Source organism: Blastococcus sp. SYSU DS0616, from assembly GCF_054051015.1.
The window spans coordinates 1-49,051 of the sequence record NZ_JBJHAJ010000031.1; the positions used below are offsets into that span (position 1 = coordinate 1).

49 protein-coding genes and 1 rRNA gene are annotated in these 49,051 nt (G+C 74.6%); 30 read left to right on the top strand and 20 right to left on the bottom strand.

Annotated features, from left to right (window positions below):
* Positions 1–144: 144 nt before the first annotated feature.
* The 8 genes from araA to ACI79K_RS18215 form a co-directional block, all read right to left on the bottom strand.
* The gene (gene araA, locus ACI79K_RS18180; RefSeq protein ID WP_456590269.1) at positions 145–1,656 is read right to left on the bottom strand and encodes an L-arabinose isomerase; all 1,512 of its coding nucleotides are present in this window, start codon (positions 1,654–1,656) and stop codon (positions 145–147) included.
* A gap of 14 nt (positions 1,657–1,670) precedes the next feature.
* On the bottom strand, positions 1,671–2,351 hold the full coding sequence (locus tag ACI79K_RS18185; RefSeq protein WP_456590268.1) for an L-ribulose-5-phosphate 4-epimerase: 681 nt from the start codon (positions 2,349–2,351) through the stop codon (positions 1,671–1,673).
* Positions 2,348–4,051, bottom strand: coding sequence for a xylulokinase (locus tag ACI79K_RS18190; RefSeq protein WP_456600414.1), 1,704 nt, complete (start codon positions 4,049–4,051; stop codon positions 2,348–2,350). Before ACI79K_RS18190 ends, ACI79K_RS18185 begins: the two co-directional genes overlap by 4 nt.
* Before the next feature lie 34 nt (positions 4,052–4,085).
* Positions 4,086–5,126: a LacI family DNA-binding transcriptional regulator gene (locus ACI79K_RS18195; protein ID WP_456600415.1), complete on the bottom strand. Its 1,041-nt coding sequence runs from the start codon at positions 5,124–5,126 to the stop codon at positions 4,086–4,088.
* Between the two features lie 52 nt (positions 5,127–5,178).
* Complete coding sequence (gene mmsB / locus ACI79K_RS18200; RefSeq protein WP_456590265.1) at positions 5,179–6,429, bottom strand: multiple monosaccharide ABC transporter permease; 1,251 nt, start codon at positions 6,427–6,429, stop codon at positions 5,179–5,181.
* Positions 6,426–7,961: a multiple monosaccharide ABC transporter ATP-binding protein gene (gene mmsA / locus ACI79K_RS18205; RefSeq protein ID WP_456590264.1), complete on the bottom strand. Its 1,536-nt coding sequence runs from the start codon at positions 7,959–7,961 to the stop codon at positions 6,426–6,428. The genes mmsB and mmsA overlap by 4 nt, the downstream gene beginning before the upstream one ends.
* Before the next feature lie 142 nt (positions 7,962–8,103).
* Positions 8,104–9,255 (bottom strand): multiple monosaccharide ABC transporter substrate-binding protein, encoded by a 1,152-nt coding sequence (chvE, locus tag ACI79K_RS18210; protein WP_456600416.1) that lies wholly within the window; start codon positions 9,253–9,255, stop codon positions 8,104–8,106.
* Between the two features lie 288 nt (positions 9,256–9,543).
* A complete protein-coding gene (locus ACI79K_RS18215; protein WP_456590262.1) occupies positions 9,544–10,473 on the bottom strand; it encodes a DUF5926 family protein in 930 nt (309 codons plus the stop codon).
* 144 nt (positions 10,474–10,617) lie between these two features.
* Here ACI79K_RS18215 and ACI79K_RS18220 point away from each other — a divergent pair, with 144 nt between their 5' ends.
* The 6 genes from ACI79K_RS18220 to ACI79K_RS18245 all read left to right on the top strand — a co-directional run bounded on the left by ACI79K_RS18220 (position 10,618) and on the right by ACI79K_RS18245 (position 16,563).
* Complete coding sequence (locus tag ACI79K_RS18220; protein WP_456590261.1) at positions 10,618–11,826, top strand: cytochrome P450; 1,209 nt, start codon at positions 10,618–10,620, stop codon at positions 11,824–11,826.
* A 94-nt stretch (positions 11,827–11,920) separates the two neighbouring features.
* On the top strand, positions 11,921–12,445 hold the full coding sequence (locus ACI79K_RS18225) for a SigE family RNA polymerase sigma factor (RefSeq protein ID WP_456590260.1): 525 nt from the start codon (positions 11,921–11,923) through the stop codon (positions 12,443–12,445).
* Positions 12,442–13,446 (top strand): hypothetical protein, encoded by a 1,005-nt coding sequence (locus ACI79K_RS18230; protein WP_456590259.1) that lies wholly within the window; start codon positions 12,442–12,444, stop codon positions 13,444–13,446. Before ACI79K_RS18225 ends, ACI79K_RS18230 begins: the two co-directional genes overlap by 4 nt.
* A gap of 62 nt (positions 13,447–13,508) precedes the next feature.
* The gene (locus ACI79K_RS18235; RefSeq protein WP_456590258.1) at positions 13,509–15,125 is read left to right on the top strand and encodes a long-chain fatty acid--CoA ligase; all 1,617 of its coding nucleotides are present in this window, start codon (positions 13,509–13,511) and stop codon (positions 15,123–15,125) included.
* 149 nt (positions 15,126–15,274) lie between these two features.
* Positions 15,275–15,781, top strand: a complete 507-nt coding sequence (locus ACI79K_RS18240; protein WP_456590257.1) for a SigE family RNA polymerase sigma factor — start codon at positions 15,275–15,277, stop codon at positions 15,779–15,781.
* Positions 15,778–16,563, top strand: a complete 786-nt coding sequence (locus ACI79K_RS18245; protein ID WP_456600417.1) for a hypothetical protein — start codon at positions 15,778–15,780, stop codon at positions 16,561–16,563. The genes ACI79K_RS18240 and ACI79K_RS18245 overlap by 4 nt, the downstream gene beginning before the upstream one ends.
* 117 nt (positions 16,564–16,680) lie before the next feature.
* Here the strand turns inward: ACI79K_RS18245 and ACI79K_RS18250 are convergent, their stop codons facing one another.
* Positions 16,681–16,989: a rhodanese-like domain-containing protein gene (locus tag ACI79K_RS18250; RefSeq protein WP_456590255.1), complete on the bottom strand. Its 309-nt coding sequence runs from the start codon at positions 16,987–16,989 to the stop codon at positions 16,681–16,683.
* 90 nt (positions 16,990–17,079) lie between these two features.
* Between ACI79K_RS18250 and ACI79K_RS18255 the strand changes: the two genes are divergently transcribed.
* The gene (locus ACI79K_RS18255; protein ID WP_456600418.1) at positions 17,080–17,619 is read left to right on the top strand and encodes a PH domain-containing protein; all 540 of its coding nucleotides are present in this window, start codon (positions 17,080–17,082) and stop codon (positions 17,617–17,619) included.
* Between the two features lie 5 nt (positions 17,620–17,624).
* Complete coding sequence (locus ACI79K_RS18260; RefSeq protein ID WP_456600419.1) at positions 17,625–19,178, top strand: PH domain-containing protein; 1,554 nt, start codon at positions 17,625–17,627, stop codon at positions 19,176–19,178.
* 93 nt (positions 19,179–19,271) lie between these two features.
* On the opposite strand, the gene ACI79K_RS18265 is transcribed toward ACI79K_RS18260, so the two are convergent.
* A complete protein-coding gene (locus ACI79K_RS18265; protein ID WP_456590252.1) occupies positions 19,272–19,988 on the bottom strand; it encodes a response regulator in 717 nt (238 codons plus the stop codon).
* A 62-nt stretch (positions 19,989–20,050) separates the two neighbouring features.
* On the opposite strand from ACI79K_RS18265, the gene ACI79K_RS18270 reads away from it, so the two are divergent.
* The 3 genes from ACI79K_RS18270 to ACI79K_RS18280 all read left to right on the top strand — a co-directional run bounded on the left by ACI79K_RS18270 (position 20,051) and on the right by ACI79K_RS18280 (position 22,152).
* A complete protein-coding gene (locus ACI79K_RS18270) occupies positions 20,051–20,788 on the top strand; it encodes a sensor histidine kinase (protein ID WP_456590251.1) in 738 nt (245 codons plus the stop codon).
* 130 nt (positions 20,789–20,918) lie between these two features.
* Positions 20,919–21,779, top strand: a complete 861-nt coding sequence (locus tag ACI79K_RS18275) for a manganese catalase family protein (protein ID WP_456590250.1) — start codon at positions 20,919–20,921, stop codon at positions 21,777–21,779.
* A 103-nt stretch (positions 21,780–21,882) separates the two neighbouring features.
* Positions 21,883–22,152, top strand: a complete 270-nt coding sequence (locus tag ACI79K_RS18280; protein WP_456590249.1) for a hypothetical protein — start codon at positions 21,883–21,885, stop codon at positions 22,150–22,152.
* 109 nt (positions 22,153–22,261) lie between these two features.
* On the opposite strand, the gene ACI79K_RS18285 is transcribed toward ACI79K_RS18280, so the two are convergent.
* A complete protein-coding gene (locus tag ACI79K_RS18285) occupies positions 22,262–23,998 on the bottom strand; it encodes a sodium:solute symporter family protein (protein ID WP_456590248.1) in 1,737 nt (578 codons plus the stop codon).
* Positions 23,995–24,273, bottom strand: coding sequence for a DUF4212 domain-containing protein (locus ACI79K_RS18290; RefSeq protein WP_456590247.1), 279 nt, complete (start codon positions 24,271–24,273; stop codon positions 23,995–23,997). The genes ACI79K_RS18285 and ACI79K_RS18290 overlap by 4 nt, the downstream gene beginning before the upstream one ends.
* 183 nt (positions 24,274–24,456) lie before the next feature.
* Here ACI79K_RS18290 and ACI79K_RS18295 point away from each other — a divergent pair, with 183 nt between their 5' ends.
* A complete protein-coding gene (locus ACI79K_RS18295) occupies positions 24,457–24,870 on the top strand; it encodes a hypothetical protein (RefSeq protein WP_456590246.1) in 414 nt (137 codons plus the stop codon).
* Positions 24,871–24,983: 113 nt separating this feature from the next.
* Positions 24,984–26,297: a Rieske 2Fe-2S domain-containing protein gene (locus tag ACI79K_RS18300; RefSeq protein WP_456600420.1), complete on the top strand. Its 1,314-nt coding sequence runs from the start codon at positions 24,984–24,986 to the stop codon at positions 26,295–26,297.
* Positions 26,298–26,303: 6 nt separating this feature from the next.
* On the opposite strand, the gene ACI79K_RS18305 is transcribed toward ACI79K_RS18300, so the two are convergent.
* Entirely contained in the window at positions 26,304–26,468 is a 165-nt protein-coding gene (locus tag ACI79K_RS18305; RefSeq protein ID WP_456590244.1) for a hypothetical protein, read from the bottom strand.
* A gap of 94 nt (positions 26,469–26,562) precedes the next feature.
* Here ACI79K_RS18305 and ACI79K_RS18310 point away from each other — a divergent pair, with 94 nt between their 5' ends.
* The 6 genes from ACI79K_RS18310 (at position 26,563) to ACI79K_RS18335 (ending at position 33,956) form a co-directional block, all read left to right on the top strand.
* Entirely contained in the window at positions 26,563–27,126 is a 564-nt protein-coding gene (locus ACI79K_RS18310; RefSeq protein ID WP_456590243.1) for a hypothetical protein, read from the top strand.
* 75 nt (positions 27,127–27,201) lie between these two features.
* Positions 27,202–28,407 carry a sensor histidine kinase gene (locus ACI79K_RS18315; RefSeq protein ID WP_456600421.1) on the top strand — a complete coding sequence of 402 codons (1,206 nt, stop codon included), beginning with the start codon at positions 27,202–27,204 and terminating at the stop codon, positions 28,405–28,407.
* Complete coding sequence (locus ACI79K_RS18320; protein WP_456590241.1) at positions 28,404–29,099, top strand: response regulator; 696 nt, start codon at positions 28,404–28,406, stop codon at positions 29,097–29,099. Before ACI79K_RS18315 ends, ACI79K_RS18320 begins: the two co-directional genes overlap by 4 nt.
* A gap of 289 nt (positions 29,100–29,388) precedes the next feature.
* Positions 29,389–30,162, top strand: coding sequence for an ABC transporter ATP-binding protein (locus ACI79K_RS18325; RefSeq protein WP_456590240.1), 774 nt, complete (start codon positions 29,389–29,391; stop codon positions 30,160–30,162).
* A gap of 1 nt (position 30,163) precedes the next feature.
* Complete coding sequence (locus tag ACI79K_RS18330) at positions 30,164–32,620, top strand: ABC transporter permease (protein ID WP_456600422.1); 2,457 nt, start codon at positions 30,164–30,166, stop codon at positions 32,618–32,620.
* Between the two features lie 127 nt (positions 32,621–32,747).
* Positions 32,748–33,956: an MBL fold metallo-hydrolase gene (locus tag ACI79K_RS18335; RefSeq protein WP_456600423.1), complete on the top strand. Its 1,209-nt coding sequence runs from the start codon at positions 32,748–32,750 to the stop codon at positions 33,954–33,956.
* A gap of 35 nt (positions 33,957–33,991) precedes the next feature.
* Here the strand turns inward: ACI79K_RS18335 and ACI79K_RS18340 are convergent, their stop codons facing one another.
* Positions 33,992–34,846 carry an Fpg/Nei family DNA glycosylase gene (locus ACI79K_RS18340; protein WP_456600424.1) on the bottom strand — a complete coding sequence of 285 codons (855 nt, stop codon included), beginning with the start codon at positions 34,844–34,846 and terminating at the stop codon, positions 33,992–33,994.
* A gap of 210 nt (positions 34,847–35,056) precedes the next feature.
* On the opposite strand from ACI79K_RS18340, the gene ACI79K_RS18345 reads away from it, so the two are divergent.
* Positions 35,057–35,638: an AMIN-like domain-containing (lipo)protein gene (locus ACI79K_RS18345; protein ID WP_456590236.1), complete on the top strand. Its 582-nt coding sequence runs from the start codon at positions 35,057–35,059 to the stop codon at positions 35,636–35,638.
* 79 nt (positions 35,639–35,717) lie between these two features.
* On the opposite strand, the gene ACI79K_RS18350 is transcribed toward ACI79K_RS18345, so the two are convergent.
* From ACI79K_RS18350 to ACI79K_RS18360, 3 genes are read right to left on the bottom strand one after another with little or no spacing between them, the layout of a single operon-like run.
* Positions 35,718–36,851 carry a GerMN domain-containing protein gene (locus ACI79K_RS18350; protein WP_456600425.1) on the bottom strand — a complete coding sequence of 378 codons (1,134 nt, stop codon included), beginning with the start codon at positions 36,849–36,851 and terminating at the stop codon, positions 35,718–35,720.
* Positions 36,848–38,221, bottom strand: a complete 1,374-nt coding sequence (locus ACI79K_RS18355) for a sensor histidine kinase (RefSeq protein ID WP_456600426.1) — start codon at positions 38,219–38,221, stop codon at positions 36,848–36,850. Before ACI79K_RS18355 ends, ACI79K_RS18350 begins: the two co-directional genes overlap by 4 nt.
* Before the next feature lie 7 nt (positions 38,222–38,228).
* Positions 38,229–38,945: a response regulator gene (locus ACI79K_RS18360; protein ID WP_456590233.1), complete on the bottom strand. Its 717-nt coding sequence runs from the start codon at positions 38,943–38,945 to the stop codon at positions 38,229–38,231.
* Between the two features lie 144 nt (positions 38,946–39,089).
* On the opposite strand from ACI79K_RS18360, the gene ACI79K_RS18365 reads away from it, so the two are divergent.
* A complete protein-coding gene (locus tag ACI79K_RS18365) occupies positions 39,090–39,434 on the top strand; it encodes an STAS domain-containing protein (RefSeq protein ID WP_456600427.1) in 345 nt (114 codons plus the stop codon).
* A gap of 37 nt (positions 39,435–39,471) precedes the next feature.
* A complete protein-coding gene (locus ACI79K_RS18370) occupies positions 39,472–40,839 on the top strand; it encodes a cryptochrome/photolyase family protein (protein ID WP_456600428.1) in 1,368 nt (455 codons plus the stop codon).
* Positions 40,840–40,842: 3 nt separating this feature from the next.
* On the opposite strand, the gene ACI79K_RS18375 is transcribed toward ACI79K_RS18370, so the two are convergent.
* Together ACI79K_RS18375 and ACI79K_RS18380 are read right to left on the bottom strand one after the other, a co-directional pair.
* Entirely contained in the window at positions 40,843–41,631 is a 789-nt protein-coding gene (locus ACI79K_RS18375; protein WP_456600429.1) for a hypothetical protein, read from the bottom strand.
* Positions 41,632–41,699: 68 nt separating this feature from the next.
* Positions 41,700–42,167 carry a DUF309 domain-containing protein gene (locus ACI79K_RS18380; RefSeq protein WP_456590229.1) on the bottom strand — a complete coding sequence of 156 codons (468 nt, stop codon included), beginning with the start codon at positions 42,165–42,167 and terminating at the stop codon, positions 41,700–41,702.
* Between the two features lie 149 nt (positions 42,168–42,316).
* Here ACI79K_RS18380 and ACI79K_RS18385 point away from each other — a divergent pair, with 149 nt between their 5' ends.
* From ACI79K_RS18385 to ACI79K_RS18420, 8 genes are all read left to right on the top strand, one after another.
* A complete protein-coding gene (locus ACI79K_RS18385; protein WP_456600430.1) occupies positions 42,317–43,138 on the top strand; it encodes a DUF4397 domain-containing protein in 822 nt (273 codons plus the stop codon).
* Positions 43,139–43,163: 25 nt separating this feature from the next.
* A complete protein-coding gene (locus ACI79K_RS18390) occupies positions 43,164–43,832 on the top strand; it encodes a class F sortase (protein ID WP_456600431.1) in 669 nt (222 codons plus the stop codon).
* Between the two features lie 47 nt (positions 43,833–43,879).
* Positions 43,880–44,482, top strand: coding sequence for an RNA polymerase sigma factor (locus ACI79K_RS18395; protein ID WP_456600432.1), 603 nt, complete (start codon positions 43,880–43,882; stop codon positions 44,480–44,482).
* Entirely contained in the window at positions 44,463–45,251 is a 789-nt protein-coding gene (locus ACI79K_RS18400; protein ID WP_456600433.1) for an anti-sigma factor domain-containing protein, read from the top strand. Before ACI79K_RS18395 ends, ACI79K_RS18400 begins: the two co-directional genes overlap by 20 nt.
* 21 nt (positions 45,252–45,272) lie before the next feature.
* Positions 45,273–46,403 (top strand): ergothioneine biosynthesis PLP-dependent enzyme EgtE, encoded by a 1,131-nt coding sequence (gene egtE, locus ACI79K_RS18405; RefSeq protein ID WP_456600434.1) that lies wholly within the window; start codon positions 45,273–45,275, stop codon positions 46,401–46,403.
* A 226-nt stretch (positions 46,404–46,629) separates the two neighbouring features.
* Complete coding sequence (locus tag ACI79K_RS18410; RefSeq protein WP_456590223.1) at positions 46,630–46,992, top strand: GntR family transcriptional regulator; 363 nt, start codon at positions 46,630–46,632, stop codon at positions 46,990–46,992.
* On the top strand, positions 46,989–47,903 hold the full coding sequence (locus ACI79K_RS18415; RefSeq protein ID WP_456600435.1) for an ABC transporter ATP-binding protein: 915 nt from the start codon (positions 46,989–46,991) through the stop codon (positions 47,901–47,903). The genes ACI79K_RS18410 and ACI79K_RS18415 overlap by 4 nt, the downstream gene beginning before the upstream one ends.
* Positions 47,900–48,592, top strand: coding sequence for a hypothetical protein (locus ACI79K_RS18420; RefSeq protein ID WP_456600436.1), 693 nt, complete (start codon positions 47,900–47,902; stop codon positions 48,590–48,592). Before ACI79K_RS18415 ends, ACI79K_RS18420 begins: the two co-directional genes overlap by 4 nt.
* A 329-nt stretch (positions 48,593–48,921) precedes the next feature.
* On the opposite strand, the gene rrf is transcribed toward ACI79K_RS18420, so the two are convergent.
* Positions 48,922–49,038: ribosomal RNA gene (rrf, locus tag ACI79K_RS18425) — 5S ribosomal RNA — on the bottom strand.
* Positions 49,039–49,051: the final 13 nt, after the last annotated feature.

Consider the following 49,051-nt stretch of genomic DNA (forward strand, 5'->3'; position numbering starts at 1 on the left):
CCCCCCCCCCCCCCCCCCCCGCCCGCGGCCCGCCCGCCCCCCCCCCCCCCGCCCCGCCGCCACCCCCCCCCCCCCCCCCCCCCCGCCCCCCCCCCCCCCCCCGGGGCGCCCCCCCCCCCGACTGCGCGCGGAGGGGGCCGGCGGTCAGATCCCGGCGGCCAGCCGGTGGTACGCGGCGCTCCAGCGCAGCTCCTTGGCCAGCGACCGGCGGGTGGTGTCGCCGTCGATGACCACGAGCTCCACGCCGAACACCTCGGCGAGGTCGGTGAGCACGTCGGCGTCCAGCGCGGTGGACAGCACCGTGTGGTGCGGGCCGCCGGCGGTCAGCCAGCCCTCCGTGGAGGTCGCGAAGTCCGGCCGCGGCTCCCAGACCGCCCGGGCCACGGGCAGGTTCGGCAGCGGCTCGGACGGCGGGACGACGTCGACCTCGTTGGCCACCCAGCGGAACCGGTCGCCGAGGTCGGCCCAGCCGATGACGACCCCCTCGCCGGGAGCGGCGGTGAAGACCAGGCGGGCCGGGTCCTCGCGGCCGCCGATCGAGAGCGGGTGCACCTCGAGCCGGGGCCGCTCGCCGGAGATCGTCGGGCAGACCTCGAGCATGTGCGCGCCGAGGATCTTCGGCCGGTCGGAGGCCAGGTCGTAGGTGTAGTCCTCCATGAACGACGTGCCACCCGGCAGGCCGGCCGCGGCCACCTTGAGCACCCGCAGCAGGGCGGAGGTCTTCCAGTCGCCCTCCCCGCCGAAGCCGAAGCCGTCGGCCATGAGGCGCTGCACGGCCAGCCCGGGCAGCTGGCGCAGTCCGCCGAGGTCCTCGAAGTTGGTGGTGAAGGCCCCGAACCCACCCTCGGTGAGGAACTGCCGCAGCGCCAGCTCGATCCGCGCCTGGTAGCGGACCGAGTCGTGCCGCTCCCCGCCCGGCCGGACGTCGGCGGCCAGCTCGTAGAGGTCGCCGTACTCCTGCACCAGCGCGTCGACGTCGGCGTCGGCCACCTGGTCGACCACGGCGACCAGGTCGTTGACCCCCCAGGTGTTCACCGACATGCCGAAGCGGAGCTGCGCCTCGACCTTGTCGCCCTCGGTCACGGCGACGTCGCGCATGTTGTCGCCGAAGCGGGCCAGCTTGAGGTTCCGGGCGGCCGCGGCCCCGGCGGCCGCGCGCACCCAGGAACCCACCCGTGCCCGCACCGCGGGGTTGTCCACGTGGCCGGCGACGGTGGTGCGCGGCTGGCGCAACCGGGTGAGGACGAACCCGTACTCGCGGTCGCCGTGGGCGGCCTGGTTGAGGTTCATGAAGTCCATGTCGATCGTCGCCCACGGGAGGGCGGCGTCGGCCTGGGTGTGCAGGTGCAGCAGCGGCTTGCGCAGGGCGTCGATCCCGGCGATCCACATCTTGGCCGGCGAGAAGGTGTGCATCCAGGTGATCACCCCGATGCAGGACGGGTCCTCGTTGGCCTCGCCCATCGCCCGGCGGATGGCGCCGGCGTCGGTGAGCACCGGCTTCCACACCACCTCGGCGGGAATCTCGGCGGCCGCGTCGAGCGCGACCGCCACCCGGCGGGACTGGTCGGCCACCTGCTGCAGCGTCTCCTCCCCGTACAGCCCCTGGCTGCCCGTGAGGAACCACACCTGCGCCCCGGCGTAGGGATCCTGTGCCACGAAGTCGTCCTTCCTCAGCGCTGTCCGTAGACGTTCTGGTAGCGCGCGTAGAGCGAGTCGATGTCCGACTGCGCGATGGGGATCGGCTCGCCCAGCTGCCGGGACAGGTGCACGGTGCGGGCGACGTCCTCGGTCATGACGGCCGCCTTGACGGCGGCCCGGGCGTCCCGGCCGATGGTGAAGACGCCGTGGTTCTGCATCAGGACGGCGGGTGAGCGCGACCCCGACAGCGTGGCGACGACGCCCTGACCGATCGAGTCGTCCCCGATCAGCGCGAAGGGGCCCACCGGGATCGGGCCGCCGAACTCGTCGGCCATCGCCGTCAGCACGCACGGGATCTCCTCGCCGCGCGCGGCCCAGGCCGCGGCGTACGGGCTGTGCGTGTGCACCTGGCCCCCGACCTCCGGCATGTGCCGGTAGACGTAGGCGTGGGCGGCGGTGTCCGACGAGGGCGCCTTGACCCCGTCGACGACGGCGCCGTCAAGGTCGCAGACGGTGATGCCCTCCCAGGTCAGCTCGTCGTAGGAGACGCCGCTGCCCTTGATGACGAACAGGTCCTCGCCGGGCACGCGGGCCGAGACGTTCCCGGCGGTCCAGGTGACCAGCTCGTACCGGGTCAGCTCGCCGTGCAGCGCGGCGACGTGCTCGCGCAGTTCCCGGTGGGTGCCGCGCTCGGTCAGGGTCGGGCTGCTCATGCCAGGTGCTCCTCCTTCGGGACGGGGGAGGTCGTCGGGGCGTCGGCGGCCCGTCCGCGGCCGACTCCCACGTGGTCGACGGCGGCCTGCTCGACCGGCAGGCCGGCGACGTACCGCTCCATGAACGCGTCGAAGCCCGCGACGTCGACCGGGTCGGGCTCGGCGGTCTGCAGGCTGGTGCCGGCGAAGACCGCGGTGTCCAGGTAGTCGGCCAGGCCCTGCTCCGGGGAGCGACCGGTCGCGAAGGCGGCGAGGACGGCCATGCCCCAGGCACCCCCCTCACCGGCGACGTCGCCGACGGAGACCGGGGTGTCGGTCGCGGCGGCCAGGAAGCGCTGGGCGACGCCCTCGGTCTTGAACATGCCGCCGTGGGCGAACATCCGGTCCAGCCGCACGCCCTCGGCCTTCTGCAGGACGTCCATGCCGATCCGGAGCGTGGCCAGGGAGGAGAACAGGTGGGTGCGCATGAAGGTGCCCAGGTCCAGCCTGCTGTCCGGCGACCGCAGGAAGAGCGGCCGCCCCTCCTCCAGACCGGTGATCGGCTCCCCGGAGAGGTAGTTGTAGGCGAGCATCCCGCCGCAGTCGCTCTGCCCGTCCAGCGCGGCGGTGAAGAGGGTCTCGAAGACCTTCCCCGGCTCGGCGTCGGCACCCAGCGCCCGGGCGAACTCGGTGAACAGCCCGGCCCACGCGTCCAGCTCGCTGGCGCCGTTGTTGCAGTGCACCATCGCCACCGGGTCGCCGGCCGGTGTGGTGACCAGGTCCAGCTCGCGGTGCACCGCGGCGAGCTCCCGCTCGAGCACCACCATGGCGAAGATCGACGTCCCGGCGGAGACGTTGCCGGTGCGCGGCGCGACCGAGTTCGTGGCGACCATGCCGGTGCCCGCGTCGCCCTCCGGGGGGCAGAGCGGGATGCCGGGGCGCAGCCGCCCGGCCGGGTCGAGGAGGCGCGCGCCCGCCGCGGTGAGCGTGCCGGCCGGCTGCCCGGCGACGGCGATGGCCGGCAGCAGCTCGGCGAGGGTGACCTCCACCCCGGCCTCGGCGGCCAGCTGGTCGAACCGGGCCAGCATCGCGGCGTCGTAGCCGCCGGTGGTGGCGTCGATGGGGAACATGCCGCTGGCGTCCCCCACGCCGAGCACCCGCTCCCCGGTGAGCTGCCAGTGCACGTAGCCGGCGAGGGTGGTCAGGTGGTCGAGCCGGGCGAGGTGCTCCTCGCCGTCCAGGATCGCTTGGTAGAGGTGCGCGACGCTCCACCGGTGCGGGATGTTGACGCCGAACTCCGCGCTGAGCCGCTCGGTGGCCCGCCCCGTGTTGGTGTTGCGCCAGGTGCGGAACGGCGCGAGCAGCTCACCCCGGGCGTCGAAGGCCAGGTAGCCGTGCATCATCGCCGACACCCCGAGCGCACCGGCTCCGGTCAGCTCGACCCCGTGGCGGCCCCGCACGTCCTCGGCCAGGGCCGCGACGCTCTCCTGCACGCCCGACCAGACGGCGTCCAGCGAGTACGTCCACACGCCGTCGACCAGCCGGTTCTCCCAGTCGGAGCTGCCGACGGCGAGCGGAGCGTGGTCCGGGCCGATCAGCACCGCCTTGATCCGCGTCGACCCGAGCTCGATGCCCAGCGCCGTGCGGCCCGCGGTGATCGCCTCGCCGGGGTCCGTGCCGGCACCGGCGCCGGCCGTCACGGCGTCCGCCTGCTGGCCCATCGGGTCTCCTCCGGGTGATTTGTGAGCGTTCACATCAGCCTCTCACGGCGGGCGGGGAGCCCGCACTGGCCCGCACCACCAGGCTCGGCGGGACAGGGTCGGGATGCGGGGACTCGCCCCGGATGCGGCCGAGCACCAGGTCCACGCCCCGTCGGCCGAGCTCGGCGAAGTCCTGCCGGATCGTGGTCAGCGGCGGCACGAAGTACGGGGCCTCGGGCAGGTCGTCGAAGCCCACGACGCTCACGTCGCCCGGCACGGTGAACCGGGCGTCGTGCAGCGCCGCCAGCAGACCCAGGCTCATCTGGTCGTTGGCCGCGAAGACGGCGGTGATCTGCTCCCCCGCGCGCCGCCGGGCCACGAGCTCCTCGCCGGCGGCGTATCCGGAAGCCGGCGTCCAGTCGCCGCGCGGCAACTCCTCGGGCAGCCACGCACCGGCGGCCGCGAGCTCCGCGCGCCACCCGTCGGCGCGACCGCGGGACTCCTGGGAGTCCGCCGGGCCGGGCAGGTGGTGCACCGTCGCGTGCCCCAGGTCCAGCAGGTGCCGCACCGCCGCCCGCGCCCCGGCCTCCTGGTCGATCGCGACGGCCGGCCGCCCGTCCGCCCCGCCCACCTGGACGGCGACCAGGGGGACCGGCGGCTCGAGCCGGCTCACCGCGTCGGCGGCGTCGTCGTAGGTGGACAGCGCCACGACCGCGTCGACACCCTGGGCCACCAGGTTGTCGACCGACTCCCGCATGGCGTCGGCGGTGGCCTCGTCGAGGATCGCCACCGACAGCGCGTACCCGGCCGCCCGGGCGGCCCGCTCCAGGCCGATCATCATCTGCGCCGGGCCGTACTGGGCGATGTTGACCGTGACCAGGCCGATCGTGCGGGTGGTGCCGGTGACCAGCGCCCGGGCCGCCCGGTTCGGGCGGTACCCGAGCTCGGCGATCGCCCGCTGGACCCGCTCGCGGGTGAGGGGCGCGACGCTCGGGTGCCCGTTGATGACCCGGGAGACCGTCTGGTGCGACACCCCCGCCCGCGCGGCCACGGCGGCCAGCCCCGGGGGACGGGACCCCACGACCTCGGCTGTCACGCCCGCTCCTCCCTCGTTGCCCGGCACGGTCCTCCGCAGGCGCCGCCGCCGGTCAGCGCGAGGCGCCGGCGCGCCGCTTGTTGTAGACGTCGAAGGCCACGGCGAGCAGGAGCACGAGGCCCTTGACGACCATCTGCACCTGCTGCTCGATCCCCATGAGCTGCATGCCGTTGGTCATCACCGCCATGATCAGCCCGCCGACCATGGCGCCGACCACCGTGCCCACGCCGCCGGTCACCGCGGCACCGCCGATGAAGGCCGCCGCGATGGCGTCGAGCTCGAACATCTCACCCGCTGCGGGCTGGGCCCCGTTCATGCGCGAGGAGTAGATGATCCCGGCGATCGCGGCGAGGAAGCCCATGTTGACGAAGATCCAGAAGTTGACCTTCTTGACCTTCACCCCGGAGAGCATCGCCGCCGGCAGGTTCCCACCGATCGCGTAGACCTGCCGCCCGAACACCGTGCGGGTGGTGACCAGGCCGTAGACCAGCACCAGGACGGCCAGGATGATCAGCACGATCGGCAGGCCGCGGGAGTTCGCGAGCTGCCAGGCGAACGCCATCACGACGACGCCGACGGCGACCACCTTGAGGACGAACAGGCCGAGGCTCTCGACCGGCTGGTCGTAGCGGATGCGCGCCGATCGGGCCCGCCAGCCGCTGACCGCGTAGCCGGCCACCGCGACCGCACCGATCAGCAGGGTGAACGCGTCGTAGCCGTAGCCGCCGAGCCAGCCGTTGATGAAGCCGGTGGCGATCTGCCCGTACTCGCGGGGGAAGGGCGAGAGCGAGACGTTGTCCAGGACCTGCAGGGTGAGGCCGCGGAACAGCAGCATGCCGGCGAGGGTGACGATGAACGCCGGGATGCCGACGTAGGCCACCCAGAGGCCGTGCCAGGCGCCGACGGCGATGCCGACGGCGAGCGCGGCCACGATGCCGACCCAGTACGGGAAGCCCTGCTGGATCACCAGCACGGCCGAGACCGCACCGGTGAGCGCGACCACGGAACCGACCGAGAGATCGATGTGCCCGGCGATGATCACGATCACCATGCCGATGGCCAGCACCAGGATGTAGGAGTACTGGAGGACCATGTTGGACAGGTTTCCGGGGCTCAGCGAGTCCCCGCCGGTGAGGACCGCGAACAGGGCCACGATCGCCACGAAGGCGATGTAGATGCCGCTGGTGCGCAGGTTCGCGGTGACCAGGCCCAGCAGCCCGCCGCCCCGCGCGTCCTCCTTCGCCTGCTGCGCGGCGCCCGGCGCCGGCGTGATCTCCTCGGTCTGCGGCACGGTCTTGGTCACGCCGCGACCTCCTTGTCCTGGGTCATGAGCTCCATCAGGTTCTCCTGGGTCGCCTCGCGCACGGGCAGCTGACCGGTGATCCGGCCGGCGGAGAGGGTGTAGATGCGGTCGCAGATGCCGAGCAGCTCGGGCAGCTCCGACGAGATGACGACGACGGCCTTCCCGTCGGCCACCAGACGGTTGATGATCGTGTAGATCTCGTACTTCGCGCCGACGTCGATGCCGCGCGTCGGCTCGTCGAGGATGAGCACCTCGGGGTCGGTGTACAGCCACTTGGACAGCACGACCTTCTGCTGGTTGCCGCCCGAGAGCTTGCCCACGACGGCGGAGACCGTCGGCGCCTTGATGTTCATGCTGCGCCGGCTGGCCTCGGCGACCTTGGTCTCCTCGTTGGCGTTCACCCAGCCCCGGCGGGAGAGCTTGCCGAGGGCGGCGGCGGAGACGTTGCGCCGGATGTCCTCGATCAGGTTGAGGCCGTAGTGCTTGCGGTCCTCGGTGGCGTAGGCGATGCCGTGGTCGATCGCCTCCGGCACGTTGCGGGCCTGGATCTCCTTGCCGTGCATGTACAGCCGGCCGGAGATGTTGCGGCCCCAGGAGCGGCCGAAGATGCTCATCGCCAGCTCGGTGCGCCCGGCGCCCATCAGCCCGGCGATGCCGACCACCTCGCCGGCGCGCACGTCGAAGCCGGCGCCGTCGACGACCTTGCGGTCCTGGGTGGGGTGCCACACGGTCCAGTCCTCGACCCGGAGCACCTCCTCCCCGGGGTGCGACTCGCGGTCGGGGTAGTAGCTCTCCAGATCGCGGCCGACCATCCCGCGGATGATCCGGTCCTGGGTGACCTCGCCGGCGTGCAGGTTGAGCGTCTCCACCGTCTTGCCGTCGCGGATGACCGTGACGTTGTCGGCGATCGCGGTGATCTCACCGAGCTTGTGCGAGATCATGATGCAGGTGATGCCGCGCCCCTTGAGGTCGCGGAGCAACCCCAGGAGGTGCGCGGAGTCGGTGTCGTTGAGGGCGGCGGTGGGCTCGTCGAGGATGAGCAGCCGCACGTTCTTCGACAGCGCCTTCGCGATCTCGACCAGCTGCTGCTTGCCGACGCCGAGCTGGCCGACCGGCGTCTCGGGGTTCTCCCGCAGGCCCACCGACCGCAGCAGCGCCTCGGCCTCGGCGTGCGCGCGGTTCCAGTCGATCAGGCCGCCGCGGCCGCGGCGCTCGTTGCCGAGGAAGATGTTCTCGGCGATCGAGAGGTAGGGGACCAGCGCCAGCTCCTGGTGGATGATCACGATCCCCACCTGCTCGCTGTCCCGGATGCCGCTGAAGGCGACCGGCTGACCGTCGAAGACGATCTCGCCGTCGTAGCTGCCCGCCGGGTACACGCCCGAGAGCACCTTCATCAGGGTGGACTTGCCGGCTCCGTTCTCCCCGCAGATCGCGTGGATCTCGCCGGCGCGAACCGCGAGGTTCACGTCCTCCAGCGCCTTGACCCCGGGAAAGGTCTTGGTGATGGAGCGCATCTCCAGGATGTTGTCCATGGGACTCCGTCGTCCTCGGTGCTGAGTGGGTCACGGTGCTGGGCGGTGCACGGAACTGCTGGATGGTGCCCGGTCGGGCCCGGCGGCGAGAACGCGGCGCCGAGCCCGACCGGTCGTGCGGGGTGCTGCCGAAGAGCGCGGGTCAGCTGGTCTGACCGGCGGCGACCTCGTCGGCGGTGTAGTAACCGGAGTCGATCAGGACCTGCTCGATGTTCTCCTTGGTAACCGTCTCCACCGGGAGCAGGTACGACGGCACGACCTTCACGCCGTTGTGGTAGCTCTCGGTGTCGTTGGCCTCGGGCTCCTCGCCCTCCAGGTAGGCCTGGGCGGCCGCGACGGCCTGCTCGGCCAGCAGCCGGGTGTCCTTGAAGATCGTCGAGTACTGGATCTCGTCGTCGATCAGCTTGACGGAGGCGATCTCGGCGTCCTGACCGGTGATGATCGGCATCGGCCGCTCCGGGGCGGTGATCGTCGGGCCGTAGCCGGCGTTCTCCAGGGCGGTGATGATGCCGCGGGACAGGCCGTCGTAGGGCGAGAGGACGCCGTTGAGGACGGTGCCGCTGTTGTACGTGGAGGTCAGCAGGTCCTCCATGCGCCGCTGCGCGCCCTCCTGCGCCCAGCGCAGGATCGCGGCCTGCCCGATGTCGGTCTGCCCGGACGGGACGACCAGCGTGCCGTCGTCGATCAGCGGCTGCAGCACCGACATGGCGCCGTCCCAGAAGAAGTGCGCGTTGTTGTCGTCCAGCGAGCCGGCGAACAGCTCGACGTTGAACGGACCGGTGGCGTCGGTGCGCTCGCCGTTCTCGTCCAGGACGCCGAGGCCCTTGAGCAGGGACTCGCCCTGGGCGACGCCGACCTTGAAGTTGTCGAAGCTGACGTAGAAGTCGACGTTCTCGGTGTCGCGGATGAGCCGGTCGTAGGAGATGACCGGGATGCCCTCGGCGGCGGCGTTGGCGAGCTGGCTGGTCAGCGCGGTGCCGTCGATGGCGGCGACGATCAGGGCGTCGACGCCCTGGGTGATCATCGTGTCGATCTGCTGCGCCTGGGTCGGGATGTCGTCGTTGGCGTACCGCAGCTCGACGTCGTACCCGGCCTCGGTCAGCTGCTCCTCGACGTTCTCGCCGTCGGCGATCCAGCGCTCGGAGGTCTGCGTCGGCATCGAGACGCCGATCGACAGGTCCTCCGGGTTGGCGTTGGCCGTGTCGTTGGTGCTGCCGGCGCCCTCGCCGCCGCACGCCGCCAGACCGAGCGCCAGGGTGGCGCCCAGTGCGGTCAGGCCGAGCTTCTTGCTCACATGGGCCTCCTCGTTGAAGCTTCTGCCGCCGTCGCGTCGGCGCTCAGGCCCGCGTCTGCGGACCCGTCTATGTGAGCGCTAACACGAGCCGCCGTCAAGTGCGGTTCGCGTCACGGTCGCGTAACGACACGTCCATCCGCCGGACACCGGGCAGCGCCGTCCGGGCAGGCGCACGCCCGGCGCCAGCGCGTTCTCCCCGCCGGGCGGCCGGTACGGGCGGTCACCGGGCGGGCCGCTCCCGGGTGCGTCGGTTGCGGGGCGTCACCCGTTCGTGCGCCCCGCAGCCGGCTACCGCAGGGTGATCTGGCGGGAGAGCAGCCCGGCGCGGGCGCGCCGCTCGTCGGCGGTCAGCGGGGCCGTCTCGGCCAGGGCGGCCTCGAGCCGGCTCTGGAACTCGGTCGCCGGTGCGGCCCAGTCCTCGGCCGGGGTGTCGGCCGGCAGGTCCCACACCGGGACGACGAGACCGTGGGCGCGGAAGGCGCCGGCGTAGCGGGTGCCCTCACCGAGGAGGATCTGCTCGGACGCCGACAGGCGGGCCAGCGCGTCGAGCAACTGCTCCTCCTTCTCCGGCCGCACCCAGCGCAGGTGCGCCCGCTCGCTGCCCGGGCGCACCCAGTAGGCGGCCTCCAGCCCTTCCAGCCGGACGGTGGGCAGGATCGCCTCGTTGGCCTGGGTCAGGCCGGCGCGCGCGGCGGGGCTGGGGTCGGTGCCCTCCAGCCAGAAGTCGAAGCTGTCGTGCACGGTCACCTCGAGCGGCGCGGTGAGGTCGAGCACCTCCTGCAGCCGTGGGCCGGCCGAGCCGGTGCCACCGATGGGGCCCGGGTCCACCGGCGCGCCCGCGGGGGCCTCCAGCGCGGCGGCGACGGCGGTGCCGAGGTCGCGGCTGACGTCGTCCGACGACGTCGCCAGCTGGGCGCCGACGAGGATCTGGCCGTTGGCGCGCACCAGAGCGGGGGCGCCGCCGGGCAGCACGCTGGCCAGGGTGAGCTCGCGCCCGTCGGCCGAGCGCAGCGTCGCCGTCGCCGCCGGGACGAGCTCGCGCAGCGCCACCCAGTCGGCCTCGCCGGGCAGGCCCTCGAACGGCCGGACGACCGGCGGGGCGTACCCGGAGCCGTGGCAGTGCTTGTAGCGGCGGCCCGACCCGCAGGGGCAGGGCGCCTTCGGGTTCACGCCCTCCGGCGCGGCAGCGGGGGCGGACGAGCGCTTGCGGGAAGCCATGCGGGTCAGCGTATGTGGCGGGGTGCGGGGCCCCGCCCCGAGGCCGCGGGCGCCGGGGGACGCGGCCTCGAAGCCGAGTTCGTCTCACTCGTCGGCGGGCCCGCGGGTGCCGGACGCCGCGGGCGGGCTCCTAGGCTTCCCGGCGTGTCCCCGGCCGTCGACGCGCTCGACCTCACCGCCCCCTCGTTCGTCGCCGACCCGTACCCGGCGTTCGCGCGGGCCCGGGCGCAGGCGCCGGTGCAGTGGCACGAGGGGCTGGGACTCTGGTTGGCGTTCACCCACGCGGAGTCCAACGCCGTGCTGCGCGACCGCCGGCTGGGCCGCATCTGGGCGGACAAGGAGCCGGCCGACCGGTTCGAGAGCTTCAACCTCATCCACCGCAACGCCATCCTGGAGATGGAGCCGCCGGACCACACCCGGCTGCGGCGGCTGATCACCAGCGCGTTCGCCCGCGGGCACGTGGAGCGGCTGCGCCCGTGGGTGGAGGAGCTGGCCGGCCGGCTGGCCGACGAGCTGGTCGAGCGCTCGGCCGGGTCGACGCCGGTCGACCTGCTCACCGGCATGGCCGAGCAGCTGCCGGTCGCGGTGATCGCCGAGCTGCTGGGCGTGCCCGAGGCCGACCGCCCGCTGCTGCGGCCGTGGTCGAACGCGATCGTGAAGATGTACGAGTACGGGCGCACGGCAGCCGTCGAGGAGGCGGCCGAGCGCGCGGCGGACGAGTTCGTCACCTACCTGCGGCAGCTGGCCGCCGAGCGCCGTACCGCCCCCGGCGAGGACCTGCTCTCCCACCTGGTGTCCGTCCGGGACGCCGACGGCGACCGGCTGACCGAGGACGAGCTGGTCACCACCTGCATCCTGCTGCTCAACGCCGGCCACGAGGCCACGGTGAACGTCACCGGCAACGGCATGCTGGCGCTCCTGCGCCACCCCGACCAGCTGGCCGCCCTCCGCGCGGAGCCGGGTCTGCGCCCCGCGGCGCTGGAGGAGCTCATGCGCTTCGACCCGCCGCTGCAGCTGTTCGAGCGCACCGCCACCGCGGACGTGGAGCTCGGCGGCGTGACCGTGGCCGAGGGGCAGAAGATCGCCGCCCTCCTCGGCGCGGCGAACCACGACCCCACCGTCTTCGCCGACCCCGAGACCCTCGACGTCCGCCGTAGCGACAACCCGCACATCGCGTTCGGTGCGGGCATCCACTTCTGCATCGGGGCGCCACTGGCCCGGGTCGAGCTGCAGGCCACCTTCGGCGCGCTGCTGGACCGGACGTCGGTGCTCGAGCTCGGCGGTGAGCCGGTGCGCCGTCCCGAGTTCGTCATCCGCGGCCTGGAGACGCTGCCCGTCGTCCTCACCGCCTGATCGGGGCCGTTACCTAACCGAGATCTTCCGCGCTGGGGTCCGGCTGCCGGGCCGATACGTCTTCCGGGTGGAGGCATCGGCGGAGGGTGGGCGCGTGGGACGACCGAGGGACGACGGGTTCACGGACTTCGTCCGCGACCACGGGCCCGGGCTGCTGCGCACGGCGTGCCTGCTGACCGGGGACCGCGCCCGGGGCGAGGACCTGGTGCAGACGGCGCTCGCCCGCGCCTTCGCCTCTTGGCCGAAGGTGCAGCGGGCCGACAACCCGCTGGCCTACGTGCGCCGGATGCTGGTCAACAGCCACTTGAGCTGGCTGCGGCTGCTCACCAACACCGAGCAGGTCATCGAATCGGTCCCCGACCGGGGGGACGGCACCGACCTGCAGGCGGCGCACGCCGCGGCCGACGAGCTGCGGGCCGCGCTCCTGCAGCTCTCGCCCCGCGCGCGCACCGCCGTCGTCCTCCGGTACTTCGACGACCTCAGCGAGGCCGAGACCGCCCGGTTGATGCGGTGCTCGACCAGCACGGTCAACAACCACGTCACCCGCGGGCTCGCCGCGCTCCGGGCGCTGCTCGCACCCGGGGACCCCTACGAGCAGCTGACCGGGAGGTCGTCGTGAACGACGTCGAGCAGTTCCTGCCCGCGCGGCTGACCGCGCTCGCCGACAGCATCGCGGCCGGCGGGCGCGTGTCGCCCGACGACGTCGTCGCCCGGCACCGGCAGCGCCGCCGCACCCGGGCCGGCGTCCTGTCGACGGTCGCCGCGATGGTCGTGATCGCAGTCGGCGTCCCGGCCACGGTCGGCTCGCTGTCGTCGGCACCGGCCGGCCCGGCCGCGCCCGCCCCGGCGACGGTCGTCCCCGATCGGACCTCGGAAGCGGAGCGGTCGGCCTCGGCGGAGGCCGACCGGGCGGCAGCGGCGGAAGCCGAGGCGGAACGGGCGTCAGCGGCGGAAGCCGAGGCGGAACGGGCGTCAGCGGAGGAGGCGCAGGCCGGTGTGGCTGCGGCCGCTGCCCAGGCGGCTGCGGCCGCTGCCGCGCCCGAGCTCGAGGCCACCGCCGCCGCGCTGGGCGGGCCGGTCGTGCTCAGGTCCCCTGCTGAGTGGGACCGGTGGCTGCCCGCCGGCAAGCCCTACCCGGGGGTCTCCACCGAGGAGGACATGGCGACCTGCCCGCGGCTGTCCGCGCGGCTCGGCGAGGCCCTCGACGACGAGTTCAGCTACTGGACCGGCACCCTGCCGGCCGGCCCGTCCGGCTGCACCTGGGTGCCGGTGCCGCTGTCCTACGACGGGCCCTACGACTACGCGTACCTCGTCGACGTGGGTTTCCTGGGCGACGGGACGACGGTCGAGCAGCTGCGGAGCACCTACGTCATGGGCGGCGGCCAGGCGGAGTACCCGGGTGCGACGCCCTGCCCCTCGGCCGACGTCCCCGGCGGCGGGGCGCTCATCCTGTGCCCCGGGATGGACGAGCGTTACGACGCCCGGTGGTCACTCGCCGTTCCCGACGCCCGGGGGGCTGGCGTGTGGGTGCTGTCCGCGACGGCCCAGTCGTCGACCGGCCGCTCGTCGGCGGAGGCGTTGACCGTGCTGACCGAGCAGCTCCGGGACATCTACGGCTGACCGACCCGGCGGCCCGACCCCTACCGCTGGAAGGTGAGCGCGGTCACTGGCAGGATCCGGACATGCGCGGCTTGATGCAGGACTACCCCCTCACGATCGACTCGATCTTCCGGCACGTCGAGCAGCACTACGGCGACGGGACGATCGTCACCAACAACCCCGGCGGCGTGACCCGGGCGACGTACGCGGAGTGGGCGCAGCGCACCCGCAAGCTGGGCGGCGTCCTCGACACCCTGGGCGTCAGCGCCGACGGGCGGGTCGGCACGTTCGGCTGGAACAGCCAGCGGCACCTGGAGCTGTACTTCGCCGCGCCGTGCACCGGGCGCGTGCTGCACACCCTCAACGTGCGGCTCTTCCCCGAGCAGCTCACCTACATCGCCAACCACGCCGAGGACGAGGTCATCTTCGTCGACCGCACGGTCCTGCCGCTGCTGTGGCCGCTGATCGACACCATGAAGACGGTCAGGCAGGTCGTGGTCATGGACGACGGCGGCGGCAACGAGATCCCCGACGACCCCCGCATCCTCGACTACGAGACGCTCCTGGCCGACGCGCAGCCGGTCGAGTTCGGCGTCACGGACGAGTGGCGCGCGGCCTCGATGTGCTACACGTCCGGCACCACCGGCAACCCGAAGGGCGTCGTCTACTCGCACCGCTCGACGTTCCTGCACACCATGGGCGTGATGGCGCCCAACGCCTTCGGCCTGGGCATCCGCGACGTCGCGATGCCGGTCGTGCCGATGTTCCACGCCAACGCCTGGGGCATCGCCCAGGCCGCCCCGGCCGCCGGCGCATCGCTGGTCATGCCGGGCGCGCTCATGCAGCCCGAGGCGCTGGCGAAGTTGATCGTCGACGAGGGCGTCACCTTCACCGCCGGCGTCCCGACCATCTGGCAGGGCGTGCTCCCGCACCTGGCCGGGCAGCCGCACAAGCTGCGCGACATCGGCTGCGGTGGCTCCGCTGTGCCGAAGGCGCTCTCCGAGGCCTACCGCGAGCAGGTCGGCATCCCGATCCTGCAGGCGTGGGGCATGACCGAGACCCACCCGGTGGCCTCGTCGGGCGTGCTGCCCAAGCGCTACGAGGACGCCGACGACGAGACCAAGGCGGCCCAGCGGGCGCGCGCCGGCATCCCGTTCCTCGGCGTCGAGGCGCGCATCGTCGACTCCGACACCCTCGAGCCGCAGCCGTGGGACGACAAGGCCACCGGTGAGCTGCAGGTGCGCGGGCCGTGGTGCGCGCAGGACTACTACAACCCCGACGCCGGCGTGGAGCTCACCACCGCCGACGGCTGGATGAAGACCGGCGACGTCGCCGCCATGGACGAGTACGGCTCCATCCGGATCGCCGACCGCACCAAGGACCTGATCAAGTCCGGCGGCGAGTGGATCAGCTCCGTCGACCTGGAGAACGCGATCATGAGCCACCCCAAGGTGAAGGAGGCCGCCGTCGTCGGCATCCCGCACCCGAAGTGGGACGAGCGCCCGCTGGCCTGCGTCGTCCTCAAGGAGGGTGAGGAGGCGTCGGAGCAGGAGATCCTCGACCACCTCAAGCCGCTGGTGGCCAAGTGGTGGATGCCCGAGGCGGTGGAGTTCATCGACGAGGTGCCCAAGACCAGCGTCGGCAAGTTCTCCAAGAAGGACCTGCGCAGCCGATTCGCGGAGTACCAGGTGAAGAGCTGACCCCTCCGCGGGTTGATCATCGGCAGGTGGTTGCCGGCACCGGCGTGTCGGGCGACCACCTGCCGATGATCGAATTCGGCGGGCGCGGCGGAACCGCGCCCACCCCCCGGCCCGTCATCCTCTCCAGAGGGCGATCCGGCGGAGGGTGAGTGGAGCGGGACGAGGCGTTCACGCGGTACGTGGACGAGCGCTGGCCGGTGCTCGTCCGCTCCGCCGTGCTGCTCGGCTGCGCCCGCACGGAGGCCGAGGACCTGGTGCAGACGGCCCTGGTGCGCTGCTACGTCGCCTGGGACCGGGTCGGCACCGCCGACAACCGGGACGCCTACGTCTACCGGGTGCTCGTCAACTGCCACCACGACAGCCGCCGGCGGCGCTGGTGGGGCGAGCGGCCGACCGCGGAGGTGCCCGACGTCGCCACCGACGACGGCACCGCGCAGGTGGACGACGCCGACGCCGTCCGACGCGCGCTCTCCCGGTTGAGCCCGGCGCACCGGGAGGTCGTCGTGCTGCGCTTCTACGCCCACCTGGGCGAGCAGCAGATCGCCGACGCGCTGCGGATCGCGCCGGGGACGGTGAAGAGCCGGCTCTCCCGTGCGCTGGCCCAGCTGCAGACCGATCTGGACGTCGCCGAGCTGCGGGGAGGGAGGGCATCGTGACCGATCGGGAGACCTCGGCGTTGCTGGGCGAGGTGGCGGAGCGGGTGCCCGTCGGCCCGCCGCCGACGGCGCAGCTGCTGCGGGCCGGCCGCCGGGCTCGGCGGCGCCGAGCGGCGGGTGTCTCGCTCGCGGTCGCCGCGGGGGTGGCGGTGGTGGCCGGCGGGGTGGTCACCGTCGTCGACCTGCCGAGCGGGCAGGACGACGCCGCGGGCTCGGCCTCCGTGCTGGTCGCCGAGGAACCGCGGCAGGACGCTCCGGAGGCCGCCGACGCCGACCCGGGCACCGGCATGCCTCCGGCCGACGGCGGGGACGAGCCCGGGACGGCGGCCGGCAGCGAGCTGTCGCAGCTCGCCGAGGACCCGACGGCCGGGCGCACCGGTCCGCTCGCCGGCACGGAGGCGAGCTCCTGCGCGCTCGAGTACAGCTCCGCCGCCGTCGGCAGGCTGGACTTCGCCTTCGCCGGCGTGGTGGTGGGCATCGGGCCAGCCGTCACGACGCAGGCCGGTTCACCCGGGCCGCCGGAGGACCTGGTCGGGGTCACCTTCGCCGTGCAGGAGTGGTTCTCCGGCGGATCGGGCGAGACTGTGACCGTGGACCTCCCGGCGCCGTACGACCCGGCAGCGGGCAGCTCCACGCCCGGTCCGGTCTACGGGGTCGGGTCGCGCCTGCTGGTCAGCGGCGCCGACCGCTGGGAGGGCGAGCCGCTGGAGCCGATCGCCTGGCTCTGCGGTTTCACCCGCTACTACGACGAGGAGACCGCCGCGTCCTGGCGTTCCCCCTGAGCGCAGAGCAGTCACCGTTCCCGCGTTGACCCGCGCCACCTGACCTGAAGCCGCGCCACGGCAGGGCTCGACGTCCGCCCGAGCGGCTCAACCCTCGCAGACGACCGGCGCTGGACCTCAGCGGACGAAGGGCTCCTCGCCGGTCTCGCTCACCATGGGCTTGCCGGCGGCCTGCCACTCGCCCATGCCGCCGCCGACGTTGACCGCGTCGTAGCCGTTGGCGTTGAGCCACGCGGCCACCCGTGCCGAGCGGCCACCGCCGCGGCAGGTGACGTAGAGCGGGTCGGCCTCGGGCAGCTCGTCGAGCCGGGCAGGGACGTCGCCCATGGGGATGTGGGTGGCGCCCTCGATGTGCCCGTGCACCCACTCGTCGTCCTCCCGGACGTCGAGGACCACGGCGTCCGCGGGCATCTCGGAGGCGGGCACGGTCGGAACCTGCTGCGGCATCACGCTCTCCATCGTGGCACGAACACCGGTTGCGCGACCGGCGCCCGCCGCACTGGGAGGATGGGCCCGATGTCCCCCAGCCACCGGGCCGCCCCAGGCGCCGCCCGCCCGACGCCCGTGCGCGAGCCCGCCTGGGAGCTGCCGCGCTCGGCGATCGGGTTGTGGGTGGTGGAGAGCCTGATCAGCGCGGCCTTCATGTGGCTGGGCATCGGCGCGTTCCTGCTCTTCGTCCCCGCCGACGCCGGCGACCCGGTCCCCCTGATCCGCACGCTGCTCCCCCTGGCCGGCGGCGTCTACGCGGTCATCGCCCTGAGCGTCCGGCCGTGGTTCAAGCACCGCGTGTACCGGTGGGAGATCACCAACGAGGCGGCCTACACGCGCACCGGCTGGCTCACCCAGACCTGGACGCTGGTGCCGATCTCCCGCATCCAGACCGTCGACGTCACCCGTGGCGTGCTGCAGCAGATGTTCGGCCTCGCTTCCGTCGCCGTGCTCACCGCCTCCAGCCAGGGCACCGTGCGCATCTCGCACCTGGAGCGCGACGTCGCCCAGCGCGTCGCCGACGACCTCGCCCGCCGGGCCGAGCTGGTCCGCGACCAGGCCACCTGAGCGCCGTGCAGCCCCCGTTCCCACCCCCGTCCCAGCCCGGCCCGCGACCGGCCCGCCCGCTCCCGCCCTGGCCCCCGCCCCTCGGCCCCCCGCCCGCGCCGCCCACCGAGCCCGGACGGCGGCTCTCCCCGCGCGTCATCGCCGTCCACACCGCGACGTTCCGCCAGGCCCGGCAGTTCGTCCCGGCCGTCATCCCGATCGTCGCGGCCACCGGGTTCGGCGGCGGGACGCGCACCGTCGTCGCCCTCGTCATCGGCGTCACCGTCCTCTCGCTCCTCACCGCCGCCCTGAACTGGTGGCGGTTCAGCTACGCCGACGGGCCGTCCGCGGTCGTCATCACCCGCGGGCTGCTGGCGCGCTCGGTGCGCACCGTCCCCAACGACCGCATCCGCGGCGTGGAGGTGGAGGTACCCCCGCTGCACCGCCTCTTCGGCCTGGTGCGCGTCCGCATCGACGCCGCCGCCGGGGCGGTCTCCGACGGCGACGAGGAGCTGCTCGTCGACGGCGTCCCGCGCGCCGAGGGGGATCGGCTGCGCGTCGCCGTGCTCACCCACCGCGCCGCCGCCGCACCCGCGACTCCCCCGGACGGCGCACCGGCACCCGAGCCCGTCGAGGAGGAGTACGCCCGCCTCGACCACCGCTGGCTGCTCTACGCCCCCCTGGTCGGCACCTACCTCGCCGTACCGCTCGCCGCCGTCGGCGCCCTGTTCCGGCTGGCCGAGGAGCTGCCCGAGCAGCTCACCCCCGAGTTCGAGGAACCGAACCTCTCCGACGTCCAGCTGATCGGTGCCGGGATCGGCATCGCCGTGCTCGTGCTGCTGCTCGGGTCCGTCGTCGGCGCCGCCGTCGTCAACTGGCGGTTCCGGCTGGCCCGCCGCGGCGGCTCGCTGGTCGCCTCGCGCGGGCTGCTCACCCGCCGGCACACCGAGCTGGAGGTCGACCGCATCCGCGGCGTCACCGTCACCGACGGGCTCGGCATGCGGCTGGTCCGCATCGCCCGCGTCAACGCGCTGGTCACCGGCCTCGGCGACGCCAGCGGCCGCGGCCAGTTGCTCCCCCTCGGCCCGCGTGCGGAGGCGTGGGCGCTGGCCCGGCGGGTCACCGACGTCCCCGGCGAGCTCACCCCGCACCCGCCCGCGGCCCGGCGCCGGCGGGTGATGCGGGCCGTCGTGTTCGGGCTGCTGGTCACCGCGGGCGGCGGTGTCCTCCTGGCCGAGCAGGGCTGGTGGTGGCTGCTCGCCGTCGGCATCGTCCTCACCGTGCTCGGCGTCCCGGTCGGGATCGCCCGCTACCGCTCCCTCGGGCATGTGACCGGGCCCCGGACCTTCTCCGTCCGCAGCGGCTGGCTGGTGCGCGAGCAGGTGGTGCTCGAACGCCGGGCAGTCGTCGGCTGGCAGGTGCGGCAGTCCTTCTTCCAGCGGCGTGCGGGACTGGCCACCGTCACCGCGTGCGTGGGCGCGGGCAGCGGCGGCTACGCCGCCCAGGACATGGCCGCCGACGAGGTCCCCGCGTTCACGCTGGCCGCCTCCGAGCCCTGGGCCGGCACGCTCGGCAGGTGAGCTGCCCGAGGTAAGGGAAGGTGAACCTTCCGAGACCGGCGGTTGTCGATCATGCCCCCGGGTAGCTGGCCCGGCGATGACGTCCTGGGGAGTTCAGCCGACGAGGCCACCGGTGTGCCGCACCGGCTCCCCGGCGCCCAGCCCGACGCGGCCGGCCAGCGCCGCCGCCTCCACCCGCGTCGCCACGCCGAGCCGGCGCAGCAGGTGGGCCACCAGCCGCTTCGCCGTCCGCTCCGAGACGTGCAGCGTCGTCGCGATGTCCACCGTGCTGGTGCCGTCGGCGATCAGCCGCCAGAGGCGCCGCTCGTCGGCGGTGAGCTGGTCGACGATGCTCTGCTGTCCGGCGGGCGCGGCGTCCTCCAGCAGCTGGCGCAGCAGCGCCTCCGGCACGACCGACCACCCGTCGAGGACGGCGAGCAGCGGCCGCACCAACGCCTCGGGGTCCGCCGTCTTCGGCAGAAAGCCCGCCGCGCCGGCCCGCAGCGCCTCGATGGCGGCGTCCGCCTCCGCCAGGCCGGAGAGCGCGACCACCCGCACCATCGGGTCCGCCCGGCGGATGGCGGCGATCGCCCTGGTGCCGCCGGGGGGCGGCATGTGCAGGTCGACGATCGCCACGTCGGCGTGGTGGCGCTGCACCAGCGCCGCGGCGGCCGAGGCGTCGTCCGTCGTCGCCACCACCCGGACCCGGCCCTCGCTGAGCCCCGGCAGCAGCAGGCCCAGCCCACGCGTGAACAGCGGGTGGTCGTCCACGACGACCACGTCCACCGGCGGCCTGCGGTCAGCAGCGGCCGCGTCGTCGGTCTGCCCCACATCACTCCTGACGGTCGGTGCGCCCCACGGTGCCACTGCCCGGCTCCCCTGAGGAGGTGCCCGTGACCCTGGCTGCCGACACGCAGACGTCGACGCGTAGCCGCGGACTGCTCAACGATCTCGTCCGCGTGCTGCGCGCGCACCTTCCGCACCCGCGCCGGAGGCCCGGATCCGATCCGGAAATCCCCAGCCCAGAGGACGCCGTCGTCCGTGCGCTCTGCCACGACATGCGCAGCCCGCTGGCCTCGCTCGAGGCGGTGCTGGGCTCGCTGGACCGGGCCCCCGAGCAGGCCGGTGAGCTGCTCGCGCTCGCACGGGCCCAGACCGCGCACCTGTCGTCGATGCTCCGCACGGCCGACGCCACCGGCGGCGCGGTCCGGCGGTCACCCGGCACCCGCCGTCTCCGTGATGTCCTCCAGGCCTCAGTCGCCGCCTCGGGGCTGCCCCGGTCGCAGCTCACGGTGCAGTTCGACGACGGTGCGGGGGAGATCGCCGTCGGGGACGCGCGGGTGCAGCGCATCCTCATCAACCTGCTGGAGAACGCCCACCGCCACGGCGATGGCGCCCCGGTGCGGCTCCGCGTGACCGCCCGCGCGGGCTGGGTCGACCTCTCCCTCACCCAGCCCGGGGTCCCCGTCGACCGCATCGTCCAGCACCTGCGGCAGACCCGGCCGCCGGTGGACCTCACCGGGCTCGGGCTGTGGTCGGTGCAGCGCCAGGCCGGGGAGCTGGGGGGCCGGGTGCTGTGGTTCCGGGACGGCGAGGACTTCACCCTCACGGTGCGGCTCCCGGACCGCTGAGCACGTCGCCCTCCGGACGACCGAGCAATTGGCACCGGGGGGCCACGGGACGGCACCGGTGGGCCACCCGGGGCGGGCAGAACCTCGTCGTCACCGCGAACGCGGTGGAGCGACGACGCAAGGAGAGCCCGTGTTCACGCACACCCACGCCCTGCAGTACGAGGCCAAGCCCGACGGCCCCGACGCCGCGTTCGCCCGCCGGATGCAGGAGATCCTCGGCGGCCAGTGGGGCGAGATGACGGTCGCCACCCAGTACCTGCTGCAGGGCTGGAACTGCCGGCTGCCCGGCAAGTACAAGGACATGCTCCTGGCCATCGGCACCGAGGAGCTGGCCCACGTCGAGATGATCGTGACGATGATCGACCGGCTGCTGGACCACCAGCCGCTCAAGCCGGACTCCGCCGACCGCACCAAGGAGGCGGCCGCCGGGTACGGCGACGTCAACCCGCAGCACGCCATCGTCAACGGCGGCGGCGCCTACTACCGCGACTCCATGGGCCTGCCCTGGAGCGGCGGCTACGTGACCGCCAGCGGCAACCTCATGGCCGACTTCCACTACAACGCCACCGCGGAGATGCAGGGCCGGCTGCAGGTCGCCCGGCTCTTCAACATGACCGACGACCCCGGGGTCAAGGACATGCTGCGCTTCCTCATCGCCCGCGACCACATGCACCAGATGCAGTGGCTCGCCGCGATCGAGGAGCTCAAGGAGGACGGCCTCGAGGGCATCCCGGTGCCGGAGGCGTTCCCGCTCGAGGAGGAGCCGGGCAACTTCGGCTACACCTTCATCGACGCCTCCGACGGCCCGGACGCCGCCGCCGGCCGCTGGGCCTCCGGCCCGGCCGTGGACGGTCGCGGCGAGATGTCCGCCGCCCCGATCGAGGCGACCGCCGACGCGCCGATCCTGCCCCCGGGCGACCCGCGGCTGTTCCCGACCCCGCAGATGGAGGGTCAGTCGATGCTGCAGCGGGCCAAGGACATGCTCAAGTAGGCCCTGGCCCCACCTGCACCTGCGCCGTCGCCGTGCCGGCGGCCCACCCGCGACGGGTGCGGCCGCCGGCCCGGCGGGCCCAGCCCCTCCCGGAGGTCTCCTCGTGCACCCCCACCTGCACCTGCCCCGCCTGCCCCTGCCCGCCGTGCTGCTCTCGCTGGTGTACCTCGCCGCGATCGCCGTCGCGGTCAGCGCACCCGGCCAGCACGCCGTCGCCGGCCTGGTCGTCCTGACCGGCCTGGTCGCCCGCTGGGTCGTCCGCGCCCGCCGCCCCGAGCGGGCGGCCGCGCCCGTGGCGCTCGCCGTCGCGGAGAGCACCGGCACCGTGGACGCCGTCCTCACCGCTGAGCCCGCCCCGGCCACCGCTGCCTGACCCGGGAGCGCGAGGCGCGCGCCTCCCCGTCCGGGGAAGCGCGCGCCTCCGGTACGACCATGGGCGGCCGGCAGGCGACCGCCGGCGTCCCTGCGTCGAGGTGGAGCGATCAGCGGGAGCGCGGCTCGTGCGGCGGCGGCTCCTGCGACCCGGCCTCGTGGATCACCTCGTCGAGGTGCCCCTCGGCGTGCGCCGCGACCAGCCGGCTCTTCCCGGGGTAGCGGATCTCCTCCACCAGCTCCTGCATCACCGGCGACGGCTTCGGGGTGAACTGCGAGACGACGATCGTGACCACGAAGTTGATGATCATGCCGATCGTGCCGAAGCCGGTCTCCGGGATGCCGAAGAGCCCCTCGCTGTTGCCGTAGATGTCGATCGTCCACAGCATGTAGGCGACGGTCGTGCCGAGACCCGCCGCGAGCCCTGCCGTGGCGCCCATCGCCGTCGTCTTCTTCCAGAAGATGCCGAGCACCAGGATCGGGAAGAAGCTCGCACACGCCAGGCCGAAGGCGAGCGCCACCACCTGGGCCACGAAGCCGGGCGGGTTGATGCCCAGGTAGCCGGCCACGAGGATGGCCAGCGCCATCGCGATCCGGCCCACGAGCAGCTGGCGGCCCTCCGTGGCGCCCGGGTTGATCCGCTTGTAGTAGACGTCGTTGGCCACCGAGGACGAGATGACCAGCAGCAGCCCGGACGCGGTGGAGAGGGCCGCCGCCAGGGCGCCGGCGGCGACCAGCCCGACCACGGGCGCCGGCAGCCCGGCGATCTCCGGCGACGCGAGCACGATGATGTCGTTGTTGATCACCAGCTCACCGGTCTCGGGCCCGTAGTCGATGACGCCGTTGCCGTTGACGTCGTCGACGGTGATCAGGCCGACGTCGGCCCAGGTGTTGAACCACCCCGGCGTGTCGTCGACGTCGGTGCCGGCGATCTGCTCGATGAAGTTGAGCTTGCTGAACGCGCCCACCGCCGGGGCCGAGGTGTAGAGCAGGGCGATGAAGAACAGTGCCCACAGCGCCGAGTACCGGGCCGCGCGCACGCTCTTGGCCGTGTAGAACCGGACGATCACGTGCGGCAGACCCGCGGTGCCGAACATCAGTGCCGCGGTGATCAGCACCATGTTGAGCATGGTCGTCTGCGTGAACGCCTCGGTGTACGCGGCGAAACCGAGGTCCTGCTGGAGGCCGTCGAGCTCGGACAGGATCTGGCCGAAGCCGATCTGCGGGAACGGGTTGCCGGTGAACTGCGCCGAGATCGCCACCACCGGGATGAGGTAGGCGACGATCAGGACGCTGTACTGGGCGACCTGCGTCCAGGTGATCCCCTTCATGCCGCCGAGCACGGCGTAGAAGAAGACGATCACCATGCCGATGACGACGCCGGCCGTGGTGCCGACCCCGAGGAACCGCTGGAACACGAGGCCGACGCCGGCCATCTGCCCGGCGACATAGACGAACGAGACGACGATCGCCGCGACGACCGCCACGAGGCGGGCGGTCTCGGAGTACCGGTCGCCGACGAAGTCGGGGATCGTGTACTTGCCGAACTTGCGGAGGTAGGGCGCGAGCAGGAGGGCGAGCAGCACGTAGCCGCCGGTCCACCCCATCAGGTACACCGAACCGGCGTAGCCGTTCCCGGCGAACGCGATGATGCCGGCCATCGAGATGAACGACGCCGCGCTCATCCAGTCCGCCGCGATCGCGGCGCCGTTGGCCGGAGCCGGGATGCCGCCGCCGGCGACGTAGAAGCCGGACGTGGTGGACACCCGGCTGGCGTAGGCGATGTAGATGTAGACGCCGAACGTGAGGATGACGAAGACGAGCGTCCACACCTGGATGTCGCTCATGAGTGGTGGACCTCTTCCTCGTACTCGTCGATGCCGAACTCGGCGTCGAGCTTGTCCATCCGCCAGACGTAGACGGCGATGAGCACGACGAAGGTGACGATGGACCCCTGCTGGGCGAACCAGAAGCCGAGCGGGAACCCGAGGATCTCGATGCCGTTCAGCGGCTCGACGAAGACGATCCCCGCGCCGAACGACACCAGTGCCCAGATGACGAGCAGCACGCTCATCAGGCGGAGATTCCTCCGCCAGTACTCCTTGCGCTGCGCAGCGTCCACCCGCTCCTCCAGAGATCCGCTCGTGTGTGCTACATCACATGTGCGCGGAAAGGGAACCAGACCAGCCGAGTGGGGTCAAACAGTGCGACGAAGCTGTGACCTGGACGGACGTGGGGGGCGGCACCGGCGGATGACGGGCTACCGGGACGACGCCGCACCACCTACAGTCCTGCCCTCATGGCGATGAGTGCACAGCAGTCGGGGCGCCGCGGCGGACGCCGGAGCCCCGGGAGCAGGCGCCTGCTCGGCGCCGCCCTGCTGGTCCTCTTCGGGGCCTTCCTCCCCTGGATCGCCACCGCCGCGGGCAACGTCGCGGGAGTGCGGGGCGCCGGCCTGTGGACGATGTACGCGGCGGCGCTCGGCATCGCCGGGGCGATCCTCCGGTCCCCCACCCTCGCCGCCGTGCACGCGGCGGTCCTGGCCGTGGTGGCCATCGCCCTCCCGCTGTGGCAGGTGCTGCGCCTGGCAGGCCTGGTGGGCTTCGCGGGGTGGGCGCCCGGCCCGGGCCTGGTCATGACGCTCGGCGGCGGGGTGCTCGCCGGGACCGCCGCCGTCTCCCTCTTCCGGGCCGGACGGGCCGCTCCCCCGACGAGCTGACCGGTCACCCGGCCGCGGTCCCGGGCCGGACCGCCCGGCCGCCCCGGGCCGGCCGACCCACAACGTTGCGCCGCCCGTAACGCCGCGAACATCCGGCGACGGTGCAATGGCTCATGGTCGCGATCAGCGCTCTGCCGTCGGGATGGTTCGCGGTGGCCCGCGCCGCCGACGTGGGGACCACGCCGGTGCCCGTGGGCGCCGGCGGGCGGGCGTACGTGGTGGTCAGGCTCCAGCCCGGGGGCGAGGTGAGCGCGTTCCCGGCCCGCTGCCCGCACCGGGCCGTGCCGCTCGCGGCGGCCACGGTCTCCGACGGCCGGCTGGAGTGCCCGCGCCACGGCTGGCGGTTCGACGCCGACGGCCGGTGCGTGGCCGTCCCCTCCCTCGGACCGGCCGGCGTCCCGCCGCCGCGCGCGGACCTGCCGGTGCCCTGGGCGGTGGAGGAGCGGCACGGCTGGATCTGGCTGGCCCCCGACCGCACCGCGCTCCCACTGCCGCCTCGCCCTGCCGGGCCGCCCACGCCCGAGCCGGTACCCCCCGCCCCGGCTCCGCAGGGGCCGCTGTTCGGCAACCTCGACCCGTCACTCGCCGCGGCCTGGCACCCGGTGGCCCTGTCCGGGGAGCTGCGGCCCGGTGGCTGGCTGCAGGTCCGGCTGCTCGGCCGCACGTGGACGCTGCGGCGGGACGGCGACGGGCTGCGCGCCGATCCGCCCGCCGCCGGGGTCCGCGAGCGGCGGGGGGTGGTCGAGCTCGCCCCGTGCACGCCGGACGACGTCCCGTTGGACGTGCCGGAGCACGCCGACCGGCGCTTCCTGAGCCGCTGGCTGGCACCCCGGCGCACCGCGGCCCCCGCGGCCGTCGTCGCCGACCTGCTGCTCGACGTCGCCCGGCTGCCGTTCGTGCACGGGGCCACGTCCGCGGCCGCCGACCACCCGGAGGTGCCGCCGTACGAGGTGGTCAGGGAGCCCGGTGGCTTCTGCTCCGTGCAGGAGCAGTGGTGCGACGACCCGCTGGACCCCGAGGTCGCCCTGGGCGGGCGGCCGCTGCGGCAGCGGCGCCGGGTCACCTACGCGTACCGGGCACCGTTCGCCCTCCGGGTGCGCCGCGACCAGCTCGACTCCGGCGCGACGACGACGGTCGTCACCCTGCTGCAGCCGGAGGACGCCGACTCCACGCGGGTGTTCACCCGGCTGCTGCACTCCGCCGGGTCGGGGCAGCCCCTGCCCTCCCGCGCACTGCTCGCCGAGCACGTCGCGGCCGAGCAACGGTCGCTCGACACCGACCTGGCGCTGCTGGCCGGCACCGAGCTCCCCGGCCTGCCGCTGGACCGCCGCGACGAGCTGCACCTCCCCGCCGACCGCCTCGGGCTCGCCCTGCGCGACGCGCTCTGCGACCTCCGGTCGGCCGGGCGCGCCTCCGCGGCCGCCTGACGCCGCTCACTCCGCGGGCAGCCACTCCCCGCACCGGGGGCAGGCGGTCGGCGGGTCCTCGTCCGCCAGACCGCCGCAGGCCGGGCACACCCGGCGCAGCCAGCAGGCCGGGTCGCCGCCGTCGTCGCCGGCCGCGCGCCGGCCCTCGTCGTCGTCCACACGCTTCCCCAATGCGACAACTCTGTTGCGGTCCACACACCGGTGCGGTGCCGGCGGGCGGCCGGGGTAGCCCCGGACGGTCAACCACCGTCCCGGAAGGACCAGCATGACCCGCCGCACGCGCACGCACCCGTTCGCCGCCCTGCTCCTCGGGGCCACCCTGCCCCTGGCCGCCTGCGGCGGGGTCGCCGACGAGGAGGAGTCGGCCAACCCGATGGAGGAGTTCGGCACGGAGGTCGACGGCGGCAACGCCGGGCCGGACGAGTCCGTCACCGAGGACATCACCCTCGCCGATGTCCAGCTGCCCTACCCCGACGACGGCGTCTACAGCGCCGGCGAGGACGCCCCGCTGACCTTCACCGTCACGAACACGTCCGCCGACCCGGTGACCCTGGAGCAGATCACCGGCGAGGACTTCGCCGAGGCGCGGATCAGCGGCGAGGAGGGGAACGCCACGCTGGAGGTGCCCGGCAACGACAACCTCTACGTCGGCGCACCCGATGCGCCCTCGGTGATGCTCGTCGAGCTCGAGCAGGACCTGCGCTCCTCCCAGTCCATCCCGGTCACCTTCAGCTTCGGTGACGGCGAGGAGGTCACCATCGAGGCGGTGGTGGCTGCGTCGAGCGACGACGTCCCCGAGTCCGACGAGGACCCGACCGGGGAGAGCTGATCCGCCTGCCGGACGACGCGCAGATCATCCCGGGGGGCGATGAAGCGGGCGCTCGGGCTCCCTAGGCTCCCGGTCATGGAGCGGTCGGCCGTCGTCGAGCGTCCGGCCGCCTGGCTGCGGACCCGGACGTTCGCCGTCGACGCCGTGCTCGCGGCCTGCGTCGGCGTCGTCACCGTGGCGCTGCCCGCCCTCGCCGGGAGCTACTGGCCCGCCGAGACGGGTGCATTCGTGCTCGGGGTGCTCCTGGTCGCCCCGCTGGCGTGGCGCCGGGTCGCCCCGGTGCCCGCGGCCGCGGTCGTCATCGCGGCCGGACTCCTGGAGCTCGTCGTCACCGACGACTTCCTGGCGGCCAACGTCGCGGCGCTGGTGATGGTCTACTCCCTGGCCGCCTACGCCCCGCGCTGGGCCGGGCGGGCCGGCCTGGCCATCGGACTGGTCGGTGCGGTCCTCGCCTCGGCCCGGTACTTCTCGGTCGGCTACTCGCTGGTCGACCTCGACGCCACGCTGGTCACCGCCGGGGCGATCGTCGTCTCCGTCGTGGCGGCCTGGGCGCTGGGTGACCTGCGGCGGGCGCGCGTCCAGCGGCTGGCCGCGCTCGAGGAGCGGGCGCAGCTGCTCGAGCTGGAGCGCGACCAGGAGATGCGGCTGGCCGCCACCGCCGAGCGCGCCCGCATCGCGCGGGAGATGCACGACGTCGTCGCCCACTCCCTGTCGGTCGTCATCGCGCAGGCCGACGGCGGCCGCTACGCCGGGAAGACCGATCCGCAGGCGGCCACCGACGCGCTGGAGGCGATCGCCACCACCGGCCGGCAAGCGCTCACCGACATGCGGGCGCTGCTCGGGGTGCTCCGGGACGGCGGCGGGGAAGAGTACGCCCCGCAGCCCGACGTCGCCGCGATCCCGGCCCTGGTCGAGGACGTGCGGGCCAGCGGCCTGGACGTCGACCTCATCGTGGAAGGGACGCCGCAGCCGATGCCCGCCGGACCGCAGCTGGCCGCCTACCGGATCGTGCAGGAGTCGCTCACCAACGTGCTCAAGCACGCCGGCCCCGCCGGTCGCGCCTGGGTGCGGCTGCAGTGGCGGCCCGACGCGCTGGAGCTCTCGGTGCTCGACGACGGCCGGGGGGCCTCGGCCGCGGTGGGCACCTCCGACGGCCAGGGGCAGGGGCTGCGCGGCATGCGCGAGCGCGCCCAACTGCACGGCGGGCGCCTGGATGCCGGGCCCCGGCACGGTGGCGGGTTCGGCGTGCACGCGGCGCTGCCCTACCGTGCGTCCCGATGAGCGCGATCCGGGTGGTCCTCGTGGACGACCAGCAGATGGTGCGGGCCGGGTTCCGCATGGTCATCGAGTCCCAGCCCGACCTCACCGTGGTCGGGGAGGCCGGGGACGGCGCGGCGGCGGTCGAGCTGCTGACCCGCACCCGCGCCGACGTCGTCCTCATGGACATCCGCATGCCGGGCACCGACGGGATCGAGGGCACCCGGCAGGTCACCGCGCTGCCCGAGCCGCCGCGGGTCGTCGTCCTCACGACGTTCGACCTCGACGAGTACGTGGTGGCCGCGATCGGGGCCGGGGCCAGCGGCTTCCTGCTCAAGGACGCCGCTCCCGAGGAGATGCTCGACGCCATCCGCACCGTGCACGCCGGTGACTCGGTGATCGCGGCGAGCTCCACCCGCCGGCTGCTGCAGCACGTCGCCCCGATGCTGCGCGGCGGCGGGACCGCGGCGCCCACCGGTGGCGACGACGCCGCGCTGGCCGAGCTCACCCCTCGCGAGCGCGAGGTGCTGGAGCAGATGGCCTACGGCGCGACCAACAGCGAGATCGCCGCGCACTTCTTCGTCAGCGAGGCGACGGTGAAGACGCACGTCGGCCGGGTGCTGGCCAAGACGGGGTCGCGCGACCGGGTGCAGGCCGTCGTCCTGGCCTACCGCTCCGGGCTGGTCGCCCCCGCGGACCTGCTCCGCAACGCCTGAGCCAGCGTCGACCGGCTCGCACCTGGCCGGCTGGCACCAGCCGGCCGGGCAACACTCCAGGTGCTCTGCCTCTGAGTGCCCCTGCACTCAGAGGCAGGGCGTGCCGAGGGGAACCACCTGCCAGGGACGGGAGGCCCGGCAGCGGCCGCGTCCACCCGCGGTATGACGGCCGGTCCACCCGGGGGACCACCGCGGGGTCGCGGTAGACCGGCCCCTGCTCCGACGCGGGGAGAGGCCCCCGGGCGGCAGCGTGATCACCGTCGATGATCACCGTTCCCGGAGGCCCGAAGTGCCAGTCCCCGTCATGACCGTCCCCGGCGAGCCGCCGGCGTCCCTCGCTGCCGCGGCCGTCCGCGCCACCGGCCTGCGCAAGACCTACGGCGACGGGGAGACCGCGGTCCACGCGCTCGCCGGCGTCGACGTCGCCTTCGCCCGCGGGGAGTTGACCGCGATCATGGGCCCGTCCGGCTCGGGCAAGTCCACGCTGATGCACTGCCTGGCAGGGCTGGACGCCGCCACCGAGGGGCAGGTCTGGCTCGGCGACACCGAGCTGACCAGCCTGCACGACGACGAACTGACCGCACTGCGCCGCTCGCGGATCGGCTTCGTCTTCCAGGCGTTCAACCTGCTCCCGGTGCTGCCCGCCCGCGAGAACATCGTGCTGCCGATGCAGCTGGCCGGCCAGCGCCCCGACCCGGTGTGGTTCGACGACGTCGTCGCCCGGCTCGGCCTGCGAGAACGGCTCGGGCACCGGCCGCACGAGCTCTCCGGCGGCCAGCAGCAGCGGGTGGCGATCGCCCGCGCCCTGCTCCCCCGCCCGGACGTCGTCTTCGCCGACGAGCCGACGGGCAACCTCGACTCCCGCAGCGGCGCGGAGGTGCTCGGGCTGCTCCGCTCCAGCGTCAAGGAGACCGGGCAGACCGTCGTCATGGTCACCCACGACCCGTCCGCGGCCGCCTACGCCGACCGCGTGGTCCTGCTGGCCGACGGGCGGCTGGCCGGCGAGCTGCTGCACCCCACCGCCGAGTCGGTGCTCGACGCCCTGCGCGGACTGGGTGCCTGACATGCGCAGCGTCACCCTCGCCACCGCCCGGGCGCACGCCGCCCGGCTGATCGCCTCCACCCTCGCGATCGTCATCGCCGTCGGCTTCGTCGTGGCCACCCTGGTGCTCAACGAGACCTCCCGCGCCACCGTGCTGGAGGCCGCGGGCGCCCCCTACGTCGGAACGGACGCGGTCGTCCTCTCCGAGGACGGCACCGCCCTCGACGACGAGCTGGACCGCATCGCCGCCCTGGACGGCGTCGCCGCGGTCGACGCCACCTGGAGGACCGGCGTCCAGGCCTTGCTGCCCGGCCGCACGGGCGCCCAGTACCTGCTCGCCGAATCGGTCGCCGACGCCCCCGCCCTGCGCTGGCAGTCGATGGCCGACGGCGAGCTGCCCGACGCGCCCGGCGAGATCGCGGTCAGCGAGCGCACCGGCGCCGCCGTCGGCGACACGATCGACGTCACCTACTTCGCGCCGGACGGCGCCGAGCGGGAGGCCGCCGTCACGGTCACCGGCGTGGTGGACCTGGGCGGCGACCCCACGGCCGGCATCTACGGCCGCATCTGGGGCACCACCGACCAGCTGCGCGGCTGGGGTGCGGTGGACCCGACGGAGCTGCGGGTGACCGGGGCCGACGGCGTGCCGGCTCCGGAGGTGGTGCAGCAGGTCGGCGCCGCGCTCGCCGACCGGCAGGTCGTGGTGCGCACCGGCACCGAGCAGGCCGAGCACGCCGCCGCCGCGCTCACCGGCGACACGATGGCGCTCACCGCGGTGCTCCTGGTCTTCGCCACGGTCGCGGTGCTGGTCGCAGGCCTCGTCATCGCCAACACGTTCGCCGTCCTGCTGGCCCAGCGCACCCGCGAGCTCGCGCTGCTGCGCTGCGTGGGCGCCACCGCCCGCCAGGTCCGCCGCAGCGTCCTCGGTGAGGCGGTCCTGACCGGGCTGGCCGCCTCGGTCATCGGGGTCCTCGCGGGCATCGGCCTGGCCGCCGGGGTGTCGGCGATCGCCGGGGCCGCCGACTCCCCCGTCCCGCTCTCGGGCCTCTCCGTGCCGCTGGTCGCGGTGGTCGCCGGTCTCGCCGTCGGCACTCTCACCACGCTGCTCGCCGCCCTCGCCCCCGCCCGTGGCGCCACGAAGGTCGCGCCGCTGGCCGCCCTCCGCCCGACCGATCCGGCGCCGCTGCGGTCGCGGGGCGGCGTGCTGCGCCTGGTGCTCGGGCTGCTGCTGGTCGTCCCGGGGGTGCTGCTCATGGGGCTCGGGGTGTACCTCGCCGACGTCCTGATCGCGCTGCCGGGCGGGGCACTGAGCTTCCTCGGCGTCGTCCTGCTCGCCCAGCGAGTCCTGCCGCCGGTCGTGGGGGCCGTCGGCCGGCTGGCCGCCCGGCTGGGCGGCGTCCCGGGTCGGCTCGCCGCCGGCAACGCCACCCGCAACCCCCGGCGGACGGCGGCCACGGCGACGGCGCTGCTCATCGGCGTCACCCTGACCACCGCCATGGTCGTCGGCGCGGCGTCCACCCGGGCCACCGCGCAGGCCGGGCTCGCGGCGCAGTACCCCACCGACGTGATCGTGCAGGGCGGCGAGGCGATGCCGTCGTCGCTGCCCGGGCAGCTCGCCGCGATCGACGGAGTGGTGGCGGCGTCGTCCCTGACCGGGGCGTTCGTCGAAGGGCCCGACGGGGAGACCGGCGTGGCCGGGCTCGACGCCACCACGGCGGCGACGGTCATGCGGTCGACCGGTGACGTGCCGATCCCCGAGGCGGGGGAGGTCGTGCTCCCGTGGTGGACCCAGAAGGGCTGGGACGTCGCCGAGGGTGACGAGGTCACCTTCACCTCGGGTGACCGGACCGCGACGCTGACCGCCCTGTTCGGGGACGTCGAGCTGGCGACCTTCAACGCCGCGGAGCTGGAGCGCCTCGCGCCCGAGGCCGCCGTCGACACCGTGTGGCTGCGGCTCGCCGACGACGCCGACCAGGCCGACGTGATCGACGACGTCACCGACGTGGCGGGCGCGGCGATGCCGTTCGCCTTCGTCACCGGCCTGGCCAGCGAGCGCGCCGCGATCGACTCGGTGCTCGACGTGCTGCTGCTCGTCGTCACCGGCCTGCTGGGGGTGGCGGTGGTCATCGCGCTGATCGGCGTCGGCAACACCCTCGCCCTGTCGGTGGTCGAACGGCGGCAGGAGAACGGGCTGCTGCGCGCGCTCGGGCTGACGCGGGGCCAGCTACGCGGGCTGCTCGCCTGGGAGGCCGCCCTGGTGGCGGGAGTGGCCGCGGTGCTCGGGGTGGTGCTGGGCAGTGCCTACGGGCTGATCGGCGTCGCTTCGGTACTGGGCTCGTACGGCGAGCTGGTGCTGAGCATGCCGTGGCTGCAGGTGGCCGCGATCGTGGCGGTGGCCACGGCGGCCGGGCTGGCGGCCTCGGTGCTGCCGGCCCGCCGGGCGGCCCGGACCTCCCCGGTGGCCGCCATCGCCGGCTGACGCCCGGCCAGATCTGCACACCGGCCCCCTTCCGGGCGGGGAAGGGGGCCGGTGTGCAGATCTCGTCCGGCGGAGGCGTCGCCCGGTTCACAGCGGAGATCGAGCTCCGGCTGGGATGCTGGAGGGCGTGCCGTCCCGCTCACTCCGCCGTACCGCTCTCGCCGCCGCCCTGCTCGCCGGTCCCGTCGGCTGGGTGACCGCCGCCGCCTGGGGGCTGCCGACCGCGCTCGGGGCGCACCGCCGCCGGCTGCGCCGCGTGGTGGCCGGCTCGCCGCAGTTCTTCGACGGCAAGTTCCACAACCGGATGCCGACCCCGGCGCTCGCCCCGGCCAACACCCGCGACGGGCTGCTCCGGCAGTGGCACGAGGAGCGGCACGTCGGGCTGCCGGGCGGGCCGATCCCGCTGGCGCACGCCGACCTCCCGGCCGACGCCGCCGAGCTCGCCGTCACCTGGTTCGGCCACGCCAGCGCGCTGCTGGAGATCGACGGCCGGCGGGTGCTGCTGGACCCGGTGTGGGGCCACCGCGTCTCGCCGTCGCCGATCATCGGGCCGACGCGGCTGCACGAGCCGCCCATGGCCCTCGACGAGCTGCCTCAGGTCGACGCGGTGCTCATCTCCCACGACCACTACGACCACCTCGACCTGCCCACCGTGCGCACGCTGCTGCGCACCCAGCGCGCGCCCTGGGTGGTCCCGCTCGGCATCGGCGAGCACCTGCGCGTGTGGGGGGTGCCCGAGGAGCGGATCGTCGAGCTGGACTGGGACGGCGAGCACCGCATCGGTCCCCTGACGCTCACCTGCACCGAGGCCCGGCACTTCTCGGGGCGCTACTTCCACCGCGACACCACCCTGTGGGCGTCCTGGGCGATCACCGGCCCCCGGCACCGCGTCTTCTTCGGCGGCGACACCGGCTACACCCCGGCCTTCGCCGCCATCGGTGCCCAGCTGGGCCCCTTCGACCTCACCCTGCTGCCGATCGGCGCCTACAACGACGCCTGGCACGCCATCCACATGGACCCGGAGGAGGCCGTGCGAGCGCACGGCGACCTGGGTGGGCGGGTGCTGCTGCCGGTGCACTGGGCCACCTTCAACCTGGCCTTCCACCGGTGGGCCGAGCCGGTGCAGCGGCTGCTGGCTGCGGCCGGCGCGCGCGGTGTCGAGGTCGTCGTCCCGCAGCCCGGGGAGCGCGTCGACGTGCTCGCCCCACCGCCGCTGCGCGACTGGTGGTCCGCGGTGGGCTCGGCTGCCGAATCGGCCGGGCGCCCGGACGACGCGGGCGTCGGCAGCAGCGTTTTCGTGCGCGCGCTGACCCGCCTGCTGTCGCTGCCCGGCTGAACGACGGCGGCGTCCGTGCGGGGCAGGGACCTCCTTCAGCGCAGGAGCTTGCTCATCCGCCGGTCGGCGAGCGGCTTGCCGCCGGTCTGGCAGGTGGGGCAGTACTGCAACGAGGTGTCGGCGAAGCTGACCTCGCGCACGGTGTCCCCGCACACCGGGCACGGCAGCCCGGTGCGGGCGTGCACCTGCAGCCCCGAGCGCTTCTCGCCCTTCATGGTGGCGGCCCGCTGGCCGACCTGGCGGCCCAGCGCCTCGGTCAGCGTCCCCCGCACCGCGTCGAAGAGACGGACCAGTTCGTCGTCGCTCAGCTTGTCGGCCATCTTGAACGGCGACAGCCGGGCGGCGTGCAGGATCTCGTCGGAGTAGGCGTTGCCGATGCCGGCGAGCAGCGTCTGGTCGGTGAGCGCCCCCTTGAGCTGCCCGCTGCGGCCGGCCATCAGGCGGGCGAACGTCTCCCGGTCGACCTCCAGCGCGTCGGGCCCCAGGCGGGCGATCCCGGGCACCTCGGCGGGTGACCGGACGACGTAGACGGCCAGGCCCTTGCGGGTTCCCTGCTCGGTGAGGTCGAAGCCGTTCCCGTCATCGAGGTGCACGCGCAGCGCGAGCGGACCCTTGCCCGGCTTCGGCGGTGCGGTCGGCAGGCCCTCCCGCCAGTGCAGCCAGCCGGCCCGGGCCAGGTGGACGACCAGGTGCAGCCCGCTGACGTCGAGATCGAGGAACTTGCCGTGCCGGGCGGCGCCGGTGATCTCCAGCCCGGCCAGTGAGGACAGCGGCGGGTCGAAGGTCTTGATCGCCTGGACGGCGGCGAGGTCGGCGCGCGCCAGCACGTGGCCGACGGCGTTCTCGCGCAGGAACGCCGTCAGCGCCTCCACCTCGGGCAACTCGGGCACCCGACCATGATCGCGCGGATCCCGGCGTCCCGCCGTCCCCGATCAGGCGGTTCTCCGACGGCGGCGTTGCGGCGGTGCGACGGCCGGATGACGGCCGCGACGACCTGGTGGAGACCCTGTTGCGGCGGCTTCCGAGCTCCCCGCGGGCGAGTAGACCTCCGTCCACAGGCCCGTTCCGCAGGGGCGCGGGCCCGACAGATGGAGGTCATCGTGAGAAGGATCCGACTCGGTTCCCTGGCGGTCCTCGCCGGTGTGATCGCGCTGCTGGTCGGCGTCCTCACCCCGGCGACGGCGGCCGGGGCGACCCGCGCGCCGTACTGCGGGCTGGTGTGGGGGTCGCTGCCGGAGAGCAGCGCGGCGTCCACCGCCGGCCTGACCGTGACCGACGTGCGCGCCGGCCGACACGCCTGCTTCGACCGCCTGGTCGTCGACCTGCGCGGTCCCGCCGCGGCGACCGGCTACTCGGTGCGCTACGTCGACGCGGTGCACCAGGAGGGCTCGGGCACCCCCGTCCCGCTGGCGGGCGGTGCGGCGCTGCAGGTCGTCGTCGACGCCCCCGCCTACGACGCCTCCGGGCGGGCCACCTACCTCCCGCCCAGCCGCGGCGAGGTCGTGGACGTCGACGGCTTCCGCACCGTCGAGCAGGTCGCGTGGGCGGGCTCCTTCGAGGGCCGCACCACGCTCGGCGTCGGCACCCGTGCCCGGCTGCCGTTCCGCACCTTCACCCTGCTCGGCGCCCCCGGGGACGACGACGCGGTGCGCCTCGTGATCGACGTGGCCCACCGCTGGTGACCGTTCCGCACCCGGCCAGATCTGCACACCGGCCCCCATCCGGCCCCGGAACCGGGCCGGTGTGCAGATCTCGCCCGTCTCAGCCCTGGTGGAGCACCTCGACCACCACCCGGTCGGGGTTCTGCAGCCGGTACACGCGGAACGGCCGCTCGGCCGCGGTGCCGACGAAGGTCACCGTCTGCCCCTCGAAGGTGCTGTCCAGGACGACCTCGCGCACGGCCGGGTACCCCGGCGCCAGCCGTCCGGGGCCCGGGTACGGGGCGACGCCGGTGTCCCCGGGCAGCCCGACCCCGGTGACCGCGAGCCGCAGGACCGCCTCCCCCGCGACCTGCACCGGGGAGCCGCTCCCCTCCGACCGCGCCTCGGGCACGTAGCGGGCGTCCCAGCCCGGCAGCCCGGCGCCGTCCACCTCGAGGACGACCCGGTCGAACCCCTCGTGGCGGCCGACCCGGAGGTCGGTCACGGTGACGGCGGCCCCGGGCGACGCCGATGCCGTGTCCGGCCGGGTGTCGGCGACGAAGGGCGGCGCCACGGTGGGCGACGGTTGCGGCCCGGTGACGGTCGGCTGCGCCCCGGTGGTGGGAGGGGCCGGCACGGCCGGCGAGGTGGATTCCGTGGGTGGCGGCGGCGGGCTGAGGAAGACGGCGTAGTCGGCGGGCAGCAACGGCGCGTCGGTGAGCGCACCGGAGGGCAGCGGCGCCTCCACCGGCTCCCCGTCGCTGGTCAGCAGGACGGCCTCGATTCCGGGCAGGCTCGTCGCGGTGAGCACGATCTGCGCCACGGCGCGGCGGCTGGAGGACAGCGGCGCGGTGCCGGAGATGTCGATCGTGGCCGTGGTGCCGTCGATGCCCGCCACCGCCAGCGTCACGCCTGAGGGGAGGGCGGTGGACACCTGCTCGGCCCGCTCGTCCTCGGTCGGGCCGGCGGTCAGCGCGTCCAGCAGGGCGCCCAGCCGCTCGTCGAGCGACCCCGTGCCGGCGTCCCGGGCCCGGGGGACGAGCGACTCGTCGGGGCCGACGAGGTAGGCCCACCCGGTCTGGCCGGGGACGGACGACGGCGCGGCCGACGGCGGGGCAGCCGGTGCGGCGAGCCCGTACGGGACGTCGGACGCCGCGATCGTCGACGGGTCCCCGCCGGTGGGGACGCCGCAGGCCGTTGCCGCGAGGACGGCGCCCAGGGTGCCCGCGGCGCTCACCCGGCGCAGGCGCTTCACGTCCGCGCCGCCGGCAGCGACAGGACGAATCGGGCGCCGCCGCTCGGGCCGGCGGCGCACCACGCCGCGCCCCCGTGCTGGGCCGCCGTCTCGGCCACGATGGCCAACCCGAGCCCGGCCCCGGGCACCGAACCGCGCGCCGAACCGGGGGCCCGGGCGAAGCGCTCGAAGATCCGCTCCCGGTCCAGCGGGGCAACGCCCGGGCCGGCGTCGTCCACCGTCACCACGACCGAACCCTCGCAGCGCCCGACGTCCACGCGCTCCGGCCCGCCCGCGTAGCGGTCTGCGTTGTCCAGCAGGTTCCGCACGGCGCGCTCCAGCCGGTTCTTGTCGCCGAGGACGGTGGTCTCCTCCGGCGCGCCGGCGTCCAGCAGGCCGACGGGCCGGCCGGTCCGCTCCAGCACCTCCCGGACCAGCACCGCCATCGACACCGGGACGGCGTCGGGCAGCTGCCCGGCGCCGTCGTGCCAGGCCAGCTCCAGCAGGTCGTCGAGGGTGACGCGCAGCCGCGCGACCTCGCCCTCCACCAGGGCGAGGGCCTGCTGCGCACGCGGCGGGAGCTCCTGGCGGCGGGTCGCCAGCACCTCGACGCTCGTGGTCAAGCTGGTGAGGGGGCTGCGGAGCTCGTGGCTGACGTCGCCGACGAACCGGGCGTCGCGGGTGATCCGCGCGGCCAGGGCGTCGACCATGCTGTTGAACGCCGCCACGATCCCGACCAGGTCGGGGTCGTCGGTCGCCGGCAGGCGGGTGGAGAGCTCGCCGCCGGCGATGCTCGTCGCGGCCCCGGCGACCTGCTCCAGGGGCAGCACCGCACGCCGGCTGGCCCACATCCCGAACCCGGCGCCGGCCACGGTCGCCGCGACGGCACCGGCACCGAGGACGACGGCCAGCGTGCGCAGCAACGCCTCCAGGTCGTCCAGCGGCGCCACCTCGTAGAACTCCACGCCCGCGCTCACCACGGGCACGGCGACGACGAGCCGCGGCCCCTCGGCGGAGTCCACCCGCAGCGTGCCCGCCGCGCCGGTGGACACCACCTCCTGGAGGGCGGCCGGCACGTCACGACCGCCGACCTCCAGACTGGAGGAGAACCAGTCGTCCTCCCGCCGGACGACGATCTCCGCGTCACCGAACGGGACGAGCTCCCCGAGCACCCGCCCGACGTCGGCACCTGCGCTGGACAGCCGGTTGCGCAGCACCTCGGCGTCGGCGAACGCCTGCTGCGTGAGCGCCTGCTCGCGCTGCTCCACCACGAAGCTGCGCGCCAGCAGCCACGTGGTCGTGACGAGCACCGCGGAGACCAGCAACGTGCTGGCCGCGAAGCCGAGCACGATCCGCCTCCGCAGCCCCCGCCGCCCCGGGACCCTGCTCACCGGCCGCTCACTGCGGGTCCAGGCGGTAGCCCAGCCCCCGGACGGTGACCACGAGCCGGGGAGCACTCGGGTCCCGCTCGACCTTCGTCCGCAGCCGTCGCACGTGCACGTCGACGATCCGCTCGTCCCCGAAGAACCCGTGCTCCCAGACCCGCTCGAGCAGCGCCTGCCGGCTGAAGACCCGCCCCGGCGCGCCGGCCAGCTCGCAGAGCACCCGGTACTCCGTCAGCGTCAGCGGGACCAGCTCGTCACCGCGGTAGACCGTGCCGCTGGCCTCCCGCAGGACCAGCGGGCCCGCCGGGTCGTGGTCGAGGACGACGCCCGCCCGGGCGGCGTCGGCCGGGGAGCCCGCCGGGGCCGTGGCCGTCCGGCGGCGCAGCGCACGCAGCCGGGCGGTGATCTCCTTGATCTGGAAGGGCTTGGTCACGTAGTCGTCGGCGCCCGCCTCGAGCGCCTCGACGATGTCCTGCGTGTCCGCGCGGGCGCTGACGACGACGACAGGCAGGTCGTGGGCGCGGCGGACCTCGCGGATGACGGCCAGGCCGTCCATCGACCCGAGCATCAGGTCGACGATCATCATGTCGGGCGCGGCGATGCCCACCATGCCGACGGCGTCCTCCCCGGAGGCGGCCTCGGCGACGTCGTACCCCTCGTCCTCCAGCGCCCACCGCAGCGCGGTGCGGATGGAGTCGTCGTCCTCCACGACCAGGATCCGCAACGACACGCGGACATGCTGCCACCGCGGGCCGGCCACCTCGGACGCGGCGGCCACCGTCATGCGATCGCAATGTCGCGACCCGGGGAATCGCAAACTCCGGTGGAGAAGCTGCTGGGGACCGTGCGGAGACCGACCGCCGAGGAGACCGCCGTGCGCCCTGCCGACCGCGACACCCGTGCCCCCGGTGCCGAGAGCGGCCGCGGTGAGGTCGTCCTGCGGCTGACCGAGGAGATGCTCGCCGACGGCGTCGCCGACATCCGCTGGCTGCTGCACGACGCCCTGCTGGCGGGTGCGCGGCGGGTGGTCGTCGACGTCGGCGAGGTGGAGCACCTGACCAGCCCGGCAGCGGCCAGCCTGCTCACCGCCCACCGGGCATGCCGGGCCCGCGGCGGCAGCGTCGTCGTCCGCGGGGCCAACCGGCGCACCCAGGGCCTGCTGCGCCGGACCGGCCTGTGGCGGGTGCTGGCGCTGGAGAACCTGGACCGCTCCGCCTGAGGCGCGCCCGGGGCCGGGGCCTCCTACGCTCGGCCGGGTGCCGACCGCGCTGCTCTGGTTCCGCCGCGACCTGCGCCTGGGCGACCACCCCGCGCTGCTGGCCGCGCGGGACGCGGCCGGGCCGGACGGCGAGGTCCTCCCGGTGTTCGTGGTCGATGACCGGCTGTGGGGCCCGTCCGGCGAGCCGCGCCGCCGCTTCCTGCTCGACTGCCTCGCCGCGCTGGACGCCGACCTCGGCGGCGCGCTGGTCCTCCGGCACGGCGACCCCGTCCGGGTGCTGCCGGCGCTGGTCCACGAGGTCGGCGCGACGTCGGTGCACGTCAGCGCCGACGCGGGGCCGTACGGGCGGCACCGGGACCAGGCCGTGGAGCGGGCCCTGGGCGATGTCCCGTTCGCGCGCACCGGGTCGCCGTACGCGGTGACGCCCGGCCGGGTCACCAAGGCCGACGGGACGCCGTTCCGCGTGTACTCGCCGTTCGCCCGGGCCTGGCGGGAGCACGGCTGGCGCCCGCCGGCGTCCTCCCCCGACGGCGTCCGCTGGCGCACCGGCGTCCGCTCCGACGACCACCCGCCGGCACCCCACCTCGACGGCGTCGTCCTGCCCCCGGCCGGCGAGGCCGCCGCGCTGGCCGCCTGGGCGCGCTTCCGGGACGAGCGGCTGCTCGGCTACGCCGACGGGCGCAACACCCCGGGCGGCGACGGGACGAGCCGGCTGTCGGCCTACCTCAAGTACGGCTGCCTCCACCCCCGCACGCTGCTGGCCGACCTCGCCGCGGCGGAGCGGACCGAGTCGGTGCGCCGGTACACCGACGAGCTGGCCTGGCGGGAGTTCTACGCCGACGTCCTCTGGCACCGACCGGAGTCGGCCCGGGAGTACCTCAAGCCGGAGCTGCAGGGGATGGGCTACGACAGCGGCCCGGACGCCGAGGAGCTCGTGCGGGCCTGGGAGACCGGCCGCACCGGCTTTCCGATCGTCGACGCCGGCATGCGCCAGCTGCTCGGCGAGGCCTACGTGCACAACCGGGTGCGGATGATCGTCGCCTCGTTCCTGGTCAAGGACCTGCACCAGGAGTGGACGGTGGGCGCCCGCTGGTTCATGCGGCACCTGGTCGACGGCGACCTGGCCAGCAACCAGCACGGCTGGCAGTGGGTCGCCGGCACCGGCACCGACGCCTCGCCCTACTACCGCGTGTTCAACCCGGTCACCCAGGGCAAGAAGTTCGACCCCGACGGCACCTACGTGAAGCGCTGGGTGCCCGAGCTGCATGACCTCGATCCGCGGCACGTGCACGAGCCGTGGACCGCGCCCGGCGGCATCCCGGCCGGCTACCCGGAGCCGGTCGTCGACCACGCGCACGAGCGCCGGGTCGCGCTGGACCGCTACACCCGCGTACGCGGCCGCTGAGGCTCAGCCGACGAGCAGCGAGACCGGGTCCCGCCGGACGACGGTGCGGACGACGAGCGCGACCGCCACCGCGGCCGCGGCGGCGAAGGCAGCGATCACCACCGGGGCCGGCGGGCCGGCGGCCGCGACGGCCACCAGCCCCCAGACGACGGCGAGCGCGAACGGCCCGGCCGCGGTGCGGGCGGCGAGCACCAGGGCGCACGCGATCAGCGCGACCCCGGCCAGCGCTCCGACAGCCCACAGCTGCGCGGTCGTGCCGGACGCCGGGGCGCCGAGCGCGACCCCCGCCTGGCCGGTGTTGACCGCCGCGGCCACGGTGACCCAGCCGAGCAGCAGCCCGGCGACGGCGGCCGGCAGCACCCGCCCCAGGCCCTCGACCGGGAGGTCCTGCAACCGCGCGCAGGCGACCGCGGCGGCCGCCACGATGCAGAACAGGAGCACGACCGGAACCAGCGGCACCGACACCCCGATCAGGGGGAAGGCGATCTCCCACGCGGTGTTGCCCGCGAACGCCGCGGCCAGCGGCCAGCCGGTGCGCCGGTGCAGCTCCCGGCCGCGCTGGGCCGGCAGCGCCTGGTACACCGCCCAGGCCAGCGATCCGGCGAAGATGACACCCCAGATGCTGAAGGCGTAGCCCGCCGGGGTGATCAGCGAACCGGTCTCGTCGCTGACCGCGCCGACGCTGCGGCCGGCGATCGCGCTGCCCACGGGGCTGCCGGCCACCTGCGCGACGGCGGCGGCGATCACCGCCGCCGCCCGGAGCCCGTCCTGCCGGCCTGCCGTCCCGCTCATCCCCCGGCGGTGCCCGGCACCGCCCGTACCCGAAACCTGGCCGACCGCCTCGCCGCCGGACGGTCCGCTCAACCGCGGAGCCGGGGAGCGCTGCGCACCGGGTCGCGGCCGGTGGCGGGCGCGGCGGCCAGCGCACGCGCCCACCCGGCGAGCCCGGCCACGTCCACCCCGTGCGGACGGCGGTCGGCGTACGGACCGAGGGCCGCCGCCCCGCGCTCGAGCAGACTGGTCGCGCCCCGGTCGTTGCCGCGGGCGGCGTGGGTCAGGCCGACGGCGAGCTGGGCCAGCCCTCGCCACAGCTCGCGCTCGTCCTCGGGTGCGGACTTCCAGGCATCCTCCAGCACCTCGTGGGCGTGGAACGGGCGCCCGGCGTCCAGCAGTTCCTGCGCCTCGGCGAGCGCCACCTCCGGCGCCCGGACCACTCCCTCGGGGGCGCGCTCCTCCCCGACGGCGCCGTGCGGCAGCGGCCGCCCGAGCGCATCCCGCGGGCGCGCGTTGCGGGCCCGGCCCTGCTCGTCGCGGTCTCGGTCAGGCACAGGGGCATCCTCCCCGCGCCGCCCGGGGAGCGCCTCGGGAGGTATCGATCCGAATCGCGTCCGAGATTGTTGGAGGCGATCCGCATCCGGCGGCCGGAGCGCAGCGGAAGACCAGGCAGCACGACCCCCTACGAGATGAGGAGCCACCCGTGAGCACCATCCGCACAGTCGGCCGTTCCGCCGGCGTCCTCGGTGCCGTCGGCGCCGTCGTCCTGGTCGCCACCCCGGCCATGGCCGACAACCACACCGCCACGGTCTCGGTCCTGCACGGCGTCCCCGACACCCCGGTGGACGTGTACGCCAACGGCGAGCGGCTGATCGACGACTTCCAGCCGGGCACCCTCACCGACCCGCTGGAGCTGCCCGGCGGCAGCTACGACCTCGCCCTCTACCCGGCCGACGCCGCCGACGACTCCGGCGACCCGATCCTGTCGGCCGACGGCGTGGAGGTCCTGGCCGGCGCCAACGCCACCGTGGTGGCCCACCTGACCGAGGCCGGCGAGCCCGCGCTCACCCCGTTCGTCAACGAGACGGGCTCCGTGCCCGCCGGTCAGGCCCGCGTCACCGTCCGGCACGTCGCCGCGGCGCCCGCCGTGGACGTCCGCGCCGGCGGCCAGCCGGTGATCGAGGGGCTGACCAACCCGAACGAGGAGACCCTCACCGTCCCGGCCGGGACGATCAACGCCGACGTCGTGCTCGCGGGCACCGACACCGTCGCCATCGGCCCCGCCGACCTGACGCTGGCCGAGGGCACCTCGACCGTCGTCTACGCGTGGGGCTCGGAGGACGCCGGCTTCGAGCTCGCCGTCCAGAGCGTCTCCGCCCAGCACTCCGCGCCCAGCGGCGTCCCGGGTGGCACCGCCGGGCTGGCCGACGACTCGGGCCTCCCCCTGCCCGTGGGTGCCGCGGCCGTGGCCGGTCTCGCCCTGGCCGGCGCCGGCGCCCTGCGGCTCGCCCGGTCCTCGCGCTGATCACCGTCACTCCGAGGAGCTGACCGTGCGACCCGCCGCCGCCACCGCCGTGATCGGGCTGGCCCTCGCCGTCGGCGCGCCGACCGCGTGGGCCGTGACCCGGCCGGACGCGGCGGCGGGTCCGCCGGTCCAGCGGGTGCTGGAGCGCCCCGACGCCGCCACCCCGGCGCCGTCCGGGGCCTCCTCGCTCCCCCCGGTGTCCGTCCGCGACGCGGCACCGGCCGCCGTCCCCGCCACACCCCCGCCGCTCCGGCTGGAGCTGCCGGGCCTCGGCGTCACCGCACCGGTCGATCCGGTCGGCGTCGCCGGGGACGGGCAGATGGAACTCCCCGAGGACGTCGACCGGGTGGGCTGGTACCGCCACGGCCCGGCACCCGGTGCGGACGGCAACGCCGTGCTCGCCGGCCACGTCGACGACCGCGAGCAGGGCCCCGGCGCCCTCTTCCCGCTCCGCGACGCCGAGCCCGGCGACGAGCTCACCGTCACCGACGCCGCCGGGCAGACCACCCGCTGGCGCGTCGTCTCCCGGGAGCTCGTGCAGAAGCAGGTGCTGCCGCTCGACACGATCTTCGCCCGCGAGGGGCCGGCCCGGCTGGTGGTCATCACCTGCGGCGGCCCGTTCCTCCCGGAGTACCGCAGCTACCGCGACAACGTCGTCGTGGTCGCGGAACCGGTGGTGGACGGTGCGCCGTGACCGGGCTGCTCGCCCGGACGCGGGCCGACCTCGGTAGCGTCCCGGCCGTGACCTCCCCTCCGGAACCGCCGCCGGATGGCGCCGCGGAGCCGGACGACGCCGAGGTGGGCCGCCGGTTCGCCACCGGTGACGAGCAGGCGCTCGCGCTGGCGTACGAGCGGTGGGCGGGGCAGCTGCACGGCATGGCGGTGCGCGCCTTCGGTCCCGGGCCCGACGCCGAGGACGTCACCCAGCAGACCTTCATCTCCGCCTGGACCGGCCGCGCGCGCTACCGCCCCGACCAGGGCCCCCTCCCCGCCTGGCTGGTGGGCATCTGCCGTCACAAGATCGCCGACGCCTGGGCCCGGCGGGACAGGATGCGTCGCGAGGCCGAGGCCGCCGTGTCGGAGGCGCAGGCCGCACCGGCCGGCGGGACGACCCCGCCCGTGGACAGCGTCGTGAGCGACCGGCTGCTGGTGCTCGAGGAGCTCGATCGCCTGGGCCAACCGCAGCGCGGCATCATCGAGCTCGCCTTCTTCGCCGACCTCACCCACGCCCAGATCGCCGAGCGCACCGGCATCCCGCTCGGCACGGTGAAATCCCACATCCGCCGCACGCTCGAACGCCTGAGGACACGATTGGAGGTGGACGGTGCCACACTGCCAGCCTGAGCAGCTCGCCCTCGCGGCGCTGCACGAACCGCTGCCGGCCGACGACGCCGCCCACCTGTCCGCGTGCGCCCGGTGCCGCGACGAGGTCGCCGGCCTGCAGCGGGCCGTCGACGCCGTCGCCGTCCCCGAGCTCGCCGAGCCCGGCCCTCCCGTGGCGCCACCGGCCTCCGTGTGGGCGGGGATCGCCGCGGCCACCGGGGTGTCGTCGACGCCCCGCCCGGCCGCCGCCGCACCGACCGCCACCGCGCCCGCGGCCACCGGCGCCGCCGGGGCCACCGCCGCGACGCCGCCCGTGGCACCTGCGCCGCCGGCGCGCGGCGGCGAGGTGCTGCCCTTCCGCCGCCGCCGGCCGCTGCTCCTCGCCGTGGCCGCCGCGGTCGCCGGTGCCGTCGTGGGGGCCGGAGCGGTCGCGCTGCTGCGCGGTGGGGACGGCGTCGAGCCGATCACCGCCGTGGCCCTCGAACCGCTCGGCGACGAGCCGGCCGCCGGGCAGGCGGAGGTCGTCCTCCGCTCCGACGGGTCCCGGGCCATGCGGGTCGAGCTCGACGCGCCGGAAGTCGAGGACGGCTACTACGAGATCTGGCTGATCGAACCCGGGATCGTCGACATGGTGCCGCTGGGCGTCCTGCGCCCCGGGGCGCAGACCTTCGAGCTGCCGGCGGGGCTGGACCTCGGGGAGTTCCCGATCGTCGACGTCTCGGTGGAGCCGCTCGACGGCGACCCGGCGCACTCGGGGGTCTCCGTGGCCCGGGGTGTGCTCGAGAGCTGAGCGACGCCTAGCGTGCTGCAGGTGACCGCCGCGCACACCCCCCTGCCGTTCGACGACCTCGGTGCGCACTGGCGCACGGTGCGTCCCCGGCCGGCGGGCCGGCACCTCGACAGCGCGGCGTCCAGCCGGCAGAGCCACCGGGCGCTGGAGGCCGCGGCGCACCACGCCCGGCACGAGGCCGAGCTGGGCGGCTACGTCGCGGAGGCGACCGCTGACGACCTGCTGCAGCAAGGGCGCTCGGTCATCGGCGGCCTGGCCGGCATGGCCGCCGCCGACGTGGCCTTCGTCGAGTCCGCCCAGGCCGCGCTGGTCACCCTGCTCGGCGGCTGGCGGCTACCCGCGGGCTCGCGGGTCGCCTGCCTGCCCGGCGAGTACGCCCCGAACGTCGCCCAGCTGCGCGCCGCCGGCCTGCGCCCGGAGCCGCTGCCGGTCGACGGCCTCGGGCGGGCCGACGTCGACGGCGTGGAGCAGCTCCTGGCCACCGACCCGCCCCGGTTCGTGCATCTCACCCACATCGGCAGCCACCGCGGGATCGTGCAGCCGGCGCGCGAGATCGCGGCACTGTGCCGCGCGGCCGGCGTCCCCCTGGTGCTCGACGCCGCGCAGTCCCTGGGGCACGTCGACGTCGACCTCGGCGCGGACGTCGTCTACGGGACCTCGCGGAAGTGGCTGGCCGGGCCCCGTGGCGTGGGCGTGCTGATCGTCGGCCCGTCGATCGCCGCCGAGCTGGTACCGGTGCTGGCCGAGCCGGAGGGGGTCCCGCCGATGCGCGCCTTCGAGTCGGGGGAGGCCCACGTGGCCGGCCGGATCGGCCTGGTGGTGGCCGTCGGGGAGCACCTCGCCGCGGGGCCCGAGCGCGTCCGCGCCCGGCTGGCCGGGCTCGGCCGGGCCACCCGGGAACTGCTCGACGGCGTCGCCGGCTGGCGGGTGGTGGAGCCGCTGGAGGAGCCGACGGCCATCACCACGCTGCGGCCCCCGGACGGTGTCGACGTCGTCACCACCCGCACCCGACTGCTCACCGAGCACGGCATCGTGCTGACCGCGGCCGGCAGGGAGCGGGCCCCGGGGGAGATGACCGGGCCGGTCCTGCGGGTCTCCCCCCACCTGGACGCCACCGCGGAGGACCTGGCGGCCCTCGCCGCCGCCCTCTGAGCGGACAGCCCCGCACCCCCGTCCAGCACGACGTCTCGCCCCGTAGCCGGCGGCGAGCGGGCTCGGCCCCGCGCACCTGGGCCCGACGCGGGCCCGGCGTCGGGACCAGCCGCCCGGCGGCGCCCCGCGGCGGGGGCTTGTGCCCGCGTGGCAGTGGTCCTATGGTTCATTACATGAGTAGTGAACCCAGGGACCATCCCGGCCCTGGTGACGCCGGGGCCGCGTCGTGAACGAGGACGCCGGCCCGATCTTCCGGCAGGTGGCCGCCGAGATCGAGAACGCGATCGTCGACGGCTCGCTGCCCGAGGAGAGCCAGGCGCCGTCCTCCAACGAACTGGCCGCCTTCCACCGCATCAACCCCGCGACCGCCGCCAAGGGCCTGAACCAGCTGGTCACCGACGGGGTCCTCTACAAGAGACGAGGAGTCGGGATGTTCGTCGCCACCGGCGCCCGCGAACAGGTCCTCAAGCGTCGGCGCAGCGAGTTCGCCGACCAGTACGTCCGCCCCCTGATGACCGAGGCCCAGAAGCTCGGCATCCCCGCCCACGAGCTCACCGACATGATCGATCGCTGGGAGGACCCGCGATGACCGCCGTCGCCACCGTCTCCGACGTCACGATGCGCTTTCCCGGGCACACCGCCCTCAGCGGCGTGTCGACGGTGCTGGAACGTGACGCCATCACCGGGCTGCTGGGCCGCAACGGCGCCGGAAAGACGACCCTCATGCAACTGCTGACCGGCCACCGCGTCCCGACCAGCGGGCGGATCGAGGTCTTCGGGGCCCGGCCGTTCGAGAACGACGACGTCCTGCGCCGGATCTGCTTCATCAAGGAGGGCCAGCGCTACCCCGACCACTTCCGGGTCAAGGACGCGCTCGACTCCGCGGCGTTCGTCTTCGCCGACTGGGACGCCGACCTCGCCGCCTCACTGCTGCGCGACTTCGACCTGCCCGCCAAGCGCCCGATCAAGAAGCTCTCGCGCGGCATGAACTCCGCCGTCGGCATCATCGTCGGACTGGCCTCCCGGGCGCCGCTCACCCTCTTCGACGAGCCGTACCTGGGACTGGACGCCGTCGCGCGTCAGCTGTTCTACGACCGACTGCTCGCCGACTACGCCGAGCACCCACGCACGATCGTCCTCTCCACGCACCTGATCGAGGAGATCGCCGCGCTGCTCGAGCGGGTCATCCTGATCGACCGGGGCAGGGTGCTGCTCGACGCCGACGCGGAGTCGCTGCGCGGCACGGCGCTCACGGTCACCGGACCCCGGGAGCGGGTCGCCGCGTTCAGCGGTCGGCACGAGCTGCTGCACACCGAGTCCCTCGGCAGCACCAGCCGGGCCGTCGTGCGGCTGCGCGACGGCGCCGACGGCGACGACGCGACGGCGGCCGGCTTGTCCTGGGAGGCCACCAGCCTCCAGCAGCTCGTCGTCGCCATGAGCCTGCACACCGCGGCCGGCGACCCGGCCGCACCGGTCCACCTCGAGGAGGTCTCCCGATGACCCGCGTGCTGCAGGCCGCTCGCCTGCACCTGGTCCACCCGCTGGTGGCTCTCGGCATCCCCTGGCTGGTCGTGTCGATCAGCTTCGCCATCAACCTCGCCGTCTGGCATCTCACCCCGGCCAGCGAGGAGAGCGGCATCACCGGCGGCATCCTGGCCTTCTACTTCACCGTGCTGGTCGTCTACGTGCAGGCGGTGACGCAGGTGCTGCCGTTCGCGATGGGGATCAGCCTCAGCCGCCAAGCCTTCTACCTCGGGACCGCGCTCGTCGCGCTGGTGCAGGCGGTCGGCTACGGGATCGCGCTCTCCGCGCTGGTGAGCATCGAGAACGCCACGAACGGCTGGGGCGCCGGGATGGACTTCTGGGCCCCGGGCGTCTTCGAGGTCGGCAACCCGGTGCTCCAGGTGTTCGCCTCGGGGGCCCCGCTGCTCGCCTTCATGTTCGTCGGCGTCGGCATGGGTGTGGTGCACCAGCGCTGGGGCCAGATGGGCACCTGGGGACTGATCCTCGGCTCCATCGTGGTGCTGGGTGGCCTCACCGTGCTGATCACCTGGCTCGACACCTGGGGGAGCATCGGGGTGTGGTTCACCGACCAGTCGACGGTGACGCTGACGGTCGCCCTGCCCCTGGCCTTCGCGGCGGTGGCGGCGCTCGTCTCCTTCCCCGGCATCCGGCGGGTGGTGCCGTAGCTCCGGGCCCCTCCGCCTGCACCGCGGCCCCCGTTCCGTCATGTGACGGTTCGGGGGCCGCTCCCATTCCCCAGCGTGGTGATCCGCCCGTCGCGGTGTCGCGCGCCGGAGCGCCCGACCGGGAGTGCGTGCCGCATCCGACGACTGCGCCGGCGCATGCGCACGAGGCACCTCCATCGGCACCGGACCGCCTCACGCAGCCGCCCCGCCCCGTGTCCGACGCGCCGCTCCGCCGACCGCGCGTGAGCGGGCACCGTCCGATGCCGACCGAGCTGGGGGAACGACGAAGGGGCCCCAGCACGAATGCTGGGGCCCCTTCGGGAATGGTTGTCCGGCGGCGTCCTACTCTCCCACCCCGTCTCCAGGGCAGTACCATCGGCGCTGAGAGGCTTAGCTTCCGGGTTCGGAATGTTGCCGGGCGTTTCCCTCTCGCCATGGCCGCCGTAACTCTGTGAACTT

Bases quoted from the DNA above. Each gene is read 5' to 3' on its own strand.
- ACI79K_RS18185 (WP_456590268.1), bottom strand. From the start codon at position 2,351: ATGAGCAGCCCGACCCTGACCGAGCGCGGCACCCACCGGGAACTGCGC.
- ACI79K_RS18190 (WP_456600414.1), bottom strand. From the start codon at position 4,051: ATGGGCCAGCAGGCGGACGCCGTGACGGCCGGCGCCGGTGCCGGCACG.
- mmsA (WP_456590264.1), bottom strand. From the start codon at position 7,961: ATGGACAACATCCTGGAGATGCGCTCCATCACCAAGACCTTTCCCGGG.
- ACI79K_RS18215 (WP_456590262.1), bottom strand. From the start codon at position 10,473: ATGGCTTCCCGCAAGCGCTCGTCCGCCCCCGCTGCCGCGCCGGAGGGC.
- ACI79K_RS18235 (WP_456590258.1), top strand. From the start codon at position 13,509: ATGCGCGGCTTGATGCAGGACTACCCCCTCACGATCGACTCGATCTTC.
- ACI79K_RS18255 (WP_456600418.1), top strand. From the start codon at position 17,080: ATGTCCCCCAGCCACCGGGCCGCCCCAGGCGCCGCCCGCCCGACGCCC.
- ACI79K_RS18285 (WP_456590248.1), bottom strand. From the start codon at position 23,998: ATGAGCGACATCCAGGTGTGGACGCTCGTCTTCGTCATCCTCACGTTC.
- ACI79K_RS18295 (WP_456590246.1), top strand. From the start codon at position 24,457: ATGAGTGCACAGCAGTCGGGGCGCCGCGGCGGACGCCGGAGCCCCGGG.
- ACI79K_RS18300 (WP_456600420.1), top strand. From the start codon at position 24,984: ATGGTCGCGATCAGCGCTCTGCCGTCGGGATGGTTCGCGGTGGCCCGC.
- ACI79K_RS18310 (WP_456590243.1), top strand. From the start codon at position 26,563: ATGACCCGCCGCACGCGCACGCACCCGTTCGCCGCCCTGCTCCTCGGG.
- ACI79K_RS18315 (WP_456600421.1), top strand. From the start codon at position 27,202: ATGGAGCGGTCGGCCGTCGTCGAGCGTCCGGCCGCCTGGCTGCGGACC.
- ACI79K_RS18320 (WP_456590241.1), top strand. From the start codon at position 28,404: ATGAGCGCGATCCGGGTGGTCCTCGTGGACGACCAGCAGATGGTGCGG.
- ACI79K_RS18330 (WP_456600422.1), top strand. From the start codon at position 30,164: ATGCGCAGCGTCACCCTCGCCACCGCCCGGGCGCACGCCGCCCGGCTG.
- ACI79K_RS18375 (WP_456600429.1), bottom strand. From the start codon at position 41,631: ATGAGCGGGACGGCAGGCCGGCAGGACGGGCTCCGGGCGGCGGCGGTG.
- ACI79K_RS18415 (WP_456600435.1), top strand. From the start codon at position 46,989: ATGACCGCCGTCGCCACCGTCTCCGACGTCACGATGCGCTTTCCCGGG.
- ACI79K_RS18420 (WP_456600436.1), top strand. From the start codon at position 47,900: ATGACCCGCGTGCTGCAGGCCGCTCGCCTGCACCTGGTCCACCCGCTG.